At 66.4% G+C, this 57,671-nt stretch carries 49 protein-coding genes and 1 tRNA gene (1 of these 50 running past the window's edge); 35 read left to right on the forward strand and 15 right to left on the reverse strand.

The window, feature by feature from the left end; all coding sequences use genetic code 11:
* Nucleotides 1-59: 59 nt before the first annotated feature.
* Entirely contained in the window at nt 60-992 is a 933-nt protein-coding gene (locus tag EDC22_RS15880; protein ID WP_132807664.1) for a site-specific integrase, read from the reverse strand.
* Nucleotides 993-1,150: 158 nt separating this feature from the next.
* On the opposite strand from EDC22_RS15880, the gene EDC22_RS15885 reads away from it, so the two are divergent.
* From EDC22_RS15885 to EDC22_RS15920, 8 genes are all read left to right on the forward strand, one after another.
* Nucleotides 1,151-1,654 (forward strand): hypothetical protein, encoded by a 504-nt coding sequence (locus tag EDC22_RS15885; protein ID WP_132807665.1) that lies wholly within the window; start codon nt 1,151-1,153, stop codon nt 1,652-1,654.
* Between the two features lie 10 nt (nt 1,655-1,664).
* Nucleotides 1,665-1,883, forward strand: coding sequence for a hypothetical protein (locus EDC22_RS15890; RefSeq protein ID WP_132807666.1), 219 nt, complete (start codon nt 1,665-1,667; stop codon nt 1,881-1,883).
* On the forward strand, nt 1,880-2,206 hold the full coding sequence (locus EDC22_RS15895) for a hypothetical protein (RefSeq protein WP_132807667.1): 327 nt from the start codon (nt 1,880-1,882) through the stop codon (nt 2,204-2,206). The genes EDC22_RS15890 and EDC22_RS15895 overlap by 4 nt, the downstream gene beginning before the upstream one ends.
* 4 nt (nt 2,207-2,210) lie before the next feature.
* Complete coding sequence (locus EDC22_RS15900) at nt 2,211-3,080, forward strand: bifunctional DNA primase/polymerase (RefSeq protein ID WP_132807668.1); 870 nt, start codon at nt 2,211-2,213, stop codon at nt 3,078-3,080.
* Complete coding sequence (locus tag EDC22_RS15905) at nt 3,073-4,500, forward strand: phage/plasmid primase, P4 family (RefSeq protein WP_132807669.1); 1,428 nt, start codon at nt 3,073-3,075, stop codon at nt 4,498-4,500. Before EDC22_RS15900 ends, EDC22_RS15905 begins: the two co-directional genes overlap by 8 nt.
* A gap of 236 nt (nt 4,501-4,736) precedes the next feature.
* The gene (locus tag EDC22_RS15910) at nt 4,737-5,246 is read left to right on the forward strand and encodes a hypothetical protein (RefSeq protein ID WP_132807670.1); all 510 of its coding nucleotides are present in this window, start codon (nt 4,737-4,739) and stop codon (nt 5,244-5,246) included.
* Nucleotides 5,236-7,071, forward strand: a complete 1,836-nt coding sequence (locus EDC22_RS15915; protein WP_132807671.1) for a phage terminase large subunit family protein — start codon at nt 5,236-5,238, stop codon at nt 7,069-7,071. Before EDC22_RS15910 ends, EDC22_RS15915 begins: the two co-directional genes overlap by 11 nt.
* A 351-nt stretch (nt 7,072-7,422) precedes the next feature.
* Entirely contained in the window at nt 7,423-8,508 is a 1,086-nt protein-coding gene (locus tag EDC22_RS15920; RefSeq protein WP_207903803.1) for a DNA methyltransferase, read from the forward strand.
* Here the strand turns inward: EDC22_RS15920 and EDC22_RS15925 are convergent.
* Together EDC22_RS15925 and EDC22_RS15930 are read right to left on the reverse strand one after the other, a co-directional pair.
* Nucleotides 8,474-9,391 carry a hypothetical protein gene (locus EDC22_RS15925; RefSeq protein ID WP_132807672.1) on the reverse strand — a complete coding sequence of 306 codons (918 nt, stop codon included), beginning with the start codon at nt 9,389-9,391 and terminating at the stop codon, nt 8,474-8,476. The two genes, EDC22_RS15920 and EDC22_RS15925, sit on opposite strands and share 35 nt — an antisense overlap.
* Entirely contained in the window at nt 9,388-9,660 is a 273-nt protein-coding gene (locus EDC22_RS15930; protein WP_342635149.1) for a helix-turn-helix domain-containing protein, read from the reverse strand. Before EDC22_RS15930 ends, EDC22_RS15925 begins: the two co-directional genes overlap by 4 nt.
* A gap of 282 nt (nt 9,661-9,942) precedes the next feature.
* Here EDC22_RS15930 and EDC22_RS15935 point away from each other — a divergent pair, with 282 nt between their 5' ends.
* From EDC22_RS15935 to EDC22_RS15960, 6 genes are read left to right on the forward strand one after another with little or no spacing between them, the layout of a single operon-like run.
* Nucleotides 9,943-11,358: a phage portal protein gene (locus tag EDC22_RS15935; RefSeq protein WP_132807674.1), complete on the forward strand. Its 1,416-nt coding sequence runs from the start codon at nt 9,943-9,945 to the stop codon at nt 11,356-11,358.
* The gene (locus EDC22_RS15940) at nt 11,351-13,165 is read left to right on the forward strand and encodes a prohead protease/major capsid protein fusion protein (protein ID WP_132807675.1); all 1,815 of its coding nucleotides are present in this window, start codon (nt 11,351-11,353) and stop codon (nt 13,163-13,165) included. The genes EDC22_RS15935 and EDC22_RS15940 overlap by 8 nt, the downstream gene beginning before the upstream one ends.
* Nucleotides 13,165-13,377: a phage head-tail joining protein gene (locus tag EDC22_RS15945; RefSeq protein ID WP_132807676.1), complete on the forward strand. Its 213-nt coding sequence runs from the start codon at nt 13,165-13,167 to the stop codon at nt 13,375-13,377. Before EDC22_RS15940 ends, EDC22_RS15945 begins: the two co-directional genes overlap by 1 nt.
* A gap of 3 nt (nt 13,378-13,380) precedes the next feature.
* Nucleotides 13,381-13,725, forward strand: a complete 345-nt coding sequence (locus EDC22_RS15950) for a DUF2190 family protein (RefSeq protein ID WP_132807677.1) — start codon at nt 13,381-13,383, stop codon at nt 13,723-13,725.
* A 60-nt stretch (nt 13,726-13,785) separates the two neighbouring features.
* Entirely contained in the window at nt 13,786-14,526 is a 741-nt protein-coding gene (locus tag EDC22_RS15955) for a hypothetical protein (RefSeq protein ID WP_207903804.1), read from the forward strand.
* A complete protein-coding gene (locus tag EDC22_RS15960; RefSeq protein ID WP_132807678.1) occupies nt 14,523-15,074 on the forward strand; it encodes a type II toxin-antitoxin system VapC family toxin in 552 nt (183 codons plus the stop codon). Before EDC22_RS15955 ends, EDC22_RS15960 begins: the two co-directional genes overlap by 4 nt.
* A gap of 71 nt (nt 15,075-15,145) precedes the next feature.
* On the opposite strand, the gene EDC22_RS15965 is transcribed toward EDC22_RS15960, so the two are convergent.
* Both EDC22_RS15965 and EDC22_RS15970 read right to left on the reverse strand, forming a co-directional pair.
* Nucleotides 15,146-16,066, reverse strand: a complete 921-nt coding sequence (locus tag EDC22_RS15965; RefSeq protein WP_132807679.1) for a restriction endonuclease — start codon at nt 16,064-16,066, stop codon at nt 15,146-15,148.
* Nucleotides 16,067-16,251: 185 nt separating this feature from the next.
* Nucleotides 16,252-16,328, reverse strand: a tRNA-Met gene (locus EDC22_RS15970).
* A 941-nt stretch (nt 16,329-17,269) separates the two neighbouring features.
* Between EDC22_RS15970 and EDC22_RS15975 the strand changes: the two genes are divergently transcribed.
* Entirely contained in the window at nt 17,270-18,118 is an 849-nt protein-coding gene (locus EDC22_RS15975; RefSeq protein WP_165926945.1) for a CHAD domain-containing protein, read from the forward strand.
* Between the two features lie 15 nt (nt 18,119-18,133).
* Here the strand turns inward: EDC22_RS15975 and EDC22_RS15980 are convergent, their stop codons facing one another.
* Nucleotides 18,134-18,832 carry a cyclic nucleotide-binding domain-containing protein gene (locus tag EDC22_RS15980; protein WP_132807681.1) on the reverse strand — a complete coding sequence of 233 codons (699 nt, stop codon included), beginning with the start codon at nt 18,830-18,832 and terminating at the stop codon, nt 18,134-18,136.
* 282 nt (nt 18,833-19,114) lie between these two features.
* Between EDC22_RS15980 and EDC22_RS15985 the strand changes: the two genes are divergently transcribed.
* The 8 genes from EDC22_RS15985 (at nt 19,115) to cimA (ending at nt 33,397) form a co-directional block, all read left to right on the forward strand.
* The gene (locus EDC22_RS15985; protein ID WP_132807682.1) at nt 19,115-21,844 is read left to right on the forward strand and encodes a nitrate/nitrite transporter; all 2,730 of its coding nucleotides are present in this window, start codon (nt 19,115-19,117) and stop codon (nt 21,842-21,844) included.
* An 18-nt stretch (nt 21,845-21,862) separates the two neighbouring features.
* On the forward strand, nt 21,863-25,603 hold the full coding sequence (locus tag EDC22_RS15990; protein WP_132807683.1) for a nitrate reductase subunit alpha: 3,741 nt from the start codon (nt 21,863-21,865) through the stop codon (nt 25,601-25,603).
* Nucleotides 25,600-27,126 carry a nitrate reductase subunit beta gene (gene narH, locus EDC22_RS15995; RefSeq protein ID WP_132807684.1) on the forward strand — a complete coding sequence of 509 codons (1,527 nt, stop codon included), beginning with the start codon at nt 25,600-25,602 and terminating at the stop codon, nt 27,124-27,126. The genes EDC22_RS15990 and narH overlap by 4 nt, the downstream gene beginning before the upstream one ends.
* Nucleotides 27,126-27,857: a nitrate reductase molybdenum cofactor assembly chaperone gene (narJ, locus tag EDC22_RS16000; RefSeq protein ID WP_132807685.1), complete on the forward strand. Its 732-nt coding sequence runs from the start codon at nt 27,126-27,128 to the stop codon at nt 27,855-27,857. Before narH ends, narJ begins: the two co-directional genes overlap by 1 nt.
* Complete coding sequence (gene narI, locus EDC22_RS16005) at nt 27,857-28,591, forward strand: respiratory nitrate reductase subunit gamma (RefSeq protein WP_132807686.1); 735 nt, start codon at nt 27,857-27,859, stop codon at nt 28,589-28,591. The genes narJ and narI overlap by 1 nt, the downstream gene beginning before the upstream one ends.
* Before the next feature lie 4 nt (nt 28,592-28,595).
* The gene (locus tag EDC22_RS16010; RefSeq protein WP_132807687.1) at nt 28,596-29,438 is read left to right on the forward strand and encodes a peptidylprolyl isomerase; all 843 of its coding nucleotides are present in this window, start codon (nt 28,596-28,598) and stop codon (nt 29,436-29,438) included.
* 449 nt (nt 29,439-29,887) lie between these two features.
* Complete coding sequence (gene cysS, locus EDC22_RS16015) at nt 29,888-31,315, forward strand: cysteine--tRNA ligase (RefSeq protein WP_132807688.1); 1,428 nt, start codon at nt 29,888-29,890, stop codon at nt 31,313-31,315.
* Between the two features lie 450 nt (nt 31,316-31,765).
* A complete protein-coding gene (cimA, locus tag EDC22_RS16020; protein WP_132807689.1) occupies nt 31,766-33,397 on the forward strand; it encodes a citramalate synthase in 1,632 nt (543 codons plus the stop codon).
* On the opposite strand, the gene EDC22_RS16025 is transcribed toward cimA, so the two are convergent.
* A complete protein-coding gene (locus EDC22_RS16025) occupies nt 33,381-33,983 on the reverse strand; it encodes an LOG family protein (RefSeq protein WP_132807690.1) in 603 nt (200 codons plus the stop codon). The two genes, cimA and EDC22_RS16025, sit on opposite strands and share 17 nt — an antisense overlap.
* 215 nt (nt 33,984-34,198) lie before the next feature.
* On the opposite strand from EDC22_RS16025, the gene EDC22_RS16030 reads away from it, so the two are divergent.
* The 4 genes from EDC22_RS16030 (at nt 34,199) to pssA (ending at nt 39,461) form a co-directional block, all read left to right on the forward strand.
* Nucleotides 34,199-35,788, forward strand: coding sequence for a LysM peptidoglycan-binding domain-containing protein (locus EDC22_RS16030; protein ID WP_132807691.1), 1,590 nt, complete (start codon nt 34,199-34,201; stop codon nt 35,786-35,788).
* 56 nt (nt 35,789-35,844) lie between these two features.
* The gene (locus tag EDC22_RS16035) at nt 35,845-37,806 is read left to right on the forward strand and encodes an ABCB family ABC transporter ATP-binding protein/permease (RefSeq protein ID WP_132807692.1); all 1,962 of its coding nucleotides are present in this window, start codon (nt 35,845-35,847) and stop codon (nt 37,804-37,806) included.
* A complete protein-coding gene (locus EDC22_RS16040; protein ID WP_132807693.1) occupies nt 37,803-38,519 on the forward strand; it encodes a phosphatidylserine decarboxylase in 717 nt (238 codons plus the stop codon). Before EDC22_RS16035 ends, EDC22_RS16040 begins: the two co-directional genes overlap by 4 nt.
* A gap of 102 nt (nt 38,520-38,621) precedes the next feature.
* The gene (pssA, locus tag EDC22_RS16045) at nt 38,622-39,461 is read left to right on the forward strand and encodes a CDP-diacylglycerol--serine O-phosphatidyltransferase (protein ID WP_132807694.1); all 840 of its coding nucleotides are present in this window, start codon (nt 38,622-38,624) and stop codon (nt 39,459-39,461) included.
* A gap of 156 nt (nt 39,462-39,617) precedes the next feature.
* On the opposite strand, the gene EDC22_RS16050 is transcribed toward pssA, so the two are convergent.
* The 3 genes from EDC22_RS16050 to EDC22_RS16060 are packed head-to-tail and all read right to left on the reverse strand — an operon-like array spanning nt 39,618 to nt 44,566.
* Nucleotides 39,618-42,863: an efflux RND transporter permease subunit gene (locus EDC22_RS16050; protein ID WP_132807695.1), complete on the reverse strand. Its 3,246-nt coding sequence runs from the start codon at nt 42,861-42,863 to the stop codon at nt 39,618-39,620.
* Nucleotides 42,860-44,005 (reverse strand): efflux RND transporter periplasmic adaptor subunit, encoded by a 1,146-nt coding sequence (locus EDC22_RS16055; RefSeq protein WP_132807696.1) that lies wholly within the window; start codon nt 44,003-44,005, stop codon nt 42,860-42,862. The genes EDC22_RS16050 and EDC22_RS16055 overlap by 4 nt, the downstream gene beginning before the upstream one ends.
* Before the next feature lie 15 nt (nt 44,006-44,020).
* Nucleotides 44,021-44,566, reverse strand: coding sequence for a PadR family transcriptional regulator (locus EDC22_RS16060; RefSeq protein WP_132807697.1), 546 nt, complete (start codon nt 44,564-44,566; stop codon nt 44,021-44,023).
* Nucleotides 44,567-44,844: 278 nt separating this feature from the next.
* Between EDC22_RS16060 and EDC22_RS16065 the strand changes: the two genes are divergently transcribed.
* Nucleotides 44,845-45,162, forward strand: coding sequence for a hypothetical protein (locus EDC22_RS16065; protein WP_132807698.1), 318 nt, complete (start codon nt 44,845-44,847; stop codon nt 45,160-45,162).
* On the opposite strand, the gene EDC22_RS16070 is transcribed toward EDC22_RS16065, so the two are convergent.
* Nucleotides 45,131-45,511, reverse strand: coding sequence for a c-type cytochrome (locus EDC22_RS16070; RefSeq protein ID WP_132807699.1), 381 nt, complete (start codon nt 45,509-45,511; stop codon nt 45,131-45,133). The two genes, EDC22_RS16065 and EDC22_RS16070, sit on opposite strands and share 32 nt — an antisense overlap.
* A gap of 178 nt (nt 45,512-45,689) precedes the next feature.
* A complete protein-coding gene (locus tag EDC22_RS16075; RefSeq protein WP_207903805.1) occupies nt 45,690-46,160 on the reverse strand; it encodes a thioredoxin domain-containing protein in 471 nt (156 codons plus the stop codon).
* Nucleotides 46,161-46,212: 52 nt separating this feature from the next.
* On the opposite strand from EDC22_RS16075, the gene EDC22_RS16080 reads away from it, so the two are divergent.
* Nucleotides 46,213-46,950, forward strand: coding sequence for a cytochrome c biogenesis CcdA family protein (locus EDC22_RS16080; RefSeq protein WP_132807700.1), 738 nt, complete (start codon nt 46,213-46,215; stop codon nt 46,948-46,950).
* Nucleotides 46,951-47,163: 213 nt separating this feature from the next.
* Here EDC22_RS16080 and EDC22_RS16085 read toward each other — a convergent pair whose 3' ends face one another.
* Complete coding sequence (locus EDC22_RS16085; RefSeq protein WP_132807701.1) at nt 47,164-49,047, reverse strand: potassium/proton antiporter; 1,884 nt, start codon at nt 49,045-49,047, stop codon at nt 47,164-47,166.
* 135 nt (nt 49,048-49,182) lie between these two features.
* Here EDC22_RS16085 and EDC22_RS16090 point away from each other — a divergent pair, with 135 nt between their 5' ends.
* The 4 genes from EDC22_RS16090 to EDC22_RS16105 all read left to right on the forward strand — a co-directional run bounded on the left by EDC22_RS16090 (nt 49,183) and on the right by EDC22_RS16105 (nt 54,374).
* The gene (locus EDC22_RS16090) at nt 49,183-50,364 is read left to right on the forward strand and encodes a cell surface protein (RefSeq protein WP_132807702.1); all 1,182 of its coding nucleotides are present in this window, start codon (nt 49,183-49,185) and stop codon (nt 50,362-50,364) included.
* A 182-nt stretch (nt 50,365-50,546) separates the two neighbouring features.
* Nucleotides 50,547-51,488, forward strand: a complete 942-nt coding sequence (locus tag EDC22_RS16095) for a DUF6384 family protein (protein WP_132807703.1) — start codon at nt 50,547-50,549, stop codon at nt 51,486-51,488.
* A 4-nt stretch (nt 51,489-51,492) separates the two neighbouring features.
* Complete coding sequence (locus EDC22_RS16100) at nt 51,493-52,926, forward strand: coiled-coil domain-containing protein (RefSeq protein ID WP_132807704.1); 1,434 nt, start codon at nt 51,493-51,495, stop codon at nt 52,924-52,926.
* A 95-nt stretch (nt 52,927-53,021) separates the two neighbouring features.
* Complete coding sequence (locus EDC22_RS16105; RefSeq protein WP_132807705.1) at nt 53,022-54,374, forward strand: methyl-accepting chemotaxis protein; 1,353 nt, start codon at nt 53,022-53,024, stop codon at nt 54,372-54,374.
* Here EDC22_RS16105 and EDC22_RS16110 read toward each other — a convergent pair.
* Nucleotides 54,371-55,462: an AbrB family transcriptional regulator gene (locus EDC22_RS16110; protein ID WP_165926946.1), complete on the reverse strand. Its 1,092-nt coding sequence runs from the start codon at nt 55,460-55,462 to the stop codon at nt 54,371-54,373. The two genes, EDC22_RS16105 and EDC22_RS16110, sit on opposite strands and share 4 nt — an antisense overlap.
* A gap of 358 nt (nt 55,463-55,820) precedes the next feature.
* Between EDC22_RS16110 and EDC22_RS16115 the strand changes: the two genes are divergently transcribed.
* A complete protein-coding gene (locus EDC22_RS16115) occupies nt 55,821-56,498 on the forward strand; it encodes a GNAT family N-acetyltransferase (protein ID WP_132807707.1) in 678 nt (225 codons plus the stop codon).
* A gap of 5 nt (nt 56,499-56,503) precedes the next feature.
* Here the strand turns inward: EDC22_RS16115 and EDC22_RS16120 are convergent, their stop codons facing one another.
* Nucleotides 56,504-57,154 (reverse strand): cation efflux transmembrane domain-containing protein, encoded by a 651-nt coding sequence (locus EDC22_RS16120; RefSeq protein ID WP_165926947.1) that lies wholly within the window; start codon nt 57,152-57,154, stop codon nt 56,504-56,506.
* A gap of 104 nt (nt 57,155-57,258) precedes the next feature.
* Here EDC22_RS16120 and EDC22_RS16125 point away from each other — a divergent pair, with 104 nt between their 5' ends.
* A protein-coding gene (locus tag EDC22_RS16125; protein ID WP_132807709.1) for an SDR family oxidoreductase crosses the window boundary here: on the forward strand, nt 57,259-57,671 show its 5' portion. The gene runs 343 nt beyond the window's last position; only the first 413 of its 756 coding nucleotides appear in the window; its start codon is at nt 57,259-57,261; its stop codon lies beyond the right edge, outside the window.

Raw genomic sequence — 57,671 nt, forward strand, 5'->3', positions numbered from 1 at the left:
GTCAAGTCCAGACACAAACCGATCTCCGATCCCCAAAACAGAATCGGAAACCTCACAGATCACAAGCCATCCAGGAAGGTGCCCTCAGAACACCGATTACGCTTGAAATGTCGCCTTACGGTGTTGGCGTGATCGGCGACTGAGCCGTCGCTCGACGGAAACACCAGATCCAGATCGCCCTTCGGGCAGGCGAGCTTCCACTCCTTCAGGGTGTTGAGCACGAATGGCCCGGCCGGCACCGATCGGTGGCCTGCGGCCGACTTCGGTTCGCCGAGCATGCAGTAGAAATCTGCGCGCTGGCGCACGTGCAGGAAGCCGTTGGCGAAATCGACGTCGGTCCACCGCAAGCCGCGCGTCTCCGAGGCGCGCAGACCACATAGGGCACTCACGACCAGCATTGCGCGTAACCGTCCAGTGGCACCAGCAATGAGATTTTTCACGTCCTGCTTCTTCGGAACCGAGACCTTGTAGTCGAGACGGCTCGATCGCAGCACGCGGACGCCCTGCGCGGCATTCATATGCACCTGCCCGTTGTCGATGGCGTGATTGAGGACTAGGCGAAGCGCGCCGAGGATTTTCCGGGTGATCATCTCGGACCGTCCTGCGGTGAGCAGGCGGTCACGGAAATCGTTCACTGCCTTGCGGCTCAGTCGCGATAGCTTCAGGTCGCCGATGCCGACCTTCCCGTCCTTGATGTGGCACCGGACATAGCCCTCGTAGCCGACGTAGGTCGTCCGCTCCATGCGGCGGCCAGCGTCGCGCCGCACGCGGCAATGGGCGAGCCACGCATCTGCCGCCTCACCCACCGTGATCGAGACGGAATCGTGGACGTAGGTGCCGGCGAGGACTTGGGGGCGGACCTTGACCAGGAACTGATCGGCCTCCTTGCGGCGCTCGAACAGCTTCGCCCGGCGCCGGCCCGCCTGGTCGGTGAACTCGACCTGCCAGCGGGTGAGGCCCGAGGGAAGCGTGCGTTTGCGGATGGTCGCCAACGAAAATCCCTGCAATACCAATGCTTTGACAGATGCGACAGTGCCATTGGTGCCCCGTGGAGTGAAGGTCAATCAGTCGCCCCACGAAGACCGTTGACGCACCGTATGTGCTTAGTTATAAAGGACCGTATACGATACGTCAACGCTTGGAGGCAGCCATGGCCGAACGGCTCAATGTTCATCAGATGTGCAAGGCGGCGTCGGTCACCCGCACGCAGTTCAACCAGTGGATCGCCCGCGGCTATTTCGTGCCGGAGGAGGAGCCGGTGAGCGGCAAGCCGCGATCCTTCTCCTTCAAGGAGGCAGTCGCGCTCGGCACCTTCGCCGAGCTGGTTCGGCTGGGCATCCCGCACGATGTGGCGGCGCAGCACTGCCGGAACCTGCATGGCTTCAGGGACGAAGCGGCGCTGCTCATGATCTATCAGGGTCCGGTCGAGCTGATTCCGACCTCGGAACGCGGCTCGGTGCTGCCGGGCAGCGGCAGCGGCATGAAGTTCTACGATCCTGATCACCCGCCATTCGGGAGCGAGATCATCCGGCTCTCACAGCTGGCTGCCCATGCCGCCAATCGCGATGTGCGCTCCCTGGCGGTCGTCAATCTCGATCACGTCGAAGAGCGGGTGAAGGCGGCGCTCAAAGCCGCGCCTGCGGAGCCCCAGTAAGGAGGCTCCAATGCACCAGGCCGAACCCACAACCCTCGCCGACGATCTGCTGCGCGGCGCCGATGCCATCGCCGAGTTCGTGTTCGGCAACGCCAAGCACCGGCGCAAGGTCTACTACCTTGCCACCGAGGCGAAGCTGCGCATGCCGGTGTTCCGCATCGGCTCGGTGATCTGCGCCAGGAAGTCGACGCTGATCGAGTGGATCGAGCGCCAGGAGGGCATCCGATGAGGACCGCTCCTGCGCTCATCATCCCCGACGAGCATGTCGAGATCGGCAATGCCCTCAAGCACTGCCGGCCGATGCTGATGCTGCTCATGCGGCGGACGCCGCCGAGTTCGCCCATCCATCGCGATGCCGCCCGCGCCATCGACGTGCTCGACCGGCTGCGCACGCGGCTCGACTGCCATCTGCATCTGACGGTCGCCGCCACCCGCGATCCGCGCCTCCTCCTGTCGTCTGTCTACTCGGGCACCAGGTGGCTCGCATGGCGCGAGTACGATCCCGACGAGATGGACCGGGACGATTTCGCCGCCTGGGCGCTCGACAGGTGATCGCATGCTTCCCGGCCTGCTGGACCATGCGCGGCTCTATCTTGGGCTCGGCTTCGCCGTGCTGCCGCTGCACTTCCCGTTCGAGCGCGAGGGCAGGCTCGAATGCTCCTGCGGGCGCGAGGATTGCCGCCAGCCGGCCAAGCACCCGTTCGGGCGGCTGGTTCGGAACGGTCTCAAGGACGCGAGCAAGGACCCGGCAACGGTCGAGGGCTGGTTCACGAAAACCCGCTTCAACATCGCCATCGCCACCGGCGCGCCGAGCGGCGTGATCGTGCTCGACATCGACCCGCGTCATGGCGGCGACGAGACGCTGGCCGACCTCGATCGCGAGCATGGACCGCTCCCCACGACCTGGCGCTTCCTGACCGGCGGCGGTGGCGAGCACGTGCTGTTTCGGCATCCAGGGCGCAGTGTGGCCAACAGCGCCGGCGCGCTCGGACCCGGCATCGACGTGCGCGGCGATGGCGGCTACATCGTCGCCCCGCCCTCTCTGCATATCTGCGGCCGCCCCTACGCCATCTCGGTCGATCACCATCCCGAGGACGTGCCGCTCGCCGACGCGCCCGCGTGGCTGCTCGAACGCATCGCCGCGACCAGGACGGCGGACAAGGCTCGCAAAGCCGCCCAGTGGCGAACCCTGGCGCGCGACGGCGCCATGAACGGCGAGCGCAACGTCACCATCGCCCGACTGTCGGGTCTCCTGCTCGGCCGGCGGATCGATCCGCATGTCTGCCTCGACCTGATGCTCGCCTTCAACGCTACGCGCTGCCAGCCTCCGCTGCCGGAGGACGAGGTGGTGGCGACCGTCGCCAGCATCGCCCGCCGCGAGCTCGCCGGCCGCGCCGCGCGACGTGAGGGAGGCGACCATGGGTGATGTGCACGACCTCCTCGACGAGATGCTGAAGCGCGGTAGGCAGGCGGACGAGTCGGCCGAGGCCATCGACCGCCCCATCGAATATGCCGACGAGTCGCTGGCGCTGCGCTTCACGGCCCAGCACGAACACGACCTGCGCTACGTCCATCTCTGGGGCCGCTGGCTCAGATGGGACGGACGGCGTTGGCGCACCGACGAGACGCTGGAGACGTTCGATCTCGCCCGCGCCATCGCGCGCGCCGCCTCGGCCGAGATCGTCGAGCGCAACGGTTCGGCGAAGGTCGCATCGAGTGTTGCCAGCGCCAAGACCATCGCCGCCATCGAGCGGCTGGCGCGCGCCGATCGTCGGCATGCCACCCGCACCGAGGACTGGGACGCCGATCCCTGGCTCCTCAACACGCCGGGCGGCACGGTCGATCTGAAGACCGGCAGGCTGCGCCCGCATGCGCGCGAGGACCTGATCACCAAGATCACCGCCGTCGCGCCCGGCGGCGCGTGCCCACTGTGGCTTGCCTTCCTCGACCGCGTGTTCCGCTCCGACCAGGAGCTCATTGCCTTCGCGCAGCGCATGCTCGGCTACAGCCTGACCGGCTCGATCCGCGACCACGCCCTGTTCTTCCTCTACGGCACCGGGGGCAACGGCAAGGGCGTCTTTCTCAACACCTGGCACAAGATCATGGGCGACTATTCCTGCATCGCCTCGATGGAAACCTTCGTCGCCTCCAAGACCGAGCGCCACCCGACCGACCTCGCCATGCTACGCGGTGCCCGCGCCGTCATGGCGCAGGAGACCGAGCAGGGCCAGCGCTGGGCGGAATCGCGCATCAAGGCGCTGACCGGCGGCGACGCCATCTCGGCCCGCTTCATGCGCCAGGACTTCTTCACCTTCGAGCCTGCCTTCAAGCTGATGATCGCCGGCAACCACAAACCGTCACTGCGCAATGTCGACGAGGCGGTGCGCCGGCGCTTCAACCTCGTGCCCTTCACCGTCACCATCCCCAAGGCCGAACGCAATCCCAACCTGCCTCAGAAGCTCGAGGCCGAGTGGCCCGGCATCCTCGCCTGGGCCATCGAAGGCTGCCTCGAATGGCAGCGCATCGGCCTCGCGCCGCCGCCTGCCGTACTCGACGCCACCGAAGGCTACCTCGCCGACGAGGATGCCATCGGCCGCTTCCTCGACGAGCGCTGCGAGACCGGCGACATGCTCGTCATGGAGGAGGTGAAGGAGCTGTTCGCCTCCTGGCGCGACTGGTGCAACGCCACCGGTGAGTATGCCGGCTCGACCAAGCGCTTCAGCCAGAACCTGGAGACCCGCGGCTTTCAGCGCATCCAGCATCCGAGCAATCGCCGCGCCTGCTTCGCCGGCATCCGGCTCGTCGTGCGCGGCGCGACCGACTGGGGCGACTTCAATGCCGGCTGAACCGCGCCGCGAAGGGATCGAAGGCATGCTCCCATATCAAGCGTTTCGCGCGCGTGCGCGCGCGCGTACGTCCCTTATGGACGGTCCCCTTCGATCCCTTCGGACCGGCATCGTCGCCGGAATGGTCGCCAGCGATCCGCACACCTTGGCGATGGTCGGCAGCGCGGCGGTTCCTCCTGGCCCGATCCGTATGCCGCGGGCAATGGCGCGATGCGTCGCCAGCGCGAGGGCGGATCATGCCTAAACTCGACCGCGCCGAGACCAAGACCGAGTTCGCCGCCCGCGTCGGCCTCACCAAGGGCCGCATCTCCCAGCTGGTGGCCGACGGCCTGCCCGTCCGCCCCGATGGCCGCATCGACGTGGAGGCGGGCCTCGCCTGGATGGAGCGCAATCTCGATCCCTCCCGGCGCGGCAAGGGCGGCACAGTCTCCACCGGCGCCAGCGCGCCCTCGGTCGCCGAGGTGCGGCGCATGCTGATGCTGGTGCAGGTCCAGCGCGCCCGCCTCGCCTACGACAAGGAACGCGCTTCGCTGATCGATGCTGGCGCCGCCACCGCCACCATCTTTGCCCGGGCGCGGGCCGAGCGCGACGCCCACATGGCCTGGGTACAGCGCGCCGCCCCGCTCATCGCCGCCGAGACCGGGGCGGACAGCCAAGCGACCTTCGCCGTGCTGGATCGGCTGATGCGCGAGCATCTGGAGCATCTGGCCGACACACCGCTCGGGGAGCTGCGCGATGCTGGTTGAAGCCGATGACGCCTGGCGGCGCGGCATCCGCCCCGAGCCACCGATCACCGTGTCGGAATGGGCGGACCGCAATCGCGTGCTTCCCACGACATCGGCCGAACCTGGCCGCTGGCGCACCAGCCGCACTCCCTATCTGCGCGCCGTCATGGACGCGCTCTCGGCATCGAGCCCCTACGAGCGCGTGGTGCTGATGAAGGGCGCGCAGACCGGTGGCACCGAGGCTGGGCTGAACTGGCTCGGCTACATCATCCACAACGCGCCCGGCATCGTGATGATGGTGCAGCCCTCGCTCGATATGGTGCGCCGGAACACTACCGTGCGCATCGACCCGCTGATCGAGGCGACACCCAGCTTGCGCGATCTGGTCGCCCCGCCGCGCTCGCGCGATGCCGGCAACAGCCTGTTCCGCAAATCCTTTCCCGGCGGCCAGCTCGTCATGACCGGCGCCAACAGCCCTGTCGGCCTGCGGTCCACTCCGGTGCGCTATCTCTTCCTCGACGAGGTGGACGGCTATCCGGGCGACGCCGATGGCGAGGGCGATCCGGTCGATCTCGCCATCCAGCGCACCGCCACCTTCCGGGGCCGGCGCAAGATCTTCATGGTCTCGACACCGACGCTCAAAGGCTACTCCCGCATCGAGGCGGCCTTCGCCGAGTCCGATCAGCGGTATTTCCATGTGCCGTGCCTCGCCTGCGGCGACATGGCGCCGATCACTTGGGCGCGCATCCGCTGGCCCGATGGCAAGCGCGATCAGGCCCACCTCGTCTGCGAGGCCTGCGGCGGCATTCACCACGAGCACGACAAGACGCGCTTGCTCGAGGCCGGCGAATGGCGTGCGACCCAGCCGGGCGATGGGCGCACCGCCGGGTTCCACCTCTCGGCGCTCTATTCCCCTTGGGAGACCTGGGCCGAGATCGCCATCGAGCACGGCAGGGTCATGAAGGACCCGCCGCGCCTGCAGGTCTGGGTCAACACCAGGCTCGGCGAATCCTGGGAGGACCAGGCCGGCGACACCGTGCCCGCCGATCCGCTCATGGCGCGGCGCGAGGACTGGGGCGAGGACCTGCCTGCCGGTGTCGCCGTGCTCACCGCCGGCGTCGATGTGCAGGGCGACCGCATCGAGGTCCAGGTGGTCGGCTGGGGCCGCGACGAGGAGGCCTGGGTCATCGACTACCGCGTGCTTTGGGGCGATCCCTCGGGCCCGCGTCTGTGGTCCGATCTCGACCACTATCTGCGCACGACCTTCGTCCATCCGCACGCCGTGCCCGATCTGCCGGTCCGCGCCGTCTGCGTCGACACCGGCGGCCACCACACCAAGATGGCCTACGAGTTCTGCCGCACCCGTCTCGCCCGCCGCGTCTGGGCGATCAAGGGCCGTGGCGGCCCCGGCGTGCCCGTCTGGCCGCGCCGGCCGACCCGCACCAACAAGGGCAAGATCCCGCTGTTCGTTGTCGGCGTCGACGCGGTGAAGGATGCTGTCTATGCCCGCCTCAAGCTCACCGAGCCCGGCCCCGGCGCCATCCACTTCCCGCGCCGGCTCGACGCGGAGTATTTCCGGCAGCTCACCGCCGAGCGCGTCGTCACCCGCTTCGAGCGCGGACGCCCGATTCGCTCCTGGCAGCCCAAGCGCGACGGCGAGCGCAACGAGGCGCTGGACACGTTCGTCTACGCCCACGCCGCCCTGCACGGGCTGATCAGCATGGCGCTGAGGCTGAATGAGGAGGCGGAGGCCGCCTTAGCGGCGGGGCGCAAGGGCGAGACGCCGGTAACGAAGCCCGCCAGCGCCCCGGTCATCCGGTCGGCGTGGCTTCAACGCAACGCTTGAGATTCTAGCCAAATTAGCCAATTCTCGTCGTTCAATCCGCAAAGGGGCTAGCGGAGTAGGACAAAGCCTGAAGCGGTCGAGCAGTGCACCGGGTAGCGCGAAAGGCGTCGGTGGCCCGGCGAGGTGATTGACGCGCGTGTTTTTCTTCCCTCCAGGTTTCGCACAACGGGAACTGCTTCCAGCGTGTCCATCGGCGGAGTTGGCCCCTGTGTGATTCCGGCATTCTCCGTTCACGCTCCGAATCGGACCGAACTACGGTACGCAGTAGGTTTCAAGGCGTGTGCATTACCTCTTGGCAATAACCCATTTTGGGTTATACTGGCGCGACCCAACACGGGGAAGGAAATCGAGTTGAAATCACTTTCCGAGAATCGAGTCGGCAAGAAGCACAAACCTACAAGCACCGTAGGCCGTGGTCGCGCCGTTAAAACGGTAATGTCTGACGTTCCCTCCGAATATAAAGATGACTTCGTATCGGTCTTTCTTGGAGACAGCGCGGAGCTATGTGAAAATTGGCCTGAACCGACTGTAATTGTTTCAGATGGCGGCTACGGTGTACTAGGTTTCGAGGGAGATACTTCGGATCATCTAGATCTGCCGGATTGGTACGAGCCGCATGTCGCGGCTTGGTCGCGCAAGGCGACACCGACGACAACCCTTTGGTTCTGGAACTCAGAGATAGGCTGGGCAGCGGTCCATCCCGTGTTGGAAAAGCACGGCTGGCGCTACATGAACGCGAACATCTGGAACAAGGGAAAGGGTCATATTGCCGGGAACGTCAACACCCAGCGTATACGCCGCTTCCCGGTGGTATCCGAGGTCTGCGTTCAATATGTCTTCGAGGCTCGAATTGACGGGCTAGTGTTGAAGGAATGGCTTCTGCGAGAGTGGAAACGCACCGGGCTGCCCTTGAGAAAGGCCAATGAAGCTTGTGGAGTAGCAGACGCGGCGGTCAGGAAATATCTTGATCAAGGGCATCTCTGGTACTTTCCGCCACCGGAAATGTTTGTCCGCCTACAGGAATATGCGAACGCGCACGGTGATCCGAGCGGCAGACCCTACTTCTCGATCGATGGGAAACGGCCGGGCACTGTGGAAGAATGGGCTGCCATGCGTTCTAAGTTCCGTTGCCCGCACGGATACACAAATGTCTGGGACCGTCCGGCGTTACGGAGCGAGGAGCGCTTCAAGTTGAATGGTGACTCGGGGAGGGCCATCCATTTAAACCAGAAACCGCTGGACCTTATGACGATGATAATCAAGGCATCGTCGGATGAGGGGGATGTTGTCTGGGAGCCTTTCGGCGGGCTTTTTTCAGCTTGCGTTGCGGCACGTCGTCTTGGCCGATATTCGTATGGTGCCGAGATTGATCCGACATACTTCCACTATGCGATTCATCGTCTTACCGAAGAATCTCGTCAGTATCCGCTTCTTTAATATCGAAACGGTCCTCCAATACTCTCCGAATATCTTCGTCCGATCCTCGATACAGAAGCCTGCTCCAATCACCGATGGTGAGGCCGTGAATCTCTGTGGTCAAAACACGCCGCTTAAAATCTTCGATGCCTTGATGGACAATACGGTCCATCTTCGCAAAGTTCGTATCGAGCCGATATGGGTATTGCGCAATTAGTTGGCGCAATAGTCCCTGATACTCCGCCGTCGGCTTGTAGCGTGTTCCGCCTGGCCCCCAACTTTGGACAAGCCGCTGTGCCTCTTGGAACTGTCGGGCCGTACCCTGCCATTTGTATCCATTAGTATTTGTCTGTTGGAGATTCCTTGTTCGAGCCTTCGTATCCTCCGGCTCCAATACAAGGTAATCGGGTGGGTTGTGATAGTGATCGTCCCGGGCCTGGGCGACCGAGAGGCCGGAAACGATGCATACGTCTATGATTCGAGGTTTGCCGAAGATCAGTTGTTCCGGCAGCCAAGCCAACATGCACACATAGGTCTGATCATCCGTAAAGTGGTTCTGACTGTCCTTAAACCGCGCTGTGATTTCGGTAGCCAGGGGAAACCATGCTTTGATTTCGAATCCGGGTGCCGGATTGACCGAACCCTCGAAGATCGTATCGGGGAAACCTGGGTCTTGGCGCTTCCATGTTCCTAGCGGTCCAAACTCAGGTTGATCATTCAGAAATTCGACCGTGTTGAACTCAATCAAGTTCCCCAGGAGTGGTGATAGCTTCGAGACGACCTTGGCGAGATTGACTGCTGCGCTCGGCGAGATTGGTTTTGACACGGTGAGCAGATCAAAGACGTGGCCCGATAGGCTTGTCAGATGCGCCGATGCAGCCTCAAGAACTTCGCGACAGTTCATCGCGGAGTTCCCTGTTTCGAACGCGATGCGATACGAGCTTCAATCTCCCGAATCGTCTTGCCCGGCTCCAAGCCAATCGCACGAGCAACGGCGACGAACTCCACTACGTCGAGACGACGTTCCCGGCGCTCATACTTAGAAACAAAGGACTGCGGCTTTCCGAGAGCCTTGGCCAAGTCCTGTTGTGTGATGCCTGCGTCTTTTCGTGCAGCGATCAGAACTTGTAGAAACGCTTCATACTCGTCGGAGTGTAAGGACTTCAACGGCACCCCCCCCCCCCCGAATCCAATCGGGGCAGCCTAAAACCTAACTTGGGATTATCCCAAGTCGGGTTATGTGGAGCGGAGTGGCGACCCGCAGAAGGCCCGCGGCAAGTCGGCGACCAGTGTATCCCGCACTGCGTGATCGCTCCAATGGAAACCCGCCATACGGAACCGGCACGACGCGTTATCGGTTTCCGGCTTTCCTCTGCCATCGGCTCGTGATCTCTGCCGGATTTTCCCAAACGTTCCCAATAGCTTGAGGCTTGCCGCCGCGCGAGAATCGGCGGCATGCGGAACTTCGTCCAACGGCTTCTCGGGATCGGCAGGACGCGCGCCTTTGACGCGGCGGGCGGTGGCCGGCGCTGGGAGAGCGCCAAGACGGTCGATGGCCTGAACGCCGCGATCCTGGCGGGCGCCACTACGGCCGCGCGCCGGGCCGGATGGTACGCCCGCAACAATCCCTGGGTCGCGGCGGCGGTGGACAGCCTGGTCGGCAACGTGGTCGGCGCCGGGATCAAGCCGCAGTCGGCGCATCCCGACCGCGCCGTGCGCGAGGCGCTGCAAGCGCTGTGGCTGCGCTGGACCGATCATGCCGACGCCGGCGGGCTCGGCGACCTTTACGGCCTCCAGGCCATGGCCGTGCGGGCGATGATCGAGAGCGGCGAGGCCTTCGCGCGGCTCAAGGTCGCTCGCGATACGCCGAGCGGCATCGTCCCGCTCAGGCTCGATCTCCTGGATCGCGAGCAGGTGCCTCTGGACCTGCATCGCGATATCGGCGGCGGGGCGCGCATCCGCGCCGGCATCGAGTTCGACTCTGCCGGCCAGCGCGTCGCCTACCATGTCCACGCCTCCCGCCTGGGCGACCCGCTGGCGCCCCTGCGCTTCGAGCCGGTGCGTGTCCCCGCCGCCGATCTTCTCCACCTGTTCAAGCCGCTCGCCGCGGGCCAACTGCGCGGCATCACCTGGCTCGCGCCGGTGCTGCTGCGGCTGCACGAGCTCGACCAGTTCGAGGATGCCGCGCTGGTCAAGGCCAAGGTCGCGGCGCTCTTCACCGGCTTCATCACCGATCCCGACGGCACCGTTGGCGGGCTGTCGGGCACGGGCAATGCCGGCGTGCTACAGGTCGGCATGGAGCCCGGCAGTCTGATCCCGCTGCCGCCTGGCGCCGACATCCGCTTCTCCAACCCGACCGAGCACGATGCCTATGCGCCCTTCGTGAAGAACCATCTGCGCGCTGTGGCCGCCGGGCTGGGCCTGCCCTACGAGCTCGTCTCGGGTGATCTCGAAGGCGTCACCTATTCCTCGATCCGCGCCGGGCTGATCGAGTTCCGCCGCCGCGTCGAGCAGCTGCAGCACAACGTCGTCGTCCACCTGTTCTGCCGCCCGGTCTGGGAGCGGTTCCTGCGGCTGGCCGTGCTGTCGGGTGACCTACCGGCGCGCAACTTCGACCGGGATCCGGCGGCATACCTCGGCTGTGAATGGCTGCCGCCGAAGTTCGACTATGTCGATCCGATGAAAGACGTGCAGGCCGAGATCATGGCGATCGGCGCAGGGCTGAAGAGCCGGTCCCAGGCGATCTCCGAGCGCGGCTACGACGCCGAGCAGGTGGACGCCGAGATCGCCGCCGACCAGAGCCGTGCCACGGCGCTCGGGCTCGACTTCTCCCGCGCGAAGCGCATCCCGACGGAGGCGGCCAATGCCTGAGACGCTTCCGCTCCTGACTCGCCGCGCCGATCTCGCACCCGCCACCGCCGACGCTCAAGCCCGCACCGTCGAGGTCATCTGGTCGACGGGCGCACCGGTCCGTCGCCGCGACATGGCGGGCGAATACATCGAGCGGCTGAGTCTCGATCCCGAGGCCGTGGACCTGTCGCGCCTCGAGGGCGCCTCCGTGCTCGACGCCCACCGACAGTCGGCAGTCCGCGATGTGCTTGGCTCGGTGCGCGAGGCCGCCGTCGACGGCAGGCGCGGCACGGCCCTGGTCCAGTTCTCGGCCCGGCCCGAGGTCGAGCCGATCTGGCAGGACGTGCTGGCCGGCATCCTGCGCCATGTCTCGGTCGGCTACTCGGTCGAGGAATGGGCCGAGAGCTCCGAGAACGGCGCGCGCGTGCTCACCGCCGCGCGCTGGACACCGCATGAGATTTCCCTGGTGCCGACCGCCGCCGACCCCGGCGCAAAGATCCGAATGGAGACCGACATGCCCGAGACCACGAGCCCGGCGGCCGACACGCCGCCCGAGGCGACGACGCAGACGCGCGCCGCCGTCAATTCCGAGATTCGCTCCATCGCCCGCATAGCCGGGCTCGACCAGGCGTGGGTGGATGGACAGATCGACGGCAACGCCGATGCCGACGGCGCGCGACGCGCCGCCTTCGAAGCGCTGGCCCGTCGTTCCTCTCCTGCCATCTGGACCGAACAGGTGCGCGTCGAGATGGGCGAGAGCCAGGACGAGCCATCATTGCGCGCCCGGCAGATGGGCGAAGCCCTCTACGCCCGAATCAATCCGCGCCACGAACTGTCCGAGCCTGCCCGCCGCTATGCCTATGCCACGCCCGTCGATATGGCGAAGGAGTTGCTGACGCTGCGCGGCGAGAGCACGCTTGGCCTCTCGCCGGCGACGCTGATCACGCGGGCGCTCCACACGACCTCGGACTTCCCAATCATCCTTGGCGACACCGTCGGCCGCGTGCTGCGTGATGCCTATCAGGCGGCACCGGCCGGCGTGCGCCGCCTCGGCCGCCAGACCACGGCGCGCGACTTCCGCGCGATCAACAAGATCATGCTGGGCGAAGCGCCGCTGCTCGAAAAGCTCAACGAGCACGGCGAGATCAAGGCCGGCACGATGGCCGAGGCGCGCGAGGCCTACAGGGTCGAGACCTGGGCGCGCAAGATCGGCATCACTCGGCAGGTGCTGGTCAACGACGACCTCGGCGCGTTCTCCGACCTTGCCCGCCGCATGGGCCAGGGCGCAGCCGAGACGGAGGCCCGCATCCTTGTCGATCTGCTCGAAGCCAACAGCGGCAACGGGCCGAAGCTCTCCGACAACAAGACGCTGTTCCATGCCGACCATGGCAACAAGGCGGGCTCGGGCGCCGCGATCTCCGACGCCACGCTGTCGGCCGCGCGCCTTGCCATGCGCAGCCAGACCGGCTTGTCCGGCCAGCCGATCAGCGCAACGCCCAAGTACCTGCTGGTACCACCCGCGCAGGAGACCACGGCCGAGAAATGGCTTGCTACCATCGCGGCGGCGAAGGCCGCCGACGTGAACCCGTTCTCGGGGTCGCTGACACTGGTCGTCGAGCCGCGGCTGTCGAGCGCAACGCGTTGGTACGTGTCGGCCGATCCCGCCGAGATCGACGGGCTCGAATACGCCTATCTCGCCGGGGGCGAAGGGCCGCAGGTCGAGACCAAGGCCGGCTGGGATGTCGATGGCGTCGAAATCCGCGTGATCCTCGACTTCGGCGCCGGCTTCATCGACTGGCGCGGATGGTACCAGAACGCGGGGGCTTGATGACCGATCTCAACCAGCTTGAGACATGGCGCGATGCGCTGCTGAAAGCGCGTTACGCCGGCGTGCGGACGGTCGAATACGACGGCAAGCGCGTCACCTACGCCACCGACGCCGAGATGGCCGCGGCGCTTGCCGACCTCGACCGGCGCATCGCCGCGGCCTCCGCGCCGCGCGTTGCCCAGGTTCGCATCAGCTCATCGAAAGGAACGTGACCCATGAAGAACTACATTCAGGAAGGCCGCATGATCACCGTTGCCGCGCCGGCCGGCGGTGTCGCCTCGGGTGATGGCGTCGTGATCGGCGCGTTGTTCGGCGTTGCCAGCAAGACCGCCGCGGCGGGCGAGACGGTCACGATCGCGACCGAAGGCGTGTTCGATCTGCCGAAGCTCGCGAGCGCCATCATCGCCGCCGGCGACAAGGTGTCGTGGGACGACACCACGAAGCAGGTCAACCTGCCCGGCCCCGGCCGCTTTCCGATCGGCATTGCCATCGAGGCCGCCGGCAACGGCGCGATCATCGTGCGCGTGCGGCTCGACGGGGTGGCGACCGTCGCGGCGTGAGCCAAAACAACTACTCGTCAAGGACGTTTGAGGTAGATATCTTCGAGCGTCGAGGCAGCCATGGAATACCGGTTCACCATTGCGGACAGCTTCACCCCCGAAACGCTCCCGATGGAGCGGCTTGGGGATTACGTCGTTGCGCTCGCTAAGTTGTTGGGCGAACAGGCGAATGTTCATTTCCGAGGCATTGAAGCCGGTTCGGCGGTGCTTGTGGCCAGCGTTGACCCACCCGCTCAGCCCAAAGTCTGGGACCGGGTGCTTGCAGTCCGTGACGGTGGCGGCCCGAGCGACGCGCGGAAGGCATACGGCGATCTGGACGAAATGCTCCGCAAGGACAACGCAACAGGCACGCTGAGCGACGAAGCCGGAGGCGTAGTCATTCCCTTCCCGGGTCGCAACCGCCCGGAGCCGCTTGTTTATGGGCCGTTCCGAGAGGATGGCACAATTGACGGGCAGCTGATCCGGGTCGGTGGGAAGGACGAGACCGTCCCGGTGCATCTTCGCGATGGCGCCATCATCCATACGGGCCTCATATGCACCCCGGAGATCGCGCGCAGGATCGCGCCGCATCTCTATGGGCCGACGCTGCGAGTCCATGGCACCGGTACTTGGTTCCGAACTGAAGCCGGCGTCTGGGAGCTCCGAAGTTTCAGGATCAGCGATTTCGAGGTTCTGGACGACGCGCCGCTTCTCGAAGTCGTTGGCAAGCTTCGCAAGGTGAAGGGGAGCGATTGGAGCACGGTTCCCGATCCGGTGCGCACTTTGCTGGCGGAGCGCCGTGGCGATGAGGGCGCCCATTGATCGTCGCATTCGATGCCAGCATTCTGATCTACGTCATCGACGAGCAAGCGAAGCCGCCGACCGATCCGGCGACCGGAAACCCGGTCGATCGCTGCCGGGAGCGTGTAACGCACCTCCTCGAATCCCTTCAACAGCAGAACGCCAAGATCGTCATTCCAACGCCGGCCCTCGCGGAAGTCCTGGTGCGCGCCGCGAAGGGAGATCCGGAGTTCCTTCGTATCCTCTCTTCAAGCAAGCACTTTCGAATTGCGCCATTTGATGAGCGGGCCGCCGTGGAGTTCGCGGCCCGCCAAGCCGAGCGCATTGCCGCCAACGAGCGAGCTCCTGCGGCGACGCGAACAAAAGCAAAATTCGACGATCAGATCGTCGCGATTGCTTCCGTCGAGGGCGCGACGACCATCTATTCCGATGACGAAGACATCGCGAAGCTCGCGGAAGGGCGCTTCGGGGTCGTCCAGATCGCCGCCATTCCGCTGCCGCCCGAATCCGCTCAAGGCAAATTACCGTTCGACACCGAAGAGCAAGGGGGCTCGAATACGAGAGCCTAACTAAAGCGGAGCGTAGCAACGGCGCGTGTGCCGTCCGCGCGAGCCCGACCGGGACCGATATGCCAGCCTGATCACAGACCGAGGTCGTCAAAGTAGTCGGTATCAAGCTTCTTCATTTCGACATTGCGATAGACGCGAACCCCGATGCCGTATTGAACCAAGAGCCGCGTCAACTCCTCGCCATCCATGAGGACGAGGCGTTTCGGGCTGCGCTGGGCATAGGCGCGCGCCTGCGGTGCGAAATGACTCGTGGTCACGAACACGCCTTTTGTCGCACCGCGCTCGTCCAGAGCACCCGCGAACTCCCTGATTTTCTCGACCCCGATCGCGTTGCCGGTCGCGTACCGTTTGGCTTGCAAGTAGATGATATCCAGCCCGAGCACGTCCTCATTAATCACACCATCGACACCGCCGTCGCTCGTGCGTCCAAGGTGCTTGCTCGATCCGCCCGCGCCATAACCCATCCCGAGCATGAGATCGATGATCAGCTTCTCGAAGGCGGTCGGATGCATCGTCTGAACTCGATCCAACAGCTCTGCTCGCAACGTCACGTTCAAGTCGTTGAACGCGGCCTCGATGCGTTCGTCCGGAGTGCCGGCGGCAAGTGTCGCAGTTGGCTCGGTCGAGGGTTCGCCCTCGATATCCTCTGACGGCTTCGTCCGGAACTGGTCGAACCCGTCGAACTGCGAGAGGAAATTGATGTCGATCCGGGCCGGTGGGTTGGCCAGGACTTCTCTTCCCCTTTCGGTTATTGCGAAGACACCGCGCCGCGGGCGACTGAGGAGCCCGGCCTTGACGAGATAGGTCACTGCCCAATGCACGCGGTTGGCGATCTTCGCCTGCCGACCGCTCGGAAGAAGCTCGGCTCGCTCGTCGGGCGTCAGGTGAAACTCGTCGGAAATCCGATCGACCGCATCAGAAGCGCGCACTTCGCCGCCATTAGCGAGGCGCAAGACCGGAAGCATCACTGTCTGGAAATCAGGGACCGGCATGGCGCGAAGGGAATCGTTTGGACCATCGGCAATATTCGCACCATGCGCCGGCCGGCGCTACCGCTGCGTGCCAGCGAGCGCCAATCCCCGCCATAGATTTTGTTGACTCATTGTTGACTCGGCCGGTCCGGCGCGAGGAGCCCAAAAAGCGAAACCCGCTAAGTCATTGACTTAGCGGGCTGATTTGGTTGCGGGGGCAGGATTTGAACCTGCGACCTTCAGGTTATGAGCCTGACGAGCTACCGGGCTGCTCCACCCCGCGACAGGAACGCGCCGGACCGGCCGGCGCGCTGGTGGCGGCGATTGGCGCCGCGGTGACTATGTAGCAATCCGGCGACGGGATTGCAAACCCCCAACTGCGGTATTCGGGCGGGCTGGGGAAAATGCTGAGGTCCAAGGTCGGAGTGCCTCACGCGCGGCCTCCATTTGCCCCTCCCTGGGGGGCATGAGACTGCGCCGCGCCCGCCTGCCGCGACTGCTCCACACCCTCCCGAGGGGCCGCTGCACGCTCTTCCGCCGGGCCTGCTACGGGCCAGTCGAGACGGCGACGCTGCCGCCTGCGGGGCGTGTGATCGCGGTGCATGTCGCGACCGCGACACGCCCCGCTGGGGTGGCGGCCCCGACTGCAACCCACCGGCGCGCCCGCATATGCGTGTGTCGCGGCCAGCCGTTCCGCAACACGCCCTGCGGGCGACGGAGAGGTGGCGGCCGCACTGGCGCGTGGCCGCTGCGGGCGATCGCGGTCTCTGCCGCCGGCGTGGGGCGCGCGGGTGTGGCGCAATTCCGCGACCGATCCTCCATGGCGGGGAGGTGGCCGGGACCGGCTGGGCTGTGCCAGCCGGCCCGCCCGGCGCCGGGGCGCGTCTGGTGTCGCGATGCCGCGGTGGCAGCCCGATCGTCAGCCATGCAGCCAGGTTGGCGTTCCTTCGGACGAACACGCGGTCCGGAGAATTGCCGGGGGCCCGTTCAGGCGCCGTCTTGGTGGTGCGATGATGGCCTCGTGGTGGCGTGTGCTCTCGGCGCGTCTGCGGTCGTGCGCGTCGCGGCTGTCGGAGTGGCGGTCGGGGCCTGTGCGTCCGCCGCCGCCATGCTAGATTGGATGCAAGGTTGCGGCCTCAGCGTCCACGCAGGTTCGGGGGGCACGCCCCCGGAGGTCGGGAGCAGGGAGACAACGTGCATATCGGTGGCCGGATCGGCGCTGAAGTGAACCGCGCCCTCACCGACCTTCTGGGCTCCGCCGTCACCCGGCTCGTCGCGCGCCGCGGCGATGTGCACGAGATCGTCCATGATGCGCGCAAGGATCTGAAGGCGTTCCGGTCCTATCTGCGCCTGGTGCGGGGGATCGTCGACGCTGAAGCCTTTCGCCGCCTCAACGCGGCAGCCCGCGATGCGGCCCGCTCGCTCTCGGAGGCGCGCGACGCGCAAGCGCTGCACGATGCGATCAGCCAGCTCGAGATGGCCGACCGGCGCGGCCTCCTCGACATTGCTGCCTTGCGGCGGGCCGCCGATACGGCTGTCGGTGGGTCGGCGGGCCGCAAGGCAGTGCGCGATCTGTGCCGACAGGTCGCGGGCGATCTGCGTCCCATTCGCGACGAGGTTGCAGGCTGGAACCTGACCGACGACCGCGACGCCTATCTCGACGGGCTGGCGACAACCTATCGGGCGGCACGCAAGGCCCTGCGCAAGGGGTTCGGTTCGGGCCTGGCGGGCGAGCTGCACGAGGCCCGCAAGCGCGTGATCCACTGGCGCTACCAGCTCGAACTGTTCTCCGGACTGTGGCCCCGCGCCATCAAGGCCGAGGTCCGCGAGCTTCAGGACCTGCGCGAGGATCTCGGCCAGCACAATGATCTCGTCCTCCTGCAACAGCGCATTGCCGAGGAGGTGGACGGGTTCGCGGGCCTGCCGCAGCGCGAGGCCTGCCTCGATGCCATCCTGGTGCTGAGGGCGGAGCGCACGAGGACCGCGGCGCGCCGTGCCGGACTGGTGTTCTGCGACGCACCAAGGGCGCGGCGACGGCGCCTTCAGGCCTGGTGGGCCGCGCAGCTCCGATAGCGTCCGACGCGCAGTTCAACTGGTGAGATCGTCGATCAGGCGGCTTGGCCTGGCAAAGCGCCTGAGCGTCTCCATGTCGGCGATGCGGATCCTGGGGCCGTTGACGACGACGCCATGGGGGCCGAGCGCGGCGAAGGACCTCGACAGGTTTTCCGGCGTCATGCCGAGGCGCGAGGCCAGCACCCGCTTGCCGATACCGAGCTCGACCATGCCGCTGCCACCCTGCTTCTCGTTGGCGCGCAGCAACCAGTTCGCCAGCCGCTCGGTGCCCGTTCTCAGCTTCTGGTTCTTCAGTTCCTTGACCAGGTTGCGATAGCAGGTCGACAGCTCCCCGACGATCGCCGACATGAACGCCGTGTCGTGCTGCATCGCCTCGCGGACATTCGCGGCCGGAATCATCAGCACGCGCGACTTCTCGAGCGTACGGGCCGACTGCAGGTACACCTGGTCCTTCAGCACCGCCGCCAGGATGAAGGTGCCGATCGGCCGCACGAAGCCGATTGTCGTCTCGCGGCCGGCATGTCCGGCGAACATTTCGACCAGGCCTTCGACGACGATGTAGAGGAAGTCGGAGGGTTCGTTCTCTTGGATCAGCACGACGCCGGGTGGAAACCGTTGCAGGAATCCGGCTGTCACCAGGGCATCGAACGTCTCGTCCGCACAGGCGCGGAACAGCTCGAGTTTCCTGATCTCCACCACGTCCTCGCGCCGCATGTCGTTTCCCCTCATCCCGTTCGCGATGCCGGCCGGATGGAAAATTCCGGCACGGTCCGGATCGCTGCCTTGATATTCATCAAGCATGCGCAATGCGCTGGACATTGAGAGTATTGATATTTTCTTCTTCAAGTAATGAACAATTGTGAGATTGTATTTATTTCAACGATAAAGCTGTCACGAATTGATATGCATCAATTCAATTGGTCAGGTGGATGGCTGTTGTTGTGTCAGATCCGCCGGATATCGGCGGCTGTGACGTGTTCACCGGGGAGTGGACAAATGCAGACGGTTCAGGGTGCCCTCGAGCGGGATCGGCGCCGGGCACTGATCATGAGCACGGTCGCCTTCACCGCGTGCTTTGCGGTATGGACGATATTCTCCATAATAGGAGTGCGGATACAGGCCGATCTCGGCCTCAGCGACGCCCAGTTCGGCCTGCTGGTCGGAACACCGATCCTCACCGGCTCGCTCAGCCGTGTCTTCCTTGGCATCTGGACCGACCAGTATGGCGGCCGGATCGTCTATGTCGCGGTCATGGTGCTGGCTGCGATCGCCACCTTCCTGCTCTCCTACGCAACCACCTATGAGACGATGCTGCTGGCCGCACTCGGTGTCGGTCTGGCCGGCGGCTCCTTCGCAGTGGGCGTCGCCTATGTCTCGCGATGGTATCCGACCGAGAAGCAGGGCACGGCACTCGGCATCTTCGGCGTTGGCAATGTCGGTGCCGCCGTCACCAAGTTCGTGGCACCCTTCGTCCTCGTTGCCTACGGCTGGACCGCCGTCGCCCAGATCTGGGCGTTGGGTCTCTTGGTCATGGCCGTCGTGTTCTGGCTCACCACCAAGGACGACCCGGTACTGGTGGAACGGCGTCGCAAGGGTGAGCGTCCGCGCGGTACCTGGATGGAGCTGGCGCCGCTGGGACGGCTGCAGGTCTGGCGGTTTGCCCTCTACTACTTCTTCGTGTTTGGCGCCTTCGTCGCGCTGGCGCTGTGGTTGCCGCGCTATCTGGTCGGGGTCTACGGCCTCGACATCAAGACCGCGGGGATGCTTGCAGCGTTCTATTCCATCCCCGCATCGGTATTCCGCGCCTACGGCGGCCACTTGTCCGACAAGCTGGGCGCACGGACGATCATGTACTGGACGTTCGGCGTGTCGGTCATCTGCACCTTCATGCTGTCCTATCCGGACACCGACTACGTCATCCACGGCACGCACGGGCCGATCGCCTTCTCGACATCGATGGGGCTGGTACCCTTCGTCATCCTGGTCTTCGTGCTCGGCTTCTTCATGAGCCTGGGCAAGGCGGCGGTCTACAAGCACATCCCGGTCTACTATCCCGACCATGTCGGTGCGGTCGGCGGCGTCGTCGGCCTGGTCGGCGGCCTCGGCGGATTCATCCTGCCGATCGTCTTCGGTGTGGTGCTCGATCTCACCGGCATCTGGACCAGTTCGTTCATGGTGCTGTTCGGCATTGCGACGGTGGCGCTGGTGTGGATGCACTTCTCCATCCTCGCCATGGAGCGCGCGGCGCGGGCAAAGGAGGCTGCGTCGCTGCCCGAACTGCCGGAAATGCAGGAGATCCATGAGCCGGCCCGGCACGGCGGCCTGTCCGGTATCATCGAGGACTGGCGCCCGGAGGACAGGCAATTCTGGGAGACGAAGGGCCGGGCGATCGCCAACCGGAACCTGTGGATCTCGATCCCCTGCCTCCTGCTGGCCTTTGCCGTCTGGATGGTCTGGTCGGTCGTCGTCGCCAAGCTGCCGGCGGTCGGCTTCGACTACACGACCGACCAGCTGTTCTGGCTGGCCGCGCTGCCTGGCCTGTCGGGCGCGACACTCAGGATCTTCTACTCTTTCATGGTGCCGATCTTCGGCGGCCGCCTGTGGACGGCGGCCTCTACGGCGTCGCTGCTGGTCCCGGCCTTCGGCATCGGCTACGCGGTCCAGGATCCCGACACGCCCTACCAGTTGTTCCTGGTTCTGGCGCTCCTGTGCGGGCTCGGCGGCGGCAACTTCGCCTCCTCGATGTCGAACATCTCGTTCTTCTTTCCGAAGGCGCAGAAGGGCAACGCGCTGGCGCTCAACGCCGGCCTCGGCAATCTCGGCGTCTCCGTCGTCCAGTTCGTGGTGCCACTTGTCATTACCACCAGCGTGTTCGGCGCTGTCGGCGGCGAGGCCCAGACATTGTCCGACGGAAGCCGGATATGGCTGCAGAATGCCGGCTTCATCTGGGTGCCGTTCCTGATCCTGGCGACGCTCGCGGCCTGGTTCGGCATGAATGACATCGCCTCGGCGCGCGCCTCGTTTGCCGAACAGTCGGTCATCTTCAAGCGCCGGCACAACTGGATCATGTGCTGGCTCTACACGGGCACCTTCGGCTCGTTCATCGGCTACTCGGCGGGCTTCCCGCTGCTGATGAAGACGCAGTTCCCGACGGTCGACGCCCTGCAATTCGCCTTCCTTGGCCCGCTGGTGGGCGCAGTGTCGCGGGCGATGACAGGATGGGTTTCCGACAGGTACGGCGGCGGCCGCGTCACCTTCTGGGTGTTCGTCAGCATGATCGGTGCGGTGGCGGGGGTGCTCTACTTCCTGTCGATCAAGGAGCAACCCGGCGCGTTCTGGGGCTTCTTCGCAATGTTCATGGTGCTGTTCTTCGCCACCGGCGTCGGCAATGCCTCCACCTTCCAGATGATCCCGGCGATCATGCGCAGGGAGATGGACCGGCTGATGCCGACCGCCGACGCGGAATCGCGCACCCGGCAGGCGGAGAAGGAATCCGCCGCGATCATCGGTTTCACATCCGCGATCGCCGCCTACGGCGCGTTCTTCATCCCCAAGAGCTACGGCACCTCGATCGCCATGACCGGCGGTCCCGAGGCGGCGCTGTGGGGCTTTGCGATCTTCTATGCGACGTGTGTCGCACTGACCTGGGCCACCTATACGCGACCGGGCGGCCATCTCCATGACATCGAGCGCCGCCCGGCCATTGGCGCGGCTGCGGCCGGATAGTTCGCGGAGGAACCAGACATGTCCCACTTCCTCAACCGCTTGTTCTTCCTCGAAAAGAACGTCGGAACATTTTCCGACGGGCACGGAATCACCACCCGGGAGGACCGGCGCTGGGAGGACGGCTACCGCAAGCGCTGGCAGCACGACAAGGTCGTCCGCTCCACCCATGGCGTGAACTGCACGGGTTCCTGCTCCTGGAAGATCTACGTCAAGGGCGGGATCGTCACCTGGGAGACGCAGCAGACCGACTATCCGCGCACCCGGCCGGACCTGCCGAACCACGAGCCGCGCGGCTGTTCGCGGGGCGCCAGCTATAGCTGGTACATCTATTCGGGCGCCCGGCTGAAATATCCGCTGGTACGCTCGCGGCTCCTGAAGCTGTGGCGGCAGGCGCGCGCCACGCGCACGCCGGTTGCCGCCTGGGCCTCCATCGTCGAGGACCCGAAGAAGCGCGCAGACTATGTCCGCGTCCGTGGCCATGGCGGCTTCGTCAGGGCGACGTGGGACGAGGTCAACGAGATCATCGCCGCGGCGAACGCCTACACGGTGAAGACCTGGGGCCCCGACCGCATCTACGGCTTCTCGCCGATCCCGGCGATGTCGATGGTCTCCTATGCGGCAGGCTCCCGCTACCTGTCGTTGCTCGGCGGCGCCTGCGGCTCGTTCTACGACTGGTACTGCGACCTGCCGCCTGCAAGCCCCCAGACCTGGGGCGAGCAGACCGACGTGCCGGAATCCGCCGACTGGTACAATGCGGGCTTCCTGATGATTTGGGGCTCCAACGTCCCGCAGACCCGTACCCCCGACGCGCACTTCTACACCGAGGTCCGCTACAGGGGAACGAAGTCGGTGGTCATCTCGCCCGATTATGCCGAGGCGACCAAGTTCGCCGATCTCTGGCTCAACCCCAAGCAGGGAACCGATGCGGCGTTGGCGCTGGCGCTCGGGCACGTCATCCTGCGTGAATACCATCTCGACCGGCAGGTGAGCTATTTCGAGGATTATGTCCGCCGGTACTCCGATTTCCCGATGCTGGTCAGGCTCGAGAGGAAGGGGGAGGGCTACGTTCCGGGGCGCCTTTTGCGTGCCGGCGAGTTCGAGGGCGCGCTCGGCGAGACGAACAACCCGGACTGGAAGACGGTGGCGATCGACGAGGCGACCGGCGCCATCGTCGCCCCGCGCGGCTCGATCGGCTATCGCTGGGGCGAGACCGGCAGATGGAACCTTGAACCGAAGGATGGCGCCGGCCGCGATGTGAAACTGAGACTTTCCCTCGCCGGCGACCACGATGAGATCGTTTCCGTCGGCTTCCCCTATTTTGGCGGACGTGCGACCAGCAATTTCGTCTCGACCGACCACGGCGAGATCCTTGAGCGCTGCCTGCCGGCGAAGGAGGTCAAGCTTGTCGACGGCGCGGCGCTGGTCGTCACCGTGTTCGACCTGTTCTGCGCCAACTACGGGCTCGACCGCGGCTTCGGCGGCAGCAACGTCGCGAAATCCTACGACGAGGACGTGCCGTTCACGCCGGCCTGGGCAGAGCGGATCACCGGTGTCAGCCGCGACAAGATCATCACGGTCGCCCGCGAATTCGCCACCAATGCCGAGAAAACGAACGGCCGCTCGATGGTCATCCTCGGGGCGGGCCTCAATCACTGGTACCACATGGACATGAACTACCGGGGGATCATCAATCTCCTGGTGATGTGCGGCTGCATCGGCCAGTCGGGAGGCGGCTGGTCGCATTATGTCGGTCAGGAGAAGCTCAGGCCACAGACCGGCTGGCTGCCGCTTGCCTTCGCGCTCGACTGGTGCCGGCCGCCGCGCCAGCAGAACTCGACCAGCTTCTGGTATGCCCTCACCGACCAGTGGCGCTACGAGGTGCTGACCGTCGATGAGATCCTGTCACCGACCGCGCCGGAGGGGGACTGGTCCGGCACGCTGATCGACTACAACATCCGCGCCGAACGGATGGGCTGGCTACCCTCGACGCCGCAGCTCAAGCAGAACCCGCTGACAATTGCAGCGAAAGCGAAGGCGGCCGGCCTGGAGCCCAAGGACTACGTTCCGAAGGCGCTGAAATCGGGCGAGCTCGAGCTCTCCTGCGAGGACCCGGACGATCCCGCCAACTGGCCGCGCAACCTGTTCGTCTGGCGCTCCAATCTGCTCGGCTCGTCGGGCAAGGGCCACGAATACTTCCTGAAGCATCTGCTTGGCACCACGCATGGCGTGCTCGGCAAGGATCTAGGGGAAGAAGGCCGTCAGCGCTCGACAGAGGTGAAGTGGCACGACAAGGCCCCCGAGGGGAAGCTCGACCTGCTGGTCACGCTCGACTTCCGCATGTCGACGACCTGCGCTTACTCCGACATCGTTCTGCCGACGGCCACCTGGTACGAGAAGAACGATCTCAACACCTCCGACATGCATCCCTTCATCCATCCGCTGTCGGCGGCGGTCGATCCGGTGTGGGAGACGCGCAGCGACTGGGACATCTACAAGGGGCTGGCACGCAAGTTCTCCGAGATTGCCCCGGAGGTGCTCGGCGTCGAGACCGACGTGGTGCTGACGCCGATCCTGCACGATACGCCCTCGGAGATCGCCCAGCCCTACGATGTCAGGGACTGGAAGAGGGGCGAGGTCGAGCCGATCCCCGGCAGGACGATGGCGCAGATCGCGGTCGTCGAGCGCGACTACCCCAACCTCTACAGGCGCTTCACCGCGCTTGGGCCGCTGATGGAGACGATCGGCAATGGCGGCAAGGGCATCGCCTGGAATACCAACCACGAAGTCGAGAACCTCAGGGCCCTGAACGGCGTCGTTCGCGAGGAGGGTGCGACCAGGGGGCGTGCCCGCATCGAGACCGACATCGATGCGTGCGAGGTCATCCTGATGCTGGCGCCCGAGACCAACGGCGAGGTTGCGGTGAAGGCATGGCAGGCGCTGTCAAGGGCCACCGGCCGCGACCACACGCATCTGGCGATCCCCAAGCTGGATGAGAAGATCCGCTTCCGCGACGTGCAGGCGCAGCCGCGCAAGATCATCTCGTCGCCGACCTGGTCGGGATTGGAATCCGAGAAGGTCTGCTACAATGCCGGCTATACCAACGTCCACGAGCTCATTCCCTGGCGAACTCTCACCGGCCGCCAGCAGCTCTACCAGGACCACAAGTGGATGCTCGCCTTCGGCGAGGGGCTGTGCACCTGGAAGCCACCCGTCGACCTGAAGACCGTGGCGCGCATCGAAGGTCGGCATCCGAACGGCAACCGCGAGGTTGTGCTGAACTTCATCACGCCGCACCAGAAGTGGGGCATCCACTCCACTTACTCCGACAATCTGCTGATGCTGACGCTCAACAGGGGTGGGCCGGTGGTGTGGATCAGCGAAACCGATGCGACGTCGGCGGGCATCGCCGACAACGACTGGGTCGAGGTCTACAACTCGAACGGCGCGCTCACCGCACGCGCGGTCGTCTCGCAGCGGGTCAGGCAGGGCATGATCCTGATGTACCACGCTCAGGAGAAGATCGTGAACACACCGGGCTCGGAGATCACCCGCAACCGTGGCGGCATCCACAACTCGGTGACACGGGCGACGCTGAAGCCAACCCACATGATCGGTGGCTACGCCCAGCAGGCCTACGGCTTCAACTACTACGGAACCGTCGGCTCGAACCGCGACGAGTTCGTGATCGTCCGCAAGATGAACACGGTCGACTGGCTCGAACAGCCGTACGGCTCGGTCCCCAGGGAGGCTGCAGAATGAAGATCCGCGCTCAGATCGCGATGGTCTTGAATCTCGACAAGTGCATCGGGTGTCACACCTGCTCGGTCACCTGCAAGAACGTCTGGACGAACCGCGAAGGCATGGAATACGCGTGGTTCAACAACGTCGAGACCAAGCCCGGCATCGGTTATCCCAGGGAATGGGAGAACCAGAACAAGTGGAACGGCGGCTGGGTAAGGACACCAGGAGGCCGGATCCAGCCGAGGATGGGCGCGAAATGGCGGATCCTGGCGAAGATCTTCGCCAATCCGGACCTGCCCGAGATCGACGACTACTACGAACCGTTCACCTTCGACTACGAGCATCTGCAGTCGGCGCCCGAACTGGAGGCGTTTCCGACCGCCAGGCCGCGTTCGCAGATCACCGGCGAGCGCATGGAGAAGATCGAGTGGGGGCCGAACTGGGAGGAGATCCTCGGCGGCGAGTTCTCGAAGCGGTCGAAGGACGTCAACTTCGAGGGTGTCCAGAAGGACATCTACGGGCAGTTCGAGAACACCTTCATGATGTATCTTCCGAGGCTGTGCGAGCACTGCCTCAATCCTAGCTGCGTTGCGGCCTGTCCGTCCGGTGCGATCTACAAGCGCGAGGACGACGGCATCGTCCTGATCGACCAGGACAAGTGCCGCGGCTGGCGGATGTGCGTGTCAGGCTGTCCCTACAAGAAGATCTACTACAACTGGTCTTCGGGCAAGTCCGAGAAGTGTATTTTCTGCTTCCCGCGCATCGAAGCCGGACAGCCGACGGTGTGCTCGGAAACTTGCGTCGGCCGGATCCGCTATCTCGGCGTCGTCCTCTACGACGCCGACGGCATCGAGAAGGCGGCCTCGGTCGCCGATGAAAGGAAGCTCTACGAGGAGCAGCTCAAGCTGTTCCTTGATCCCAGCGATCCTGCCGTGATCGCCCAGGCGCGCGCCGACGGTGTTCCGGAGGCGTGGATCGAGGCGGCGCGGCGATCGCCGATCTGGAAGATGGCGATGGACTGGAAGGTCGCCTTCCCGCTGCATCCTGAATTCCGGACCATGCCGATGGTCTGGTACGTGCCGCCGCTCTCCCCGATCCAGTCGGCGGCGGAAGCCGGCAGGATGGGTATGGACGGCGCCATGCCGGATGTGCGGTCGTTGCGCATCCCCCTGAAGTATCTCGCAAACCTGCTCACCGCCGGCGACGAGGAACCAATCGCGAGGGGGTTGGAACGAATGCTGGCGATGCGCGCCTATATGCGGGCGAAGACCGTCGACGGCATCATCGACGAGTCTATTGCCGCGCGCGTCGGCCTGAGCGGGCTGGACATCGAGGAGATGTACCAGCTGATGGCGATCGCCAACTACGAGGACCGCTTCGTCATCCCGACAACCCATCGCGAAACCGGCGAAGATGCCTACGATCTCAGGGGAAGCTGCGGCTTCTCCTTCGGCAATGACTGCTCGGGCGGCATCAGCCAGACCAACCTGTTCGGCGGCCGCAAGGTCTCGAAGGCCCGCAATCCGATGGAGACCGTCTGATGGCCAAGACATTCAAGGCGCTCTCGGCGCTGCTTGCCTATCCGACCGCCGAACTTCAGGCGGCGGCAGCCGAGCTCCGTCAGGTGATCGCCGCCGAGGCGCTGCTGACAGACCTCGACCAGGCAGCGCTCGCCCCCCTGATCGAGGAGATCGGCAGCGGCGACCTGTATGACCTGCAGGAGCGTTACACGCTGCTCTTCGACCGGTCGCGCGCGCTGTCGCTGCATCTGTTCGAGCATGTGCATGGCGACAGCCGCGACCGCGGCCAGGCGATGGTCGATCTGGCCGGGCTCTACGAGCGGTACGGCTGCCATGTCGTGGCCAACGAGCTGCCGGACTTCCTGCCGCTGTTTCTGGAGTTCCTGTCCGTGATTCCGGAGGCTGATGCGCGCGCGTTCGTCGCTGAGCCGGAGCATGTGCTGCGCGAACTGGAAGATCGGCTGGGACGCCGCCGGTCGCCCTATGCGGCGGTGTTTCGCGCGCTGGTGGCGCTCGGGCGGGGGCGAGCCGCGGCGGCCGGCGAACCGGTCTCCGCCGCACCGGACGTCGTCTTGGCGGTCGACGAGGTCGAAGAACTCGCCGACCTCGATGCCGAATGGGAGGAGACTGCGGTGACCTTCGGCCCCGGCGATCCGGCGGTGGATGCCTGTGGGCGCACGCGGCTGATGACGAGGCTGAGGGCCGCCAGGCGCAGCGTCGTGCACCCGGACGGAGATGAGGGGAGGGCATGATGGCAGACTACCTCACCATGGCCGTGTTCGGCTGGTACCCCTATCTCTGCCTGACCGTGTTCCTGGTCGGAAGCCTGATCCGCTTCGACCGCGAGCAGTACTCGTGGCGCTCCGGCTCCAGCCAGCTGCTGCGCCGGCGGCAGCTGATGTGGGGCTCCAACCTTTTCCATGTGGGCATCCTGATCATATTCGCTGGCCACTTCTTTGGTCTGCTCGTGCCGATCGCGGTCTTCGACTTCATCGGCATCGGTCATGGCACCAAGCAGGTGATGGCAATCGGGATCGGCGGGCTGGCGGGTATCGTCTGCCTTGTCGGCCTGACTATGCTCATTCATCGTCGGCTGTTCGACCCACGCATTCGTCGCACGTCGAGCGTCGGCGACATCGCCATCCTGCTGCTGCTCTATGCCCAGCTCATCCTCGGTCTGGCCACCATCCCCGTCTCGATGCAGCATCTCGATGGCAACGAGATGGTGAAGTTCATGGCCTGGGCGCAAGGGATCCTGACGCTCCAGCCTTCTGCGGCCGACCATGTCGCCGACGTTTCGCCGGTGTTCCGGGCACATCTGTTCCTGGGCTTGACGATCTTCCTCGTCTTTCCCTTCACGCGCCTCGTCCACATCTGGAGCGCTCCGGTCTGGTATCTCGGCCGGCAGGGCTACCAGATCGTCCGCACCAACCGCGCATCGGCGCGCATGAGGAGCCGCGTGACGGCCCGCACCGTCGTGGAGTGACGCCATGCGCCTGTTCGATGTCAGCGATCGCAGGGCCGCACCCTCGCCGCCGGCGGTCAGGGTGAACGGCACCGAGATTTCGCGCGACGAGATCGCCCGCGAGATCCAGCATCACCCGGCGACATCGCCGGGGGCGGCGCGCGAGGCGGCCGTCCGTGCGCTGGTGGTGCGGCGGCTTCTCCTCGACGAAGCGCGGCGGCTCGGACTTCAGGCCGAATGCGAGGTGGAGACGGACGCCGACGGCCGCCGCGAGACGCCGGAGGAGGCGCTCGTGCGGCGACTGATCGAAACGCAGCTAAGGGTTCCCACCCCAACCGAGGCGGAATGCCGCCGGTTCTACGATGCGCGGCCGCATCGGTTCCGCACGCCGGATCTTCACGAGGCCGCACATATCCTGTTCTCTGCCGCGCGCGACAATGCGCAGGCAGTCTCCGCCGCCGAGGCGGCCGCCAGCGGAGTGATCGCCGTGCTGAGGGGCGAACCGGGCCGATTTGCCGAATTCGCCGCCGCGCTCTCGGCCTGCCCGTCGGCAGGCGTCGGCGGGCAACTGGGGCCGATCGCGAGCGGCCAGACCACACCCGAGTTCGAAGCCGCGCTCATGACGATGACGCCGGGAACGATCTGCGACAAGCCGATCCGCACGCGCTACGGCGTTCATGTCGTCAGGCTCGACCGGCGGATCGCCGGTTGCAGGCTGCCCTTCGAGGCGGTCCGCTGCGAAATTGCCGATTACCTGGCCGATGCGGTTTTCCATCGCGCGGTGTACCAGTATCTGGCAATCCTTGCCGGCCGGGCCGAGATCGAGGGGATAACGCTCGTGACGAGCGACGGTCTGCTCGTGCAGTAGCGGTGGAGGCGCCGTGCCGGGCGGCATTCTGGGACGATCGCAGCAACCGGGTAGGGCGGCGGCTGTCCTCATCGCTCGTGGCGATCTCGCACTGGTGGCGAGGTGAACGAGGCGGTTGCGCGGTTCCACCTTGCCCTAGAGGCATCCGTAGAGCTGGCGGTACGGCGATCTGCCGCGCGGGCCGACGACACGGCGACGAAACGATGGCTGCGATCCTGCGCCGGGCCGTCGCCGACCTCCCGGACGCGGTATCGGCTGCGGCCTTCGCGCGCAAACGCGCTTGACGCGCGGCGATGAGGGGAGCATAAGCCGCCACATGACGGCTTCACGCGCCATTTGCATCCGCGCGATTATTTGTGGCTAGCAGCAACGCTGGCCGCGGCCGTTCCGTCTTTCGCTGAAAACAGGGACACTCGGACGCCCCGGCCGGCAGGCAGGTGAGGGACGACGTGATCTTGCGCCTCTACAACACGCTGACGCGGACGAAGGAGGATTTCGCACCGATCGATCCGTCGAACGTGCGGATGTATGTCTGCGGACCGACGGTCTACGACTTTGCCCATATCGGCAATGCGCGTCCGGTGATCGTCTTCGACGTGCTGTTCCGCCTGCTGCGTCATCTCTATGGCGCCGATCACGTCACCTATGTCCGCAACATCACCGACGTAGACGACAAGATCAATGCGCGGGCGGCGGCCGAATATCCCGACCTGCCGCTGAACGAGGCGATCCGCAGGGTCACCGAGAAGACCGAGGCGCAATTCCACGCCGACGTCGATGCGCTCGGCTGTCTGCGGCCGACAGTCGAGCCGCGAGCCACCGAATTCGTCCGCCGCGACGACGGGCTGACCGACATGATCGGGCTCATCGAGCGGTTGATATCCGCCGGCCATGCCTATGTGGCGGAGGGCCATGTCCTGTTCGACGTCAAGTCGTGGAAAAGCGCGGAGGGTGTTGCGCTCTACGGCCGCCTGTCGCGCCGCTCGCTCGACGACATGATCGCCGGCGCGCGCGTCGAGGTCGCTCCCTACAAGAAGGACCCGATGGATTTCGTGCTGTGGAAGCCCTCCAGCGCGGCGGAGCCCGGCTGGGACAGCCCCTGGGGCCGCGGCCGCCCCGGCTGGCACATCGAATGCTCGGCGATGTCGGCGGCCTATCTCGGCGAGACCTTCGACATCCACGGCGGCGGCATCGACCTGGTCTTCCCTCACCACGAGAACGAGATCGCCCAGTCCTGTTGCGCCTTCGGCATCGAGCGGATGGCGAACATCTGGATGCACAACGGGTTCCTGCAGGTCGAGGGCGAGAAGATGTCGAAGTCTGTCGGCAACTTCCTCACCATCCGCCAGCTTCTGGACGAATGGCCCGGCGAGGTGTTGCGTCTTGCCATGCTGCAGACACACTACCGCCAGCCGATCAACTGGACACGGGATGGCCTACGCGAAGCCCTCCGCGTGCTCGATCACTGGTACGACCTGACCTCGGATGTCGAGCCGGGGATGTACTGTGCCGATACGCTCGCCGCGCTCGAGGACGATCTGAACACCCCGAGGGCCATTGCCGCGTTGCACGAACTACGCGCCGCCGCCGCCCGTGGCAGCCGGCAGGCAGCGGCAAGCCTCAAGGCGAGTGCAGGCCTGCTCGGATTGCTCGCGCAGCCGTCAGCCGCCTGGTCCGATTGGCGCCCAGCCGATCTGCGGATCGATGAGAGCAAGATCAGCGATCGCATCGCCGCCCGCGCGGCCGCCCGCGCCGCGAAGAACTGGGCCGAGGCTGATCGCATCCGAGACGAGCTTGCCGCCATGGGCATCGCGCTCAAGGACACCAGGGACCCGGCGACCGGCGAACTGGTGACGAACTGGGAGGTCATGCGGTGATTGCAGGTCTGACGCCCCCTCACGCCGGACCTTCGCGCCACTGCCCTCCCGCAAGGCGGTCGGCGCTCCGGTCCCGGCGCTCGCGGCAGGTGCGGACGATGACGTCATGATTGCCCACGGTGGGAGATTGACCATCGGTGCGTCCGCTGTCGTCGGAGCTGGCCGCTGTCGGCCCGGCGGCCGGCCGCTGACCTTCCGCAATCCGGATTCCGGGCGCGTCAACGTCTCGATCGGTTCGATCGACCAGCCCGCCCATGTGCGGCCTCGGGTCAGGATGCCGACCGCGATGCGTATGTCGCGGCGCCCCGAACAACGCGACTGGTGTGAACCGACCAGCGAGGCCGCAGCCGGGCACGGCGGCGATCAGGATGCGATCGCCGCACTTGTCCGCACGAGCAATCCGCGGCCCCACCACGAACGGGCCAAGTGGCCGACCAGGAACGAGCCCCGATGACAGAGCGCCTCTATCTCTTCGACACCACCCTGCGCGACGGCGCCCAGACACCCGGCATCGATTTCTCGGTCGAGGACAAGATCCTGATCACCTCGCTGATCGAGCGCGCCGGCATCGACTACATCGAGGGCGGCTGGCCCGGCGCCAATCCCACCGATACCGAGTTCTTTGCGCAGAAGCGTACCCGGCGCGCGGTCTTTACCGCCTTCGGCATGACCAAGCGTGCCGGCCGTTCGCTGTCCAATGATCCGGGCCTGTTGGCAGTGCTGCAGGCCGAGGCCGACGCGGTCTGCCTCGTGGCCAAGACCTGGGACTTCCATGTCACCGTGGCGCTTGGCACGACGCTCAACGACAATCTCCAGGCGATCCGGGAGTCGATCGGGGCGGTTCGCGCCTGCGGACGCGAGCCGATGCTCGATTGCGAGCACTTCTTCGACGGCTGGAAGCACAATCGCGACTATGCGCTCGCCTGCGCGGTCGCCGCCTGCGAGGCCGGTGCGCGGTGGGTCGTGCTGTGCGACACAAACGGCGGCACGTTGCCTGAGGAGGTCGAGGCGATCGTTGCCGAGGTCGCGCGTCACGTTCCCGGAGACCGGCTCGGCATTCACGCCCATGACGACACCGGCAATGCGGTGGCCAATTCGCTCGCCGCCGTCCGTGCCGGTGCGCGCCAGATCCAGGGCACCCTGAACGGCATCGGCGAACGCTGCGGCAACGCCAATCTGGTGACGCTGATTCCGACCCTGAAACTGAAGGCGGGCTACGCCGATCGCTTCGAGACGGGCGTTTCCGACGATCAGCTCGCCCACCTTACCCAGATCTCCCGTGCCTTCAACGAGATGCTGAACCGCGCCCCGGCCCGCCAGGCGCCCTATGTCGGCGAGGCCGCCTTTGCCACCAAGGCCGGTCTGCATGCCTCAGCGATCCTCAAGGATCCGGCGACCTACGAACACGTCGCACCGGAAACCGTCGGCAATCGCCGCCGGGTGCTGGTCTCCGATCAGGCGGGGCGCTCCAACGTGTTGGCTGAACTGGAGCGGCTCGGCATCCCCGCAGATCGCGACGACCCGCGTATCGGCACGCTGCTTGACGAGGTCAAGCGCCGCGAGGCGGAAGGCTGGGCCTACGAAGCGGCGGACGCGTCGTTCGAACTGCTCGCCCGCCGGGCGCTTGGCAGCGTGCCTGAGTTCTTTCGCGTCGAAAGCTTCCGTGTCCTGGTCGAACGCCGCTATAACGCCATCGGCGAACTGGTCACGGTCTCGGAGGCGACGGTCAAGATCACCGTCGACGGCGAGACGCTGATGTCGGTGGGCGAGGGTAACGGCCCCGTCAACGCCCTCGACCGGGCGATCCGCAAGGATCTCGGCCGCTTCCAGAGCTTCATCGAGGATCTGGAACTCGCCGACTACAAGGTGCGCATCCTCAATGGCGGGACCGGCGCCACGACGCGCGTGCTGATCGAGAGCCGCGATGCATCCGGCAATCGCTGGTCGACCGTCGGCGTGTCGCCAAACATCGTCGACGCCTCGTTTCAGGCGCTGGTGGATTCGATCACCTGGAAGCTCCTCAAGGCCGGCGCGGCGCCGGGCCGGGCCGTGGCCGGCCCCGCCCTCACATCCGTCCGGTGACCTCCGCGTCGGCGCGCGTCTCGGCCGGGACCTCCGCCAGCCGACGGCGCAGCCGGGGAATGATCTCGTCGATCTCGTCGACGACGAGATAATCGACCTCGAGTCCGGGCCGGATGAACGTCTCGGCCCGCATGTGGGCGAGCAGCGCATTCAGCGGGCCCCAATAGCCATCGACATTGGCGAGCGCGATCGGCTTGGTGTGACGTCCGAGCTGGGCCCAGGTCAGCATCTCGACCGTTTCCTCGAGCGTGCCCAGACCGCCGGGCAGCGCGACGAACGCATCCGACCTTTCGAACATGAGCCGCTTGCGCTCGTGCATGTCCTCGGTGACGATCAGCTCCTGGACGGCCTCGAGCATCCGCTCGCGCTCGGTAAGGAACCTCGGAATGATCCCCGTGACGGTGCCGCCATGGAGGAGAACGGATCGTGCGACCGTCCCCATCAGGCCAAGGCTGCCGCCGCCATAGACGAGGCCGATTCCGGCTTCCGCCATGCGTCGCCCGAGCCGTTCCGCAGCCTCGCCGAATTTCGGATTGAGGCCGCTGCCCGATCCGCAGTAGACGCAGATGTTGTCGAGTTTGCTCATGGTCCTCGTCGATGTTCGGCCCCGTGGGCGGTGGCGGTGGACGATACCGGCATTTTGTGTTGCCGGCCTTGTCCTTTCATTCTCCAACATATAGGTGAGGTGTGAACGGGTGATACGCCGACATTGGGGGGATGGCGCCCGCCGCGGGCGTTCGACCCTCGCCCCCACGTTCCGTCGCGCCCCGTAACGCCATCGTGCGGAGGGCCGGTCTCCAAATGCCCCTGTCGATCAAACTCATCGTCTACATCATCGCCGGCTTTGCCGCGCTCGGCGCAGGCCTCTATGGGATCTACGAAGGGACCGACCTGCTGAAGCGGTCCGAGGTCGCCGAGCAGCCGGCGCCGGTGAACGACGAGGCGCCGACCACCGCCGGCCCGGCCAAGACCATCGCCCCAACCTTCGATCTCGTCCGTGTCGAACCGACCGGCGAGATCGTCGCGGCGGGACAATCGTCCGGCGGCGCGCGCGTCGAACTGGTGCTGACGGACGAGGTGCTTGCGGAAGCGACCGCGAATGCCGGTGGCGAGTGGGCGCTCGTCTCCGACCGAACGCTGGCACCGGGGTCTTACGACCTGCTGGTCCGCGCCACCGGCCCGGATGGCACCGGCGAGATGGTCGAAGGGGATCGTGTCACGGTGGTGATCGAGGGGCCGGACCGCACGCCCCTCGTCGCGGTGACGCCGCCGGACCAGCCGACACGGGTCGTGCAGCACCCCGAGGCCAGCGAGCAGCAGGTTGTCGCGGCCGGGCAGACCGCGGCGCCGGAGACCGAGGCGCCTGCCACGGCGCCGGATACTGCGGTCGCATCCGGCATGGACCGCGCCCCGGATGCCGCCGCGCCGGCAGCGCCGGAGCCTGCGGCCGGAGAGCAGGGAGCGCCGACGGTTGTGGCAGCGACCGCGGACGGATCGGATCAGACACCCCCTGCGCCAGCAGCAGGGTCGGCGCCGGCCGCCGCTGCCCCGGCGACGGAACGGGGTGCGCCCGCGCCCGCATCGGCGGCGTCCGGCCAGTCCACCGTACCAGCGACCGGGGAGCGCGTGGCCGCTGCCGCCGACGACGAGCCCGCGGCCAACTCCGAACCCGGAGAGGTCGCCGAAATGCGGTCTGGGCCGCAGCCGCAGGAGACGGCAGCCGGTGGCCAGCCGGTCGCCGCGCCCGCGGCCGACCCGCCACCGCCATCTTCGCCGCTGGTTGCGGACAGCCCGTCCGATTCGGACGTTCAGGTGAGCATCGAGACCGTCGAGGTCGAGGAGCCGGCGACGCTGATGCTGGGCGGACGCGCCAGGGAGGGCGCATCGGTGCGCATCTATCTGAACAACGAACGTCTCGCGGACCTGAAGGCCGGCGCCACGGGGCGCTGGAGCGGGACCCTCGAGCGGGCGATGCCGCCGGGCCGCTACGAGGTGCGCGCCGACGTCATAGATGAGCAGGGAAATGTGCTTGGTCGAGCCGAAGTGCGCTTCGACCGGCTGCAGGTTGCGCTCGAGGAGGAGCAGGCCGCGCAGGAGACCGGCGAGCCGGCGAGCGACGGCTCGGGCATCACCATCGTGGCGCGCGGCGACCAGGCAGGGCAGGTCGCCCCCGCCGGCCAGCCAGGCGCCTCCGGCCAGAGTTCGGTCATCATGATCAGCCGAGGAGACAATCTGTGGCGCATTGCCCGCAAGATCTATGGCAAGGGCATCCGCCACACGGTCATCTACGAGGCCAACAAGAACCAGATCCGCAATCCGCATCTCATCTATCCGGGACAGGTCTTCACGATCCCTGTCCTGGAGGAAGATGACGATCGACCCAAGGGTTGAGAGGGGCCGAACCGGCGCCGTGGCGGCCGCGTGCAGCAGCGGCCGCCTCCCCCGACATGGCGATCAACCGAGTGAGTGACAGCGTAGCCCCTGCCCATCCCCGGGCACGCCGCATCGATGCCGAGGCGTCCACCTTCGGCACGCTGCGTGATCTGTGGCCCTACATCTGGCCCGGCGGCCGACCGGATCTGAAGCTGCGCGCCGTGATCGCGCTTGCCTTGCTGCTGGCGGCCAAGATCGTCACGGTGCTGGTCCCCTACGTCTACAAGTGGGCGGTGGACGCGCTCAACGATCCGGCCGGATTTGCTGCGGGAGTGCCCGAGGCGCTCAAGTTCGCAGCCGTGCCGCTGGCCCTCGTCGTCGCCTACGGCGTCGCGCGCGTATCGATGGCAGGCTTCACCCAGGCGCGCGACGCCTTGTTCGCCAGGGTCGGCCAGCACGCCGTGCGCGAACTCGCCTACAGGACCTTCGAGCACATGCACCGCCTATCCCTGCGCTTCCACCTGGAGCGCCGCACCGGCGGGTTGAGCCGCATCATCGAGCGCGGCACCAAGGGCATCGAGGAGATCGTCCGGCTCGCGATCCTGGCGCTGATCCCGACCATCGTCGAGTTCGTGCTGGTGGCCATGGTCGTCGCCTGGCAGTTCGACCTGAACTACGTCTGGGTTCTGCTGGCGATGATCGCCGCCTATCTCGCCTTCACCGTCTGGGCGAGCAACCGCCGGATCGCCATCCGCCGGGTGATGAACGACTCCGACAACGACGCGAGCTTCAAGGCCGTCGACAGCCTCCTGAACTACGAGACGGTCAAGTACTTCGGCAATGAACGGATGGAGGCCGAGCGCTACGACCGCTCCATGGCCCGCTACGAGGCCGCTGCGATCCGCACCTGGACCTCGCTGGCGATGCTGAACATGGGGCAGGCGGTCATCTTCACCGCCGGCATGACCGCCTGCATGCTGATGTCGGCGTCGGCCGTGGTTGCGGGCAGCCAGAGCGTCGGTGACTTCGTGATGATCAACGCGCTGCTGATCCAGCTCTACATGCCGCTGAACTTTCTCGGCACGCTGTACCGCGAGATGAAGCAGGGGCTCGTCGACGTCGAAACCATGTTCGGCCTTCTGGATCAGGATCCCGAGGTGGCTGACCGGCCGGACGCGCGGCCGCTTGTGGTTTCCGAGGGAACCGTCCGCTTCGAGGACGTCCGCTTCCACTACAGCCCCGACCGGCCGATCCTGCACGGCATCAGCTTCGAGGTGCCGGCCGGGCGGATGGTGGCGATCGTCGGTCCGAGCGGAGCAGGCAAGTCGACGATCTCGCGCATCCTGTTCCGCTTCTACGATGTCGCGGGCGGCCGGGTGACGATCGACGGTCAGGATATCCGCGAGGTGACTCAGGAGTCGCTGCGCCGGGCGATCGGCATGGTTCCGCAGGATGCCGTGCTGTTCAATGACACCATCCTCTACAACATCCGCTATGGCCGCCCCGATGCAACCCGGGAGGAGGTCGAGGAGGCGGCCCGGCTGGCGCAGATCGACTCCTTCATCCGCCAGTTGCCCGCAGGCTACGATACCGAGGTGGGGGAACGCGGACTCAAGCTGTCGGGTGGCGAGAAGCAGCGCATCGCCATCGCGCGTACCATTCTCAAGGGGCCGCCGATCCTGATCCTCGATGAGGCGACCTCAGCACTCGACACCCACACCGAGAAGGAGATACAGGCTGCCCTCGGCGTGGTCGCACGCGGCCGCACCACGCTGATGATCGCACATCGGCTCTCGACGGTGGTCGATGCGGACGAGATCATCGTCCTGGAAAGGGGTCGAATCGTCGAGAAGGGACATCATGCCGATCTGCTGGCCAAGGGGGGCATCTATGCGGGCATGTGGAACCGCCAGCGCGAGGCGGCAGAGGCGGCCGAGCGCCTCCGGCGTACGGTCGAGGAGGACGCCGAAGGGTATCTGGACTTGAACCGCAGACGGGCCGGGCAGGATCCGGCCGCGCCGGGAGCCGGGGAATGATCGACTCGCTGATATCGAGCATCCGCAAGACCGTCGTGCCGGTCCACCGTGAGGCGAGGCCCTTCCTGCTGATCTGCGCCGTCGCGGCACTGATCCTGTTCGTCCTGTCCTCGCCTTTCGCCTGGCTGGCCGTGCTGCTCGGACTTTGGGTGGCCTACTTCTTCCGCGATCCCGTCCGCGTCACGCCGGTCGCGCCGGGGTTGGTGGTCAGCGGTGCCGACGGGCGCGTCTCGTCGGTCGCCGAGGCTGTGCCGCCGCCCGAGCTCGGGCTCGGCGACCGGCCGCTGCCGCGCGTCTCGGTCTTCATGAATGTCTTCAACGTCCATGTGAACCGCGCGCCGGTGTCCGGCCGGATCGCCAGGATCGCCTATCGACCGGGGGCATTCCTGAATGCCGATCTCGACAAGGCGAGCGAGGACAACGAGCGCAATTGCTTCCGGATCGAGACCGATGCCGGCGCCACAATCGGCGTCGTGCAGATCGCAGGTCTGGTGGCGCGCCGCATCGTCTGCTTCGTGCGGGAGGGAGAGGCGGTGGTTGCCGGAGATCGGATCGGGCTGATCCGCTTCGGCAGCCGGGTGGACCACTATCTGCCGCCCGGCACCAGGCCACTGGTCACCGTCGGGCAGACCGCAATCGCGGGAGAAACGGTGATCGCTGATCTCGGCGCGGACCGCGCCGGAACCGCCGAACGCACCTACCGCGTGTCGTGACCCGTCCGATTGCGGTGTCGGATCGACGCCTTCTGGGCTAATAGGTCGGATCGCCCGACCGGATGAGGCCGAGCGAGGCGACCGAGGAGTAGCGGACCCGCAATGTCGATGCCATTCCCACCCTTCGAGCCCGATGCGCCGGTCGGCCGCCACCGGCGCATCCGCCGCGTGCCGCTCCGCATGCTGCTGCCCAGCATTCTGACGCTGCTGGCGCTGTGCAGCGGGCTGACCTCGATCCGCATGAGTTTCGAGGGCCGTTTCGAGATCGCCATCGCCGCGATCGTGCTGGCTGCCGTCCTGGATGCGCTGGACGGTCGCGTCGCCCGCTTTCTGAAATCGACCTCGCGCTTCGGCGCCGAACTCGACTCTCTTGCCGACTTCGTCAATTTCGGCGTGGCGCCTGCGATCCTGCTCTATGCCTGGGTGCTGAACGGGCTGGGCAATATCGGCTGGATCGCCGGACTGGTCTTTGCGGTGTGCGCCGCTCTCCGGCTGGCCCGTTTCAACGTCCAGCTTGACGATCCCGGCCGGCCGGCCTGGGCGGGCGACTTCTTCACCGGCGTGCCCGCCCCTGCCGGGGCGCTGACCGTGCTCCTGCCGGTCTATCTGCACCTTTCCGGCCTGCCGGCGTTCGAGGCGGAAGCGCCGTTGGTGCTCATCTACGAACTGGCCATCGCCTTCCTGATGATCAGCCGCCTGCCGACCTTTTCCGGCAAGCGGATCGGCGAACGCATCCCGCGCGACATGGTACTGCCGGTATTCATGGGGGTCGTGCTGCTCGTCGCAGTGCTGATCGCGTTTCCGTGGCCAACCCTGACGGCGGCGACGCTCGCCTATCTCGCCGCGCTCCCCTTCGCCTACAGTGCGCACCGCAAGCGCGCGGCAGCTCATGCCGAGCAGGATAGGGCGGAGTCGGGGGAGGGGGCTGCGGGCGGACAGTGATCATCCGCGCGCTGCCCGTCGTCCCGGCCGGGGCGAAGCCGCGAGCCGGGATCCGCCCGCCTCTTGGCCGCCGATCCGCACTGCCGATCCCGGATCGACCGGCACGTCGGCAGTCAGCCCGGGATCACGTGCAGCTGCTGCATGCCGTCGGGTGTCCTATTCCGCGGCCTGAGGCAGGGCAGGGCGGGCGGGGGGAGTCCCGGCGACGGGCATTGCCTCGGCCGCTTCGACGTGCCGGCGCCCGCGCCAGGCCTGCCAGCGGTCGCGCCAGACGCTCGGCATCGCTAGCATGGTCGGGATCACGATCAGCGTCAGCACCGTCGAGAAGCCGAGCCCGAAGATCACCGCAGTCGACAGCTGCACCCACCAGATCGAGGTGATGCCGCCGACATGGATGCTTGGCGCGAAGAAGTCGAAGTTGATCTGCAGCGCCATCGGGACCAGGCCCATGATCGTGGTGATCGTGGTGAGCAGGATCGGGCGCAGTCGTTGGGCGCAGGACCGCAGCACTGCGTCGAGGCCGGACAGGCCGGACTCGCTTAGGCGGTTGTGGGTGTCGATCAGGACGATGGCGTTGTTGACGACGATGCCTGCCAGCGCCACCACGCCGGTACCCGTCATGATGACGGAGAACTTCTGACCGGTGACCAGCATGCCGATCAGCACGCCGACGACCGACATGATCACTGTCGAGAGCGTGAGGATCGTCTGGTAGAAGCTGTTGAACTGCGTCACCAGGATCACGAACATGATGAACAGCGAGGCGAGCGCCGCCTTGCCGAGAAAGTCCTGCGCCTCCTTCTGCTCCTCGTCGGCACCGCGGAAGCGGAAGGAGGTACCGACGGGCCAGTCCTGAGCGCGGAGCCAGGCCTCAAGCTCCCTCACCTTGTCGTCGGCCAGATAGCCGTCCTCCTTGACGACGTTCGCCTTGACGTCGATGGCATAGCGACCGTTCTGCCGCGTTATCGACGACACCTTCGGTTGCGCCTCGCGCTGCACGAAGTTGCGGATTGGCACCATGCCGGCCGGCGTCGAGATGCGCAGGGAATCGAGCCTGTCGAGGTTGCGCTCGGCCTCGGGCAGCCGCACCCGGATCTCGATCTCGTCCTCGGAATCGTCCGGGCGGTACTTGCCGACCAGGATGCCGTTGGTGACGAGCTGGATCATGCCGCCGACCGAGGCCACGTCGGCACCGAACCGGCCGGCTTCCTGACGGTCTACCGTCAATTTCCACTCTATCCCCGGCAGCGGGCGCGAATCTTCGATGTCGCGCAGCCCCTCGACCTCGGTTTCGAGATGCCGGCGGACCAGATCCGCGGCCGCCTTGACCTGCTCGTAGTTGCTGGACGTCACCTCCAGACGGATGTCCTTGCCTGTCGGTGGTCCTCCCTCGACCTTGCGGATCTCGACGATGATGCCTGGGATCGGGGCGGTTCGCTCGCGCAGTTCGGCGAAGATCGCCTGCGACTTGCGACGGCAGCAATAGTCGGACAGTTCGATCAACAGCTCGCCGATCACGTCGTTCGGCTTGTCCTGGACCCCGCCGACCTGCGGTCCGCCGGCTCCGGCCTGGCCGATGGTGCTGAACACCGTCTCGATGCCGTCGATCTCGAGGATCTGCCGCTCGGCCTCCAGCACCAGGTCGCGCTGCTCGGCGGCCGATAGGTTGCCGCGTCCGCGCACCAGAACGACGACCTGCTCCGGCTCCTCCTCGACGAAGAACTCGACACCGGCATTGTGGCGGCCGAAGGCGACGAAGACCCCGACACAGACCACGAGCGCGCCGGCAATCACGGCAAGATTGCCGAGCGGGTGGCCCGCCGCGATCTTCAGGAAACGCACATAGATGCCGGTGAACCCGCGGATCTCCCGATAATCGACCCGCGAGGTGCCAGCAAGCTTGCGCGCCTCGTCCATGTCCTCGGGCCTTGCCGAGGTCTTGCCGAAGATGCCGCCGAGCACCGGCAGGAAGATCATCGCGGTGAACAGCGCCGCCGTCAGCACGATCACCACCATGATCGGCAGATAGCTCATGAACTCGCCGGAAACCCCGGGCCACAGCAGCATGGGCAGGAAGGCAGCCAGCGTCGTGGCGGTCGAGGAGAAGATCGGCCAGAACATCCGCTGCGCCGCGAGCGTATAGGCCTCCTTGCGATTCAGGCCTTCCGCCATCTTCCGATCGGCGTACTCGACGATGACGATCGCCCCGTCGACGAGCATGCCGACTGTGAGCACCAGGCCGAACATGACCATCATGTTCACCGTCATGCCGAGCAGCGAGACGATCAGGAAGCCGATCAGGAACGAGGTCGGTATGGCGAGCCCGATCAGCAGCGCCGACCGCATGCCGAGTGCGGCGACGACGACGATCATCACCAGCGCGATCGCGGTCAGGATCGACGATTGCAGCGAGCCCTGCACCTCGTCGATGAACTTCGACATGTCGAGCGTGAAGCCGATCCGGATGGTCTCCGGCCAGTCCGCCGTCTCCTGGGCGACGACGCGGCGCACCTCGGCATTGTTGGCGATGATGTTGGTACCGAGGCGCTTGACGACCTGTATGGCGATGGCAGGTTCGCCGTTGAAGCGGCTGAATGCGGTGGCATCGTGGAAGGTGCGCCGGATCTCGGCAATGTCGGACAGGGTGACGACGGCGTCGCCCTCCACCTTGACCGGCAGCCCGTAGACGTCCGCGGCCTCCTGGAACAGGCCGGGAACCTTGACGTTGAACTTGCCGGCGCCGCGATCGAGGAATCCCGCCGGGATCAGCTGGTTGTTCCGCGTGACGGCCCGGATCAGCTGCTCCTGCGATACGCCGTAGGACTCCAGCCGGGTCGCGTCGATAACGACTTCGAGCAGTTCCTCGCGATGCCCGACAAGGTTGGCCTCGAGCACGGTCGGGATGCTTTCGATCTCGTCCTTCAGGCGGCGGGCATGCTGCAGCAGCGTCCGTTCGGGGACATTGCCGGACAGCGTCACGACGATGGTCGGGACCAGACTGAAATTTGTCTCGATGACCTGCGGCTCGTCGGCTTCGCTGGGCAATTCCGCCCGGGCCTCGTCGACCTTGGCGCGGACATCGGCCAGGGCCTTGTCCTTGTCGAAGTCGACGGTGAACTCGAGCAGGATCGCGCCATAGCCTTCCGAGGCGATTCCGGTGATCTCCTTCAGCCCGTCGAGACCGCGCAACCGTGTCTCCAGCGGCCTTACCAGCAGCCGTTCGGCATCCTCCGGCGAGATCCCCTGCTGGGTGACGTAGACATAGAACACCGGCACGTCGATGTCGGGGTTGGCCTCCTTGGGAACACCGACATAGGCCATCGTGCCGGCGATGATCATCGCCACCAGCAGCGTCAGGACGGTGCGCGTGCGCCCGAGGATCCCTGCGAGGGCCTGCATCATCGCGCCGCCTCCGTGGTCGGCTCGGCATTTTGGGCGGTCTCGAACACCGGCTCGACGGTCTCGCCGTCGCTGACGTAGTTCTGTCCCACCGTGATGATGGTGACGCTGTCGGGGAGACCCGAGACCCAGACCTTACCGTCTTCGCTGCCGAGGATATGGACCGGTACGAAGGCGACCTTGTTGCCGTCGACGATGGTGCGCACGCCGATCACGCCGGAGTCGTCGAGCGCGAGGATCGCGGGGCTGAATCGGTGCGCCAGCGCCGTCTCGGTGTCAATGAACAGCTCCGCCGTGACGCCGTCACGCAGTTCGCCGTCAGGATTGGGAACCGACAGTTCGATGCGGAAGGTGCGGGTGGCCGGATCGGCCGACGGCGCGATGTAGCTGAGCGTGCCGTCGACCGTCTGGCCCGTTACCAGACGCGCCCGGCCCGGCATGCCGGGCTTCAGCTTGCCGACATCGCGCTCTGAGACCTGCGCGACGACGAGCATCGGATCGTGCGCGACGACCTCCGCGCAAACGTCGCCGACATTCAGCAGCATGCCGATCTCGGCCGGACGGGTCTCCACCACGCCGTCGAAGGGCGCAACGATGCGGGTACGCGCGAGATCGAGCTGTCTTTCGTGGAGATCTGCCCTGGCGGCGTCGAGGGCCGCCTTGGCGGCACGGACTCGAGCCTCGGCGGCGTACCCCTTGTCCTGCAGGCGGCTCGCCCCCTCGAAGTCGAGCGCGGCCTGTGCCACGGCCGCTTCGGCGCGCAGCACATGCGCCTCGCGGCTGCCAGCTTCGATCCGGCAGATCACCTCTCCGGCCTTCACCGGGTCACCCTGGCGGACCAGCACGTCCTCGATCAGGCCGGATGTCTGTGCCCTGAGCAAGACGCGCTGATCGGCCTCGGTGCGGCCTCGCACCGACAGCGTCGCGGTGCGCTCGGTGGCGGTCAGGGTACGGGCGCGCACCCGGAACGGACGGTCCTGATCGGCCGCCGGTACTGCCTGCGACGCACCGGTTGCCGGCGAGACTTCCTGGCTGCTGTTCGCCGCGGACGGATCGCCCTGGCCGCCGATGATGATCTCGCCCGAAGCGAGCCAGCCGGCGATTGCAAGGGTGATGATGCCCGCCCAGATGTAGGAGGTACGCATGATGCTGTTCCACGTCTATTCGGCGGCTTCCGCGCCGAGCGCGGTGCCGGCGATGGCGACGAGTTGCGGGCCGTGTCGGTGCAGATAGTCGAGGCACTGCTCGTGGCAGGCGATTCCATAATCCAGCGCCCAAACCGACCCCGGATGATCGCAGTCGCTGCGCGCGGCGCGCAGGTCTGCGAGGGCCTTCTCCATCTCGGCAGTCCGCTTCGCCACCAGTTCGGCCATGTGGCGGGGCTCCACATACTCCGCGCAGGTGGCGACGAGCAGAAACTGCGACTTGAACAGGTCGGGCGCGACGGGCTGGTGCAGCGCCTCGATGAAGGCGCGACGGCCGGCCGGGGTGATCGAATAGACCTTGCGGGCCGGTTTGCCCGGCGCGACCTCGTCACGACATTCGACCAGCCCCTCCTCGGTGAGGCGACTCAGGGCCGGATAGATCGCGCCGAAGCTCGCGTCGACGAAGTAGCTGAAGTCGCCGTCCATCGACTGCTTGCGGATCTCGTATCCGGTTGCCTCGCCGAAGTTCAGGATGGCGAGGCACAGGGTACGCACGTTCATCGTCGGTTCTCCAACCTTGCCGGACTCGACCGTGTCAGCATATTCGATTATTAATATACATAACGAGCATATGCTTTCTCGACATATAGAGTGGCCCCGGTCGTGTCAATGTCGTGCCCGTGCGATGCGACCGTTTGACCGCTTGCGAACGGCGCCATTCGCCATACGAACGGGAGGCGTCGTCGGACCGGTTTCCGGACAGAGAGAGGCGTGCGATGACGAAATCGGCCGGGCCGGGAGCTTGCGGGAGGGCACCGCGCCCGATGCGGCGCCTGCCTTTGCTGGTGCGCTTCCTGTTGCTGAATGCCGCGATCGGGAGCGCGGTGGCGCTGATCGTTGTGGCGGGGCTGCTCGCCACCGACGCGGTTTCGCTGGCTGCTCTGGTCTTCGCCGACGAGAACCCGGCTGTGGCGATCGGGCTGCTGATCGTCGGGTTCGTGATCACGTTCGGCAGCGCCGCGATGGGCGCCGCCATCATGGGCTTGCCATACGAAGAGCCCGGCGGGTCGCAAGGCCGCCGGGCGGTTGCGGAACAGGTTCCGCTGCGACCGCTGTCGGTCGCTGCTATTCGGAGAACTGGCGCAGATAGGCGATGACGTCGGCCACCTCGTCGTCCTTCTTGAGGCCGGCGAAGGCCATCTTGTTCTTCGGCACGAAGTTGCGCGGATCCTTGAGATACTGGGTGAGGGTGTCGTCGTCCCACACCAGCCCTTCCTCTCCGGCAGCCTTCATCGCAGCCGAATAGTTGAAGCCCTCGACACTGCCGGCGGTGCGGCCGAAAAGGTCGTTCAGCTCCGGCCCGACCTTGTGCTTGGCGCCCTCTCCCACGTCATGACAGGCGCGGCACTTCTTGAACACGTTCTCGCCCTTCGCCGCGTCTCCCTCGGCATGGGCAGGCAGGGCGAACAGGACGCCCGCGAGCGCCGCCACGATCAAGCGTTGCATGACTTCACTTCCTCCTTGTTACCGGTCCCGCGGATCGGGATTGCCGGTCTCCACCTGATCCCCCGGCCCCGCGGACGGGCGGCAGGCAACGAACAACGGTATATCGGGGTAGCCCGCCCCAAAAGCATACGACAAATGTACGCATCGGGCGCGGCGGGGTTGCCGCGGCCGTGCGACATCATTCGGCCGTTGCGGTGGCGGCAGCCGTGGGGTCCTGCCGGCCGGGCGGGGCAGGCCGGTCCCCGCGTCGGGATGACTCAAGCTCGCCGAGCAGCCCGTCGAGCTGCACCCAGAACGCCAGACGGCCGGGATAGCCGGTGATCCGCCCGACCTCGCGGCCCTTGTCGACCAGCACGAAGGTTGGCGTGTAGCGGACGCGGCCGGCGAGCTCCAGCCGTTCGGGTAGCGGATCGGCGCGCAGGTCGAACCGTCTGAGCGGCGCGATCGCGGCGGCCGGCGAGCCTGGATAGTCCGGCCCGACCTCCGCCTCCCATCGCGCGCACCACATGCAGCCCGGATCGTCGAACATCAGCAGTTCGGCCGCCGGTAGCGGCGTTGCCATCACGAATGATAGAGCGAATGTGAGGATACGGGCCAGCATGGCATGTTGCGGCGAAACGCCGTCCCCGGTAATCCGACGCCTCGCCATATATACCACCTGTGCCGGTGATGGACGATCCGGCCTTCGGGAGGCAGGCTGCATGGACGTGGAGGTGACGATCGGTGGCGCCTTTCTCGCAGGGCTGCTGTCGTTCGTCTCGCCCTGCGTCCTGCCGCTGGTACCGCCCTATCTGTGCTTCCTGGCCGGCACCACGCTCGACCAGCTCACCGGCGAGCAGGGCGAGCGGGCGCCAAGGCTGCCCGTCTTCCTCGCCGCACTCGCCTTCGTGCTGGGTTTCACCACCGTATTCGTGATGCTCGGCGCCAGCGCCTCGGCGATCGGCCGCACGGTGATGCAGCATCTCGACCTGTTCGGCTACATCGCCGGGGCGATCATCATCATCATGGGCCTGCATTTCCTCGGGCTGTTCCGCATCGGCCTGCTGCACAGGGAGGCGCGCGTCCACGTCGCCGCGCGGCCGGCCGGCATCGCCGGCGCCTATCTCGTCGGACTCGCCTTCGCGTTCGGCTGGACGCCCTGCGTCGGCCCGGTGCTCGCTGCCATCCTGTTCGTCGCCGGCACGCGCGATACGGTTGGCGACGGGGCCGTTCTGCTCGGGATCTATTCGCTCGGCATCGGCCTGCCCTTCGTACTCGCCTCGCTGTTCGCCGGACCCTTCATCGGGCTGATGCGGCGCTTCCGCGCCCATATGGGCAAGGTCGAGAAGACGATGGGCGTTCTGATGGTTTTGACCGGCATCATGTTCCTGACCGGTCAGATGGCAACCATGTCGTTCTGGCTGCTCGAGAAGTTTCCGGCGCTTGGCCAGATCGGCTGAGCCGCGTTCAACCGTGGCTGCAGAACAGCGCGCGAGCGAGCCTCGGCAGCGTCTCGCGGATCGTGTCCTCAAGCGCACGCCGATCGCTCGCGACAGGATCTGAGCCCTCCGGCCTTGTCAGGGGCAGGGCAGACGATCGGCGGGTGCGGCGCGCGGAGATGGCCGACAGGGCACTGCGCTCGCATGCCGACGGGCAAGCGAACAGGTCCGACCTCAGCGGGCCGCGGGCGGTTGCGGTGTCCGCTCGTCGGGTCGGGGACCCTGCCGCGCCTGTGGCGCCGGCGCCGGCCTTGCGGGTCCGGCGCGTCGGCCCGCCCGTCCGCGCCACAGCTTCAGCATGTCGTCGAGGGTGAGGAACAGCGGTAGCCGCCGCCGCGGCGTATCGATCTGGCCCAGGCTGATCCCGACGGTCGCAATGTTGCCGGCATCGTCGACGTCACGGACGATCAGCTCCAGCGGGCCGCATTCGAGCCGGTCGCCCCGATGCGCCTCGCCGGCCAGATGCTCTACCATGAACTCGGCGAGCGTCTGATCCGGATGCGACGGTTCGATCGGGATGTCGTACTGGCGGGCGACCTCGCCGACAGGAGCGTCGGCCTCGAGCGCGAAGTCCCCGAAGTAGTCCTTGTCGCTCGGGCCGAGCGCCACGGCGCTGGCGAACAGGCGGTCGAGCAGCTTGATGTGGCGGGGCGAGGCGAAGATGTAGACGAAGTCGCCGGTGCGGGGTGGGCCGGCCTCGTGCTGGCTCATCGACCGACCGTCGCGCACGACCAGGGCCGGACGCGCCCAGCGCGGAATGCGCTCGCCGCGGGCCACCGGGCTGTCCTCGACGATGTGGTAGACGACGAGTTCGTGCGACGCCCGGCCGGGCAGTTCCAGCTCGACCTTCTCGACCGGCCCGATCTCGGGGGGTACCACCAGCCCCAGCCATCGCGCCACCGGTCGGATCGTCCAACCCTGAACGACAAGCGAGGTCAGCACGACGATGAAGGCGATATTGAAGAAGGCCTGACCGACCGGGATGGCCGCGATCATCGGCAGGATCGCCAGCAGGATCGAGACCGCGCCGCGCAGGCCAACCCAGGAGACGAAGGCGGTTTCCTCGCGCGAGAAGCGGAACGGCAGCAGGCACAGCCACACGGCCACCGGCCGCGCAATCAGGATCAGGAACAGCGCGATGACAATCCCCTGTACCGCGATCCGGCCGAATTCGGACGGCGTGGCGAGCAGACCGAGCAGGAGAAACATCACGATCTGGAACAGCCAGGTCAGCCCGTCCTGAAAGCGGCGCAGCAGCGGCATGGCCTGCCGGCCGAGGTTGCCGGTCATCATGCCGGCCAGGTACACGGCCAGGAACCCCGACCCGTTGAGCAGGCTGACGATCGCGAACAGGAACAGCGCCAGTCCAAGCACGATGACCGGATAGAGACCGGGTTCGAGCTTCAGACGGTTCACGGCCCGCGCGATCAGCCAGCCTCCGGCGATGCCGAACACGGCGCCGAAGCCGATCTGGAACAGGAAGGCGTTGAGCAGCGTCAGAGCGGGGGCATCGACCTCAGGTCCGGCGAGGATCAGGTCGACGATGGTTGCGGTGAGGAACACCGCCATCGGATCGTTCGAGCCCGACTCGACCTCCAGTGTCGAGCGGACGCGCTCGCGGATGTGGATGCCGCCGACGCGGAGCAGGAAGAACACCGCGGCGGCGTCCGTCGAGCTGATGATCGCCCCGAGCAGCAGCGAGGCGAGCCAGCTCAGCCCGGCGACATAGTGGACGAGCGCGCCGACGAGGCCCGTGGTCAGCACCACGCCGATCGTGGCCAGCACCAGCGCGGGTCCCGCCGCCCTCTGCGCTGTCTCGAACCGGGTATTGAAGCCGGAATCGAACAGGATCACCGCGAGCGCGACCGATCCGATGAAATAGGCGACCGGCGCATTGTCGAACTGTATGCCAAGCCCGTCCTCGCCGACCGCAAGGCCGATGCCAAGGAACAGCAGCAGCAGCGGTGCGCCGATTCTGAAGGCGATCAGGCTGGTGAGCACCGCAAGGATCAGCAGTGACGATGCCAGCAGGATTACGAGGAGCGGCAGTTCGAACATTTGCCCCCTGGGCCGTACGGTGAGCGCGACGGTTCGTCGGAAATGACGGGCGAAGACCTATCATGGCGGGTTCACGTAGCGGATGCTATGAAATCGGCGAAGCTGTGGCCACGTGGCCGGCGATGGGAGGCAGGAATGCAGGAAGCGACTGCGCCGACACCGATGCAGTATCTCGATCGAGCGATGGGCGCGCTTCGCGACATCGGGCTTGCCCCCAGAGAGGGCGAGACGGCGCCGATCATGGCCCTTCTTGAGAAGATCTCCGACCTCGAACCCGACAAGGTGGTGGTCATCGCCCGTACCCTCCAGCAGGCCTCGTTCTTCAACGAGGTCGTTCGCGAGCAGGTCGCGGCGATGAATGTCGGCGAACGCTACGAGCAGGTGACCCGCGCCTTCGATTCGATCCGCAACGACGCGAAGTCGATGGTCGACAAGCTTGCTGACGGGCGCATCGATACCTGGGAGCGCCTGCAGACCGTCTGGATGAAGGTGCGCCGGGGCGACATTGCCCAGCGCTTCGACGACATCAAGAAGACCTATCTCGACGTTGCCCGCGACACCAAGGACCAGATCGCCCGGGAACAGACGATCCTCGAAGCCTATCGCGACTTCCGCGGCGCGCTGAAGAACTCCGAAGTTCTGGCGCTGGAAGTACTGAAATCGGCGCAGCGCCAGCTGGACAGCGCCAGGGCGGCGCTGCACGAGGCGTCGAACGCGGTCGAGGCGGCCGCCGGTGCCGACGCCGAGGCGGCAGAGCGCGCCCGGCTCGAGCTTGCCCGCGACGAGAAGATGCGCGCGATGCAGTACGAGGACAAGCGCTACCAGATCGCGAAGGATCTCGCCGACAATCTGACCATCGCCTACAACACCTCCGAGGTGATCATGGCTCGGCTGATGCAGACGATGAGCGCCAAGGAACGCATCTACGCCCAGTCCGTGAGCTTCTTCTCGACCAACGAGACCGTGCTGACGGCGCTGAAAGCCTCGTTCACCGGTCTGTTCGGACTGCATGAATCGACCAAGACGCTCGACGCGATGAAGGAGGGCATATCCAGAAGCCTGGAGACGCTCGCCGAAATCGGCGATCAGGTTCAGGAGGCGGCCCTGAGGGCCGGTTACGGGCCGACGGTTCGCGCCGATGCCGTAAAGATGCTGGTCGATTCCGTCATCGACTTTCAGGAGCGATCGGCCGAGATCATCGCCGAGATGCGCGAGCAGGCGACGCGAAATTCGGCCGAGATTCGCGAGGCGGTTGAGGACGGCAAGCGCCGCCTCGCCCGCCTCGCCGCCGAGGGTAACGCGCTGACGGCGGCGTGAATCGTGCTGGACGTCGAGGAACCGCCGTCCGGGAACGCGGCGAAGCTCAGTGCGTCGTGGGTCAGCCCGGACGGCCGTCGGGCCGATCCGGGATCGGGAGGGCGTCGCCCTGCCGTAGAGGCATCCCGATCCCGGCTCGTCTTTTCACTGCGGCCGCGATGACGAGCTACCGGAGATGAACGATGGCCGCCGATACCGCAGCCGCGACCCAAAGGCCACTCGGCGACCTGATGCTGGCGATGGACGTCGTCGACACGCTTCGCCACCGCGAGACCCTCGTCGCGCGCGAGCTGGCGGACGAGGATCGTGATGCCCGGCTGATCGAGCGTCTGCGCGAGATCTACCGGGCGCAGGGCATCGAGGTGAGCGACGCGATACTCGCCGAGGGTGTCAGGGCCCTGAAGGAGAGCCGGTTCGTCTATTCTCCGCCCGAGGACGGATTGCAGGTCCGGCTCGCCAGGCTCTACGTCCGGCGCCGGGTCTGGGGGCGTCGCCTCGGCACGCTCGCGGCTGTCCTGTTGCTCGCCGCCGCCGCCTGGCACGTGTTCGTCACCATGCCGTCCGAACGCCGTGCCGAGGCACTGCATGTCGAGATGACGCAGACCCTGCCGCGCGCGCTGGAGCACCTCGCCGGGCACGTCGCCGCAATGACCGACGTCGCGGACGCGCTGCGCCAGGCCGAGGCCGCGCACGCGGCCGGCGAGCAGGCGCTCCAGGTCGGCAATGTCGAGGCCGCCCGCAAGGCCGTCGCCGAGCTCGAGGCGCTCGAGGCGCGACTTGCGCAGGAATATGTCCTGCGCATCGTTTCCCGGCCGGGCGCGACGAGCGGCCTCTGGCGCATTCCTGATGTCAACCAGGAGGCCCGCAACTACTACCTTGTCGTTGAGGCCCTCGACCGCAACGGGCGGCCCTTATCGGTTCCGATCACCAATGAGGAGACCGGCGAAACAGGCATGGTCAGCCAGTGGGGGGTGCGGGTGCCGGAGACGACGTTTGCCCGTGTCCGGGCCGACAAGGAGGACGACGGCATCATCCAGAACGACATCCTCGGCGCCAAGCGGCGGGGGCATCTGGAGCCCGTCTACATGATGCCTGTCTCCGGCGGCGCGATCACGGACTGGTAGGATCATGGCCGACGGGCGCGCGACATTGCAGCGTATCGATCGCGAGATCGCCGCGTTGAGGGCCGAGGAGGCAGAGTACGCGGCCCGGGTGGCGGAAGTGACCGACGGGCTCACGCGGCTGCGCAACGAGGAGATCGACGCCTATCGCGAGCTCGCCCGGTTCCGTCTCGACGCAGAGCAGGGCCGCAGGATCGGCGGTGCGCTGGAGGCCGCCGAGGCCAGGGCGCGGCGGATGCTGGCGGAGCGCGAACGGGCGCTTGCCGAATACGGTCGTCGGGTCGAGGAGGTGGCGGCCCGAGTCCGCGAGCTCGAGGCCGAGCGCAGCCGGCTGGCGGCCGAACTCAGCGCCCGCCACGCCGAGGTCGACCGCGCCGACGCCGCCCTGATCGAACGCCTTGCCCAGACCGACGACTACAATGCCCGACTGGCGGCCGTGGAAGCTGCCCAACGGATCGCCGTCGAGGCCGAGCGGAAGGCGGAGCTCGCCGCCGCCGACCGCCTCGCCAAGGGGCAGCCCTACGAGGCGGATACGCTGTTCATGTATCTCTGGAACCGCGGCTACGGCACCCCGGAGTATCGAGGCCGAGGGCTGATCCGCGCCCTTGACGGCTGGGTCGCCGGTCTCGTCGGCTACCAGGCTGCCCGGGCCAACTACCAGATGCTGACGGAGATTCCGCTGCGCCTCGGCGAGCATGCGCAGCGCGCGCGGCAGGCGGCGGAGGCTGCGGCGGCGGAACTCGATGCCTACGAGGCCGAGCAGCGCCGCGCCGCAGGCATCCTCGACATCGAGGCCGGCGCTGCCGCTCTGGATGAGCGGATCGCGGCGATCGCCGAGGATCTGAGGGCCGCCGACGCGCAGCGTGACGAGCTGGAGACGGCCCGGTCGGCACTGCTGCGCGGCGAGGACGAGACGAGCCGGGCCGCCATGGCGACGCTGATCGAGGCGCTGCGGGCCGAATCGCTGCCCCAGCTGCGCCGCGAGGCGCTGTTGACGCCCGATCCCGCCGACGAGGCCATCGTCGACCGGCTCATGCGGCTCGATGACCGGATCGCCGACCTCGAGGAGGAGCAGCAGCGGCGGCTGCGGTTGCAGCAGGATCTCGAGGCAAAGCGCCGCGACCTCGAACAGATCCGCGGCCGCTACGTCGCGGAGGGTTTCGACGACCAGCGGTGGGAGTTCGACGACCGCGTGATCGAGGAGATGCTCAGGGCGCTGCTGCGTGGTGCCATGGCCGGCGCGAATCTGTGGAAGGGGCTGCGCGGCGCCGGCCGATACACGCCGCCGAGTCGTCCGCCGAGCCGGGGCGGCACCAGTCGCGGCGGCCCGGTCTTCCAGCCAACCGCGCGGCCGTCTCCGGCGCCGCGGTCCCCAGGCGGCTTCCGCACCGGCGGCACGATCGGCCGTGGCGGCGGGTTCAGGACCGGCGGGCGGTTCTGATCGCAGGGCTCGTCATTATCCCGCGATTAACCATTTCAATGTGATTGTCGCCTCCGCGGCTGCCAGACAGTGCAGCCACATCTGGGGAGGGGTGAATGTTGAAGCGCGTTGCCGCTGGCGACGTCATTCGTTCTGGGAATCCGGTCAGCGACGAGGTCAAGGAGTACATCCGCCGTCTTGCCGAGGGTGATTTCACCGCGGACCTCGACGTGGGCGACGACGAGCTCCGCCAGCTTCTTGCCGATCTCGGCAAGAAGCTGGCGCAGCGCTTCGCGAACCTGACCGACCGGATCGTGTCGACGGCAATCCAGGCCGCCGAGGTCGGCGTTCTCGACGCCGAACTGGTCCGGCCGATCAATCAGACCGAACAGGCGATGCAGGGCATGGCGTCGGCCGTTGAGGAGATGGCCTCTGCCGTGAAGGAAGTGGATCAGTCGTCCCAGCGGGTTGCCCGCACCGCCCACGGGGTTCGCGACGTCACGGCTGCCAGCGTCGCGCAGGTACATGCCGCGATCGGTTCGTTTCAGCGCCTCGCCGATCTGGTCAATCAGGCGACCGGCGACGCGGCCGCGCTGGGCGAGGCCTCGCGCGAGATCGGCGGCATCATCAAGTCGATCGAGTGGATCGCCAACCAGACGCGACTGCTTGCGCTGAATGCGACGATCGAGGCCGCACGCGCCGGCGAGGCCGGCAGAGGCTTCGCCGTCGTCGCCAGCGAGGTCAAGAACCTTGCCCAGCAAACCGCGCAGTCGACCGAGAGCATCCGCAACCATATCGACGCGCTGTCGCAGCGGGTCGACAGGATGACTGCCGTCATGTCGGAAGGCGCCGCCATTGCCGAGGAGGGACGCCAGGGCATCAACCGCCTCGGCAGCGAGATCGACGCTGTCGGCCGCAGCATCGACGGGCTTGCCGGCGAGATGGCGGATGTGGCGCAGGTCCTCGCCCAGCAGTCCAGTGCCGTCCAGGAGATCGCCGCGAACATCCATCAGGTCTCCGAGATGTCGGGACGTAACCGCGAGCTGGTAGACCGGCTGGCCAAATGCACCGACGGCCTGAGCTCCCACATTGCCGGCGCGATCGGCGACCTTGCAGCCTGCAACTTCCCGCACAAGGTAGTTACCCTCGCCAAGGCCGATCACGCGATGTGGAAGCAGAGGCTGATGGCGATGGCCGGCGGCATCATCAAGCTGCGACCCGACGAGCTTTCCGACCACCATTCCTGCCGGCTGGGCAAGTGGTATTACGGGCCGGCGGCTGCTGCCTACGCATCGCAGCCCGCCTTCCGCGAGCTGGAACACCCGCACCGGCTGGTCCATGAGCATGGCAAGGCCGCCGCGCGGCTGTTTGCGGAAGGCAAGCTGGACGCCGCCCTGGCCGAGATCGCCCAGGTCGAGCAGGCCAGCAGGGACGTTCTGCGGCTGTTGGACCGTCTGCGCGCCAGCTAGCGGCGCGGCAGGTTCGGCCCGCGCGTGGAGATCAGACGCCAGACCAGCGGCATCAACCCCACGGCAATGAAGATCCGGGCGATGTGGTGTGTGGCGACGAACGCCACCCCGGCGTTGAGGGTAAGCGCGATCAGGCTCATCTCGGTCACTCCGCCCGGCGCATAGGCGAGCACCAGCGCCGTCAGCGATTCGTCGACCAGGCCGGAATGATACAGGCCGAGTGACACCGCCATGGTGACTGTCAGCATCGCCAGCGTCGCGGTGGCCGAGGCGCCGAGCGCCTTCCCGACCGCCCGGATCGACAGTCCGGCGAAGCGGGCGCCGAGCGCCGAGCCGACGACGACCTGCGCTGCGAACACGATGACGGGTGGCGGCGCGGCTTCGGTCAGGCCGAGCCCGTGGACGGTGGCGCTCAGCACGAGCGGGCCGGAGATCTGGGCGCCGGGCAGCTTCACCGCCGATCCGGCGAAATAGCCGACGAGGGCGCAGGCTGCGAGGATCGCGATGTCGACGAGTTCGATCTCCCAGCCGCTGGCGACGTCACCGATCGCCCGGCTCCCCACCGGACCGTAGATCGCCTCCATGACGAACGGGATGGTCAGCACCGCCATCAGGATGCGGCAGAAATGGATCAGCGAGATCATCCGGCCGTCGCCGCCCGCGCCCTCCCCGATGATCGCCATTTCGACCAGCCCGCCAGGGACGGCAGCAAAGAAGGCGGTCGTCCGGTCGAAGCCGAACAGGCGGCGGTAGATCTGAAAGACGAGCGCCGCAGCGATGCCGACGAAGGCGATCAGCGCCAGCAGGGTGATCCACCAGTCGCCGATGCCGGACACGACCTTTGGCGTGAAACCCGCGCCGAGCATCACCCCGATCACCGGTACCATCGAGGTGCGCAGCCACATCGGCACACTGACGCCGTGCCCGCGGATCGAGACGCCTGCGATCCCGGTTGCGCCGACGAGCAGCATCGGCCCCATCATCCAGGGCAGCGGCAGCCCGATGCGCGCGGCGACCCAGCCGCCCAGCGTTCCCAGCAGGAGCGTTGCGACGGTCCGCGCCGTTGCAGTCAGCGCAACGGGCGGCATCGCGGAGCGGGAACACCAGGGAAGGGCATGGCATCGCTTTAGACCGGCGGGTGCGCCGCGGCAATCGGTTGCCGCGCATCGCTGCCATTCCGCCAGGGCAGACAAGGGTCTGTTGATCGCAACACCTTGCAGCGTTGGCCGACCCTCCGGAGGACGCCGCGTTGTTGCCGAGCGGCCGGGCGCTGGCACGCTGCCTGCCAGCCTGTGATCGCAACCCGGTCGGCCGATTGCTGCTGCGCCGTGCCGAGACCCGCAGGGCTGGGACTCGAGAGTGGCCCGACGATACGCAAAGGCCTCGCATGGCCACGCGAAAGATGCGAGTGGAGTGGCGAACACGCGAATCCTTGGCAGCGAACCCATGAGCGAAGATCTGTCCGGCTGGAACCCGCGGCCCCGGCCGCCGCGCACCGCGATGCAGGGGCGGCTGGTACGCGTCGAACCCTTCGATGTCGGCTGTCATGCAGCCGACCTGTTCGACGCCTACCGGCTGGACGCCGCGGGCGAGCTGTGGACCTGGATGGGATACGGGCCGTTCGCCGATCTCGCGGCCTATCGCAGCCATGCGGAACGGATCATGACCGGCGACGACCCCCTGTTTCACGCGATCGTCGATCTTGCGACCGGACGCGCCACCGGCGTGGCGAGCCTGCTGCGCATCACGCCGGAGCACGGTGTCGTCGAGGTCGGTCACCTTGCCTATGCGCCGTGCCTGCAGCGGACGGCCGGCGCCACCGAGGCGATGTATCTGATGGCGCGGCGGGTGTTCGACGAACTCGGTTACCGCCGCTTCGAGTGGAAGTGCGATTCCCGCAACCTACCGTCGCGCCGCGCTGCCGAGCGGCTCGGCTTCCGCTTCGAAGGCGTGTTCCGCAAGCACATGATCGTCAAGGGCGGCAACCGCGACACGGCCTGGTTTGCCATCACCGACGACGAATGGCCCGGGCTGCGGCAGGCGCTGGAGCGGTGGCTCGATCCGGCGAACTTCGACGCGCATGGCCGGCAGCGCCGGAGTCTTGCCGCGATCCGTTCCGCCTGAGCCGGCTACATCACCTCGCGCTCGGCTCGCCACATCGCCCTGAGCAGCCTGACGATGCCGAGCAGGTTCAGCACCGCGATGATCACGCCCGCCGCGACATCCGGCCAGCGGTGCAGGAAATCGACGATGGCGAGCGCCGCCAGAATCACGCCGAGATCGGCGGCGAAGTCCCAGCGGGTCTGCCGCCAGGTCCAGCTCACGTCGTCCTCGGTGTGACGCAGCACGCGGAGCCGCCAGGCGGTCATCACGTTGACGACGAAGGAGATCAGCGCCACCGCGATCATCAGCCAGGGATTGGGCACCCGCCCCACGCCGAAGGTATGGAAGGCGATCAGGACGATGAACACGAAGGCGAAGGCGGCGAGCACCGCGACCACCACCGCCGCGATCCGGTAGAGCCGGCGCGGCCGTCCGCCGAGCAGCAGCACGGTGCCCGACTGCGCGGCGTCCCGAAGCGAATCGATGGCGATGGCGAGCAGTGCAACCGACCCGATCATCAGGCCGACGAGCGCCTCGAAGCCGGCCAGCACAAGGCTCGCGACCCCGGCGAAGCGCAGCGCGGCGGCCTGCGCCTCGCCGGCAGGTTCCAGCAGGGCATCGCCGGCGTCCGCCGCCGGAACGGCCTCGTTGGCCAGCGGATCGAGTTGGTCGGTCACCCTGTGAACTCCATTGTCCATCGTATACGCAGTTGCGCGGCGGGTTGGGAGAGTCTAACGCTTCCGCTCGACCGGCACGAGACCGGCGATGCAGGAGGTTCGACATGGCGGGACGCCTTCAGGGCAAGGTGGCGGTGATTACGGCGGCTGCGCAGGGTATCGGACGGGCGAGCGCGATCGCCTTCGCCCGCGAAGGCGCGCAGGTGATCGCCACAGATATCGACGAGGCGGGAGTGGCCGAACTGGCGGGGGAGGGCGTTGCGGAAACCGCCCGGCTCGATGTCCGCGACACCGCGGCGGTCAACGCGCTCGCCGCCCGCCTCGGCCGGATCGACATCCTGCTCAACTGCGCAGGCTACGTCCATCACGGCACCGTTCTCGATTGTTCCGAGGAAGACTGGGACTTCTCCTTCGACCTCAACGTCAAGTCGATGCACCGCACCATCCGCGCCTTCCTGCCGGGCATGCTGGAGAAGGGCGCCGGCTCGATCGTCAACATCGCGTCGGGTGCCGGCTC

The sequence above is a fragment of the Tepidamorphus gemmatus genome (assembly GCF_004346195.1).
Classification (GTDB): domain Bacteria; phylum Pseudomonadota; class Alphaproteobacteria; order Rhizobiales; family Tepidamorphaceae; genus Tepidamorphus; species Tepidamorphus gemmatus.

Bases quoted from the DNA above. Each gene is read 5' to 3' on its own strand.
- EDC22_RS15885 (WP_132807665.1), top strand. From the start codon at position 1,151: ATGGCCGAACGGCTCAATGTTCATCAGATGTGCAAGGCGGCGTCGGTC.
- EDC22_RS15890 (WP_132807666.1), top strand. From the start codon at position 1,665: ATGCACCAGGCCGAACCCACAACCCTCGCCGACGATCTGCTGCGCGGC.
- EDC22_RS15895 (WP_132807667.1), top strand. From the start codon at position 1,880: ATGAGGACCGCTCCTGCGCTCATCATCCCCGACGAGCATGTCGAGATC.
- EDC22_RS15900 (WP_132807668.1), top strand. From the start codon at position 2,211: ATGCTTCCCGGCCTGCTGGACCATGCGCGGCTCTATCTTGGGCTCGGC.
- EDC22_RS15905 (WP_132807669.1), top strand. From the start codon at position 3,073: ATGGGTGATGTGCACGACCTCCTCGACGAGATGCTGAAGCGCGGTAGG.
- EDC22_RS15910 (WP_132807670.1), top strand. From the start codon at position 4,737: ATGCCTAAACTCGACCGCGCCGAGACCAAGACCGAGTTCGCCGCCCGC.
- EDC22_RS15915 (WP_132807671.1), top strand. From the start codon at position 5,236: ATGCTGGTTGAAGCCGATGACGCCTGGCGGCGCGGCATCCGCCCCGAG.
- EDC22_RS15925 (WP_132807672.1), bottom strand. From the start codon at position 9,391: ATGAACTGTCGCGAAGTTCTTGAGGCTGCATCGGCGCATCTGACAAGC.
- EDC22_RS15935 (WP_132807674.1), top strand. From the start codon at position 9,943: ATGCGGAACTTCGTCCAACGGCTTCTCGGGATCGGCAGGACGCGCGCC.
- EDC22_RS15940 (WP_132807675.1), top strand. From the start codon at position 11,351: ATGCCTGAGACGCTTCCGCTCCTGACTCGCCGCGCCGATCTCGCACCC.
- EDC22_RS15945 (WP_132807676.1), top strand. From the start codon at position 13,165: ATGACCGATCTCAACCAGCTTGAGACATGGCGCGATGCGCTGCTGAAA.
- EDC22_RS15950 (WP_132807677.1), top strand. From the start codon at position 13,381: ATGAAGAACTACATTCAGGAAGGCCGCATGATCACCGTTGCCGCGCCG.
- EDC22_RS15955 (WP_207903804.1), top strand. From the start codon at position 13,786: ATGGAATACCGGTTCACCATTGCGGACAGCTTCACCCCCGAAACGCTC.
- EDC22_RS15965 (WP_132807679.1), bottom strand. From the start codon at position 16,066: ATGCCGGTCCCTGATTTCCAGACAGTGATGCTTCCGGTCTTGCGCCTC.
- EDC22_RS15980 (WP_132807681.1), bottom strand. From the start codon at position 18,832: ATGCGGCGCGAGGACGTGGTGGAGATCAGGAAACTCGAGCTGTTCCGC.
- EDC22_RS15985 (WP_132807682.1), top strand. From the start codon at position 19,115: ATGCAGACGGTTCAGGGTGCCCTCGAGCGGGATCGGCGCCGGGCACTG.
- EDC22_RS15990 (WP_132807683.1), top strand. From the start codon at position 21,863: ATGTCCCACTTCCTCAACCGCTTGTTCTTCCTCGAAAAGAACGTCGGA.
- narH (WP_132807684.1), top strand. From the start codon at position 25,600: ATGAAGATCCGCGCTCAGATCGCGATGGTCTTGAATCTCGACAAGTGC.
- narJ (WP_132807685.1), top strand. From the start codon at position 27,126: ATGGCCAAGACATTCAAGGCGCTCTCGGCGCTGCTTGCCTATCCGACC.
- narI (WP_132807686.1), top strand. From the start codon at position 27,857: ATGGCAGACTACCTCACCATGGCCGTGTTCGGCTGGTACCCCTATCTC.
- EDC22_RS16010 (WP_132807687.1), top strand. From the start codon at position 28,596: ATGCGCCTGTTCGATGTCAGCGATCGCAGGGCCGCACCCTCGCCGCCG.
- cimA (WP_132807689.1), top strand. From the start codon at position 31,766: ATGACAGAGCGCCTCTATCTCTTCGACACCACCCTGCGCGACGGCGCC.
- EDC22_RS16025 (WP_132807690.1), bottom strand. From the start codon at position 33,983: ATGAGCAAACTCGACAACATCTGCGTCTACTGCGGATCGGGCAGCGGC.
- EDC22_RS16030 (WP_132807691.1), top strand. From the start codon at position 34,199: ATGCCCCTGTCGATCAAACTCATCGTCTACATCATCGCCGGCTTTGCC.
- EDC22_RS16035 (WP_132807692.1), top strand. From the start codon at position 35,845: ATGGCGATCAACCGAGTGAGTGACAGCGTAGCCCCTGCCCATCCCCGG.
- EDC22_RS16040 (WP_132807693.1), top strand. From the start codon at position 37,803: ATGATCGACTCGCTGATATCGAGCATCCGCAAGACCGTCGTGCCGGTC.
- pssA (WP_132807694.1), top strand. From the start codon at position 38,622: ATGTCGATGCCATTCCCACCCTTCGAGCCCGATGCGCCGGTCGGCCGC.
- EDC22_RS16050 (WP_132807695.1), bottom strand. From the start codon at position 42,863: ATGATGCAGGCCCTCGCAGGGATCCTCGGGCGCACGCGCACCGTCCTG.
- EDC22_RS16055 (WP_132807696.1), bottom strand. From the start codon at position 44,005: ATGCGTACCTCCTACATCTGGGCGGGCATCATCACCCTTGCAATCGCC.
- EDC22_RS16060 (WP_132807697.1), bottom strand. From the start codon at position 44,566: ATGAACGTGCGTACCCTGTGCCTCGCCATCCTGAACTTCGGCGAGGCA.
- EDC22_RS16070 (WP_132807699.1), bottom strand. From the start codon at position 45,511: ATGCAACGCTTGATCGTGGCGGCGCTCGCGGGCGTCCTGTTCGCCCTG.
- EDC22_RS16075 (WP_207903805.1), bottom strand. From the start codon at position 46,160: ATGGCGAGGCGTCGGATTACCGGGGACGGCGTTTCGCCGCAACATGCC.
- EDC22_RS16080 (WP_132807700.1), top strand. From the start codon at position 46,213: ATGGACGTGGAGGTGACGATCGGTGGCGCCTTTCTCGCAGGGCTGCTG.
- EDC22_RS16085 (WP_132807701.1), bottom strand. From the start codon at position 49,047: ATGTTCGAACTGCCGCTCCTCGTAATCCTGCTGGCATCGTCACTGCTG.
- EDC22_RS16090 (WP_132807702.1), top strand. From the start codon at position 49,183: ATGCAGGAAGCGACTGCGCCGACACCGATGCAGTATCTCGATCGAGCG.
- EDC22_RS16095 (WP_132807703.1), top strand. From the start codon at position 50,547: ATGGCCGCCGATACCGCAGCCGCGACCCAAAGGCCACTCGGCGACCTG.
- EDC22_RS16100 (WP_132807704.1), top strand. From the start codon at position 51,493: ATGGCCGACGGGCGCGCGACATTGCAGCGTATCGATCGCGAGATCGCC.
- EDC22_RS16105 (WP_132807705.1), top strand. From the start codon at position 53,022: ATGTTGAAGCGCGTTGCCGCTGGCGACGTCATTCGTTCTGGGAATCCG.
- EDC22_RS16110 (WP_165926946.1), bottom strand. From the start codon at position 55,462: ATGCCGCCCGTTGCGCTGACTGCAACGGCGCGGACCGTCGCAACGCTC.
- EDC22_RS16115 (WP_132807707.1), top strand. From the start codon at position 55,821: ATGAGCGAAGATCTGTCCGGCTGGAACCCGCGGCCCCGGCCGCCGCGC.